47 protein-coding genes and 1 pseudogene (1 of these 48 running past the window's edge) are annotated in these 57,671 nt (G+C 45.3%); 24 read left to right on the top strand and 24 right to left on the bottom strand.

Annotated elements, in window-relative coordinates; translation table 11 throughout:
- Positions 1-371 precede the first annotated feature (371 nt).
- The 5 genes from ACP2WE_RS10895 to ACP2WE_RS10915 all read right to left on the bottom strand — a co-directional run bounded on the left by ACP2WE_RS10895 (position 372) and on the right by ACP2WE_RS10915 (position 6,872).
- Positions 372-836 (bottom strand): AAC(3)-I family aminoglycoside N-acetyltransferase, encoded by a 465-nt coding sequence (locus ACP2WE_RS10895; RefSeq protein ID WP_425215716.1) that lies wholly within the window; start codon positions 834-836, stop codon positions 372-374.
- 156 nt (positions 837-992) lie between these two features.
- Positions 993-1,517, bottom strand: coding sequence for a DUF1993 domain-containing protein (locus ACP2WE_RS10900; RefSeq protein ID WP_425215582.1), 525 nt, complete (start codon positions 1,515-1,517; stop codon positions 993-995).
- A gap of 237 nt (positions 1,518-1,754) precedes the next feature.
- On the bottom strand, positions 1,755-2,558 hold the full coding sequence (locus ACP2WE_RS10905) for a hypothetical protein (RefSeq protein ID WP_425215583.1): 804 nt from the start codon (positions 2,556-2,558) through the stop codon (positions 1,755-1,757).
- Positions 2,559-2,871: 313 nt separating this feature from the next.
- Positions 2,872-5,112, bottom strand: a complete 2,241-nt coding sequence (locus ACP2WE_RS10910; RefSeq protein ID WP_425215584.1) for a PhoX family protein — start codon at positions 5,110-5,112, stop codon at positions 2,872-2,874.
- Between the two features lie 323 nt (positions 5,113-5,435).
- Positions 5,436-6,872: an energy transducer TonB gene (locus ACP2WE_RS10915; protein WP_425215585.1), complete on the bottom strand. Its 1,437-nt coding sequence runs from the start codon at positions 6,870-6,872 to the stop codon at positions 5,436-5,438.
- A 245-nt stretch (positions 6,873-7,117) separates the two neighbouring features.
- On the opposite strand from ACP2WE_RS10915, the gene ACP2WE_RS10920 reads away from it, so the two are divergent.
- The 3 genes from ACP2WE_RS10920 to ACP2WE_RS10930 all read left to right on the top strand — a co-directional run bounded on the left by ACP2WE_RS10920 (position 7,118) and on the right by ACP2WE_RS10930 (position 10,440).
- Positions 7,118-7,780 carry a MotA/TolQ/ExbB proton channel family protein gene (locus ACP2WE_RS10920; RefSeq protein WP_425215586.1) on the top strand — a complete coding sequence of 221 codons (663 nt, stop codon included), beginning with the start codon at positions 7,118-7,120 and terminating at the stop codon, positions 7,778-7,780.
- Positions 7,767-8,165 carry an ExbD/TolR family protein gene (locus tag ACP2WE_RS10925; protein ID WP_425215587.1) on the top strand — a complete coding sequence of 133 codons (399 nt, stop codon included), beginning with the start codon at positions 7,767-7,769 and terminating at the stop codon, positions 8,163-8,165. Before ACP2WE_RS10920 ends, ACP2WE_RS10925 begins: the two co-directional genes overlap by 14 nt.
- A 142-nt stretch (positions 8,166-8,307) precedes the next feature.
- Positions 8,308-10,440: a TonB-dependent receptor plug domain-containing protein gene (locus tag ACP2WE_RS10930; RefSeq protein WP_425215588.1), complete on the top strand. Its 2,133-nt coding sequence runs from the start codon at positions 8,308-8,310 to the stop codon at positions 10,438-10,440.
- A gap of 234 nt (positions 10,441-10,674) precedes the next feature.
- Here the strand turns inward: ACP2WE_RS10930 and ACP2WE_RS10935 are convergent, their stop codons facing one another.
- The 3 genes from ACP2WE_RS10935 to hemE form a co-directional block, all read right to left on the bottom strand.
- The gene (locus ACP2WE_RS10935) at positions 10,675-13,446 is read right to left on the bottom strand and encodes a valine--tRNA ligase (RefSeq protein ID WP_425215589.1); all 2,772 of its coding nucleotides are present in this window, start codon (positions 13,444-13,446) and stop codon (positions 10,675-10,677) included.
- 293 nt (positions 13,447-13,739) lie between these two features.
- A complete protein-coding gene (locus ACP2WE_RS10940; protein ID WP_425215590.1) occupies positions 13,740-14,687 on the bottom strand; it encodes an NAD-dependent epimerase/dehydratase family protein in 948 nt (315 codons plus the stop codon).
- A gap of 225 nt (positions 14,688-14,912) precedes the next feature.
- Complete coding sequence (gene hemE, locus ACP2WE_RS10945; protein ID WP_425215591.1) at positions 14,913-15,947, bottom strand: uroporphyrinogen decarboxylase; 1,035 nt, start codon at positions 15,945-15,947, stop codon at positions 14,913-14,915.
- A gap of 187 nt (positions 15,948-16,134) precedes the next feature.
- Here hemE and ACP2WE_RS10950 point away from each other — a divergent pair, with 187 nt between their 5' ends.
- Positions 16,135-16,545 (top strand): c-type cytochrome, encoded by a 411-nt coding sequence (locus ACP2WE_RS10950; protein WP_425215592.1) that lies wholly within the window; start codon positions 16,135-16,137, stop codon positions 16,543-16,545.
- On the opposite strand, the gene ACP2WE_RS10955 is transcribed toward ACP2WE_RS10950, so the two are convergent.
- Positions 16,546-19,752: a response regulator gene (locus ACP2WE_RS10955; protein ID WP_425215593.1), complete on the bottom strand. Its 3,207-nt coding sequence runs from the start codon at positions 19,750-19,752 to the stop codon at positions 16,546-16,548.
- Between the two features lie 600 nt (positions 19,753-20,352).
- Between ACP2WE_RS10955 and ACP2WE_RS10960 the strand changes: the two genes are divergently transcribed.
- The 6 genes from ACP2WE_RS10960 to ACP2WE_RS10985 all read left to right on the top strand — a co-directional run bounded on the left by ACP2WE_RS10960 (position 20,353) and on the right by ACP2WE_RS10985 (position 29,104).
- Positions 20,353-21,621, top strand: a complete 1,269-nt coding sequence (locus ACP2WE_RS10960; RefSeq protein WP_425215594.1) for a two-component system response regulator — start codon at positions 20,353-20,355, stop codon at positions 21,619-21,621.
- 44 nt (positions 21,622-21,665) lie between these two features.
- On the top strand, positions 21,666-22,946 hold the full coding sequence (locus ACP2WE_RS10965; RefSeq protein ID WP_425215595.1) for a hybrid sensor histidine kinase/response regulator: 1,281 nt from the start codon (positions 21,666-21,668) through the stop codon (positions 22,944-22,946).
- A 56-nt stretch (positions 22,947-23,002) separates the two neighbouring features.
- Entirely contained in the window at positions 23,003-24,097 is a 1,095-nt protein-coding gene (locus ACP2WE_RS10970; protein ID WP_425215596.1) for a hybrid sensor histidine kinase/response regulator, read from the top strand.
- A gap of 12 nt (positions 24,098-24,109) precedes the next feature.
- Entirely contained in the window at positions 24,110-24,856 is a 747-nt protein-coding gene (locus tag ACP2WE_RS10975; RefSeq protein ID WP_425215597.1) for a 4'-phosphopantetheinyl transferase family protein, read from the top strand.
- Between the two features lie 470 nt (positions 24,857-25,326).
- Positions 25,327-27,690, top strand: a complete 2,364-nt coding sequence (locus ACP2WE_RS10980; RefSeq protein ID WP_425215598.1) for a hypothetical protein — start codon at positions 25,327-25,329, stop codon at positions 27,688-27,690.
- A 355-nt stretch (positions 27,691-28,045) separates the two neighbouring features.
- Positions 28,046-29,104, top strand: coding sequence for a hypothetical protein (locus ACP2WE_RS10985; protein ID WP_425215599.1), 1,059 nt, complete (start codon positions 28,046-28,048; stop codon positions 29,102-29,104).
- Between the two features lie 390 nt (positions 29,105-29,494).
- Here ACP2WE_RS10985 and ACP2WE_RS10990 read toward each other — a convergent pair whose 3' ends face one another.
- Complete coding sequence (locus tag ACP2WE_RS10990) at positions 29,495-30,649, bottom strand: aldo/keto reductase (RefSeq protein ID WP_425215717.1); 1,155 nt, start codon at positions 30,647-30,649, stop codon at positions 29,495-29,497.
- Between the two features lie 119 nt (positions 30,650-30,768).
- Here ACP2WE_RS10990 and tgt point away from each other — a divergent pair, with 119 nt between their 5' ends.
- The 5 genes from tgt (at position 30,769) to ACP2WE_RS11015 (ending at position 35,838) form a co-directional block, all read left to right on the top strand.
- Entirely contained in the window at positions 30,769-31,929 is a 1,161-nt protein-coding gene (gene tgt, locus ACP2WE_RS10995; protein ID WP_425215718.1) for a tRNA guanosine(34) transglycosylase Tgt, read from the top strand.
- 27 nt (positions 31,930-31,956) lie between these two features.
- Positions 31,957-32,316, top strand: a complete 360-nt coding sequence (locus ACP2WE_RS11000) for a lipopolysaccharide assembly protein LapA domain-containing protein (RefSeq protein ID WP_425215600.1) — start codon at positions 31,957-31,959, stop codon at positions 32,314-32,316.
- Between the two features lie 350 nt (positions 32,317-32,666).
- On the top strand, positions 32,667-32,978 hold the full coding sequence (locus tag ACP2WE_RS11005; protein WP_425215719.1) for a transposase: 312 nt from the start codon (positions 32,667-32,669) through the stop codon (positions 32,976-32,978).
- An 89-nt stretch (positions 32,979-33,067) separates the two neighbouring features.
- Positions 33,068-34,396, top strand: coding sequence for an ATP-binding protein (locus ACP2WE_RS11010; protein ID WP_425215601.1), 1,329 nt, complete (start codon positions 33,068-33,070; stop codon positions 34,394-34,396).
- A gap of 77 nt (positions 34,397-34,473) precedes the next feature.
- On the top strand, positions 34,474-35,838 hold the full coding sequence (locus ACP2WE_RS11015) for a methylglyoxal synthase (RefSeq protein ID WP_425215602.1): 1,365 nt from the start codon (positions 34,474-34,476) through the stop codon (positions 35,836-35,838).
- Positions 35,839-35,845: 7 nt separating this feature from the next.
- Here ACP2WE_RS11015 and ACP2WE_RS11020 read toward each other — a convergent pair.
- The 3 genes and pseudogenes from ACP2WE_RS11020 to ACP2WE_RS11030 form a co-directional block, all read right to left on the bottom strand.
- Positions 35,846-36,426 (bottom strand): annotated as a pseudogene (locus ACP2WE_RS11020) (P-loop NTPase family protein); the annotation flags it as partial.
- Positions 36,427-36,525: 99 nt separating this feature from the next.
- Positions 36,526-37,941 carry a peptidoglycan-binding domain-containing protein gene (locus ACP2WE_RS11025; RefSeq protein WP_425215603.1) on the bottom strand — a complete coding sequence of 472 codons (1,416 nt, stop codon included), beginning with the start codon at positions 37,939-37,941 and terminating at the stop codon, positions 36,526-36,528.
- Positions 37,942-38,053: 112 nt separating this feature from the next.
- Complete coding sequence (locus ACP2WE_RS11030) at positions 38,054-38,824, bottom strand: ABC transporter permease (protein WP_425215720.1); 771 nt, start codon at positions 38,822-38,824, stop codon at positions 38,054-38,056.
- A gap of 272 nt (positions 38,825-39,096) precedes the next feature.
- On the opposite strand from ACP2WE_RS11030, the gene plsX reads away from it, so the two are divergent.
- The 3 genes from plsX (at position 39,097) to ACP2WE_RS11045 (ending at position 41,961) form a co-directional block, all read left to right on the top strand.
- Positions 39,097-40,164, top strand: coding sequence for a phosphate acyltransferase PlsX (gene plsX, locus ACP2WE_RS11035; protein WP_425215604.1), 1,068 nt, complete (start codon positions 39,097-39,099; stop codon positions 40,162-40,164).
- Between the two features lie 138 nt (positions 40,165-40,302).
- Complete coding sequence (locus ACP2WE_RS11040; protein WP_425215605.1) at positions 40,303-41,292, top strand: beta-ketoacyl-ACP synthase III; 990 nt, start codon at positions 40,303-40,305, stop codon at positions 41,290-41,292.
- A 69-nt stretch (positions 41,293-41,361) separates the two neighbouring features.
- The gene (locus tag ACP2WE_RS11045) at positions 41,362-41,961 is read left to right on the top strand and encodes a nitroreductase family protein (RefSeq protein ID WP_425215606.1); all 600 of its coding nucleotides are present in this window, start codon (positions 41,362-41,364) and stop codon (positions 41,959-41,961) included.
- 6 nt (positions 41,962-41,967) lie between these two features.
- Here the strand turns inward: ACP2WE_RS11045 and lpxA are convergent, their stop codons facing one another.
- Together lpxA and ACP2WE_RS11055 are read right to left on the bottom strand one after the other, a co-directional pair.
- Positions 41,968-42,789: an acyl-ACP--UDP-N-acetylglucosamine O-acyltransferase gene (gene lpxA / locus ACP2WE_RS11050; RefSeq protein WP_425215607.1), complete on the bottom strand. Its 822-nt coding sequence runs from the start codon at positions 42,787-42,789 to the stop codon at positions 41,968-41,970.
- Between the two features lie 125 nt (positions 42,790-42,914).
- The gene (locus tag ACP2WE_RS11055) at positions 42,915-44,252 is read right to left on the bottom strand and encodes a glycosyltransferase family protein (protein WP_425215608.1); all 1,338 of its coding nucleotides are present in this window, start codon (positions 44,250-44,252) and stop codon (positions 42,915-42,917) included.
- 107 nt (positions 44,253-44,359) lie between these two features.
- Here ACP2WE_RS11055 and btpA point away from each other — a divergent pair, with 107 nt between their 5' ends.
- From btpA to ACP2WE_RS11070, 3 genes are all read left to right on the top strand, one after another.
- Positions 44,360-45,235, top strand: a complete 876-nt coding sequence (btpA, locus tag ACP2WE_RS11060; protein ID WP_425215609.1) for a photosystem I biogenesis protein BtpA — start codon at positions 44,360-44,362, stop codon at positions 45,233-45,235.
- 166 nt (positions 45,236-45,401) lie between these two features.
- The gene (locus ACP2WE_RS11065) at positions 45,402-46,295 is read left to right on the top strand and encodes a vitamin K epoxide reductase family protein (protein ID WP_425215610.1); all 894 of its coding nucleotides are present in this window, start codon (positions 45,402-45,404) and stop codon (positions 46,293-46,295) included.
- A gap of 65 nt (positions 46,296-46,360) precedes the next feature.
- Complete coding sequence (locus tag ACP2WE_RS11070; protein WP_425215611.1) at positions 46,361-47,020, top strand: methyltransferase family protein; 660 nt, start codon at positions 46,361-46,363, stop codon at positions 47,018-47,020.
- 75 nt (positions 47,021-47,095) lie between these two features.
- Here the strand turns inward: ACP2WE_RS11070 and argF are convergent, their stop codons facing one another.
- From argF to ACP2WE_RS11100, 6 genes are all read right to left on the bottom strand, one after another.
- A complete protein-coding gene (argF, locus tag ACP2WE_RS11075) occupies positions 47,096-48,007 on the bottom strand; it encodes an ornithine carbamoyltransferase (protein WP_425215612.1) in 912 nt (303 codons plus the stop codon).
- 51 nt (positions 48,008-48,058) lie between these two features.
- Complete coding sequence (locus tag ACP2WE_RS11080; RefSeq protein WP_425215613.1) at positions 48,059-48,601, bottom strand: YqeG family HAD IIIA-type phosphatase; 543 nt, start codon at positions 48,599-48,601, stop codon at positions 48,059-48,061.
- Positions 48,602-48,937: 336 nt separating this feature from the next.
- Positions 48,938-50,038, bottom strand: a complete 1,101-nt coding sequence (gene mltG, locus ACP2WE_RS11085; protein WP_425215614.1) for an endolytic transglycosylase MltG — start codon at positions 50,036-50,038, stop codon at positions 48,938-48,940.
- Positions 50,010-50,564: a DUF3727 domain-containing protein gene (locus ACP2WE_RS11090; RefSeq protein ID WP_425215615.1), complete on the bottom strand. Its 555-nt coding sequence runs from the start codon at positions 50,562-50,564 to the stop codon at positions 50,010-50,012. Before ACP2WE_RS11090 ends, mltG begins: the two co-directional genes overlap by 29 nt.
- A gap of 234 nt (positions 50,565-50,798) precedes the next feature.
- On the bottom strand, positions 50,799-51,233 hold the full coding sequence (ruvX, locus tag ACP2WE_RS11095; protein ID WP_425215616.1) for a Holliday junction resolvase RuvX: 435 nt from the start codon (positions 51,231-51,233) through the stop codon (positions 50,799-50,801).
- Positions 51,230-51,877: a bifunctional 4-hydroxy-2-oxoglutarate aldolase/2-dehydro-3-deoxy-phosphogluconate aldolase gene (locus tag ACP2WE_RS11100; RefSeq protein WP_425215617.1), complete on the bottom strand. Its 648-nt coding sequence runs from the start codon at positions 51,875-51,877 to the stop codon at positions 51,230-51,232. The genes ruvX and ACP2WE_RS11100 overlap by 4 nt, the downstream gene beginning before the upstream one ends.
- A gap of 115 nt (positions 51,878-51,992) precedes the next feature.
- Between ACP2WE_RS11100 and ACP2WE_RS11105 the strand changes: the two genes are divergently transcribed.
- On the top strand, positions 51,993-52,682 hold the full coding sequence (locus ACP2WE_RS11105; protein ID WP_425215618.1) for a DnaJ domain-containing protein: 690 nt from the start codon (positions 51,993-51,995) through the stop codon (positions 52,680-52,682).
- Between the two features lie 197 nt (positions 52,683-52,879).
- On the opposite strand, the gene ACP2WE_RS11110 is transcribed toward ACP2WE_RS11105, so the two are convergent.
- Both ACP2WE_RS11110 and ACP2WE_RS11115 read right to left on the bottom strand, forming a co-directional pair.
- Positions 52,880-53,827: a hypothetical protein gene (locus ACP2WE_RS11110; protein WP_425215619.1), complete on the bottom strand. Its 948-nt coding sequence runs from the start codon at positions 53,825-53,827 to the stop codon at positions 52,880-52,882.
- A 357-nt stretch (positions 53,828-54,184) separates the two neighbouring features.
- Positions 54,185-55,612: a type IV pilus twitching motility protein PilT gene (locus tag ACP2WE_RS11115; RefSeq protein ID WP_425215620.1), complete on the bottom strand. Its 1,428-nt coding sequence runs from the start codon at positions 55,610-55,612 to the stop codon at positions 54,185-54,187.
- Between the two features lie 115 nt (positions 55,613-55,727).
- On the opposite strand from ACP2WE_RS11115, the gene map reads away from it, so the two are divergent.
- Positions 55,728-56,585 carry a type I methionyl aminopeptidase gene (gene map / locus ACP2WE_RS11120; RefSeq protein WP_425215621.1) on the top strand — a complete coding sequence of 286 codons (858 nt, stop codon included), beginning with the start codon at positions 55,728-55,730 and terminating at the stop codon, positions 56,583-56,585.
- Between the two features lie 36 nt (positions 56,586-56,621).
- Here the strand turns inward: map and ACP2WE_RS11125 are convergent, their stop codons facing one another.
- Positions 56,622-57,062 carry a hypothetical protein gene (locus ACP2WE_RS11125; RefSeq protein WP_425215622.1) on the bottom strand — a complete coding sequence of 147 codons (441 nt, stop codon included), beginning with the start codon at positions 57,060-57,062 and terminating at the stop codon, positions 56,622-56,624.
- A 150-nt stretch (positions 57,063-57,212) separates the two neighbouring features.
- Between ACP2WE_RS11125 and ACP2WE_RS11130 the strand changes: the two genes are divergently transcribed.
- Positions 57,213-57,671, top strand: the 5' portion of a protein-coding gene (locus tag ACP2WE_RS11130; RefSeq protein WP_425215623.1) for an ATP-binding cassette domain-containing protein. Its footprint extends 360 nt past the window's final position; 459 of the gene's 819 nt are visible here — the first part of the coding sequence; it begins with the start codon at positions 57,213-57,215; the stop codon falls past the right edge of the window.

Consider the following 57,671-nt stretch of genomic DNA (forward strand, 5'->3'; position numbering starts at 1 on the left):
CTTAGGGAAAAGGTAGACCAACTTCTAGCAGAATTAACTCCCCAAGTTATAGCATCGATTACTGGATATCCTTTCATTTTGGAAGCCCTATCTGTTGCCAATATAATTTAAATTGGTATCACTTACTTGTAGATAGTCTTCCATACTCTTTTTTAGAAATATAAGGCATCGCGGCAAGGCAAGATTCATGCTTTCCACAAGCCTAGTCTTGATTGCTATACTACGACAGAATAAAGCTAACCTAACATGCCAAAGAAATTGCTTGAGCAGTTCGATCTACATTAAGGGCACATAATGGGAAAGTACTGCCTAACGTTCGCGATCGCCAGACTCAGGCAACCCCAACTAAAAGCTGGTGTACTCCAAAGTTGTTATGCATCGTCATCGCTGCCCGCAACAGCAATATCAAAATGAAGCACTTCTTCGCGTGTCCCAAGCTTCGTGTAGAGTGCAATTGCAGGGTCATCCCCGATGTCTGCCTGTACAAAAATAACATAGGCTGCTCGTGCTACAGCGATCTTCTTTAATTCCTGAATTAATGCAGTAGCAATGCCTTCGCGTCGATGCGCTGCTGCTACAGCCAGATCGTAAATATAAATTTCACTACGCTCCTGCTCAAACTTCTGGAGTTCGTAAGCAGCGATACCTCCGACTACCGATCCATTTTTTAACGCTGCAAGCGCGATGAAATTATCGCTATTTAGCAACCGCTTGAGATAGGCATTGCTTGGACGAGACGAGTTATAGGTATCGACTTCATCGAAAGCCTCACCAAAGGTAGCCAACATCCCCTCCATAAGTGTCAGGTCGTTGGCGGAAAGCTGACGAATGCTCATTGGATCGGGGGATGACATGTTCTACCTATTCGTTGGAGCGACATAGAAAAGTATTGAGTAAGCATGAATAGCGATTAAAGCGATCGGAATTAGTCGCCTTGAACTCACAACTAGAGCGTTATTTTGCTCGATTCACTTCAGTATTATGCATCAATATTATGCATCACCTTGGTGCTTTACAAAGGGTACCAAATGCATCATAAAATCGCGTTTTCCTATTGGTGCTCCTGCCATCCGCAGGATGTCGTAAGCCGTCGTCAGATGGAAATAAAAATTTGGTATCAAAAAATCATCTACATATGAGAATCCAGATAATTCTAGGTATAGCCCTTGTCCGAGATTGATTCGCTTGATCTCTGCAAGCTTAGTATCAGCAACATCGATCGTTGTCAGCAGTTCCTGAGTAGATGAAATATGACTGCGAGCCTCAGCTAAAGATGCTACGTCAGGGTTCAGGTTGTTCTCCGACTGCCCTAAGCACCACAACGCGAAGTTGCGAGGCTGATTGCAAGTAAATGCAATTTGTGTGCCAAAAGGCAACATATCGGGCGCTATGCGGCACTGCAATATAGACGCCACATCGTCTGCGAAATGACTCTCCACTATCTTTAAGAGATGACCCAACGTATCTAGTCTAGAACTGAAGATATTTTGTAGCGCTACGATCTTCTGGCTTTCCATAGGATTTCTAGGAGTACAAGTTTTGAAGTATAACGGTTGAGCTGAACTGCATTCGCTATGCTAAACGATCAACTAGAAGTCGTTATACCATGATATGGTGCAGTTACAGCTACCTGCTTACTTCTCATCAAGTCGTTAGCGATCGCTTATCAAGCTCAAGAATATGTCCAGTTGCGGGCAAAGACTCATTCCCATGTAGTGCTTAGAATTCTAGGTAATTTAATCCAAAATCCTCGATCACTCGCCGACAAAACCACTAATTTCCACAACAACGGTTTTGAGCGGAATTCTAGCTTGATATTGTAATGGCTTATGGGTATCAATTCTGTGCTTGCTTTGGCTGTAGTTTGCGGTTTCTAGAAGTTGGCTCGACTGATTCCATACCCATAAATTTTTACGGTTAAAATAGATGAGAACTTCTCCACATCCACTAAAAAATTGTCCCCCTTGAATTTTTATTTCGCAATGTTGGGTTGGGGTGGTGAGCTTAACAGTCCCCCAATCGATAAAGAACAAGTCAGGAGAAGATTCAGCAGACTTATCTTCTAGGGTTTTACCTGTATTTCGATCGAGTACTAAGACCCCACTGCTATCAGCGACAAAAATAGTGTTATCCGTAAAGATCGTGCCTAGCAAAAATGGAAATCCATTGTAGGAATGAATATTTACAGGCTTTTTATAGCTACGTTCGATCGCTTGGTTGGCTAGCCGTTCGGGTAAAGATCTCGTCCAAAGAATTTTCCCTTGTTTTCGATAACTGACGCTTGCTAAATAATAGTTGTAATAATCACCTTCTTTCCGAGTCGTGATATTCCATTCTAAAGATGCATCTGTGGATAAGTCAGCACTAAGAATTGAAGATGATTTTGGCAGCTTTACACAGCGACTCAGCAATGTATCGAATAATAAAGGTTCGATTTTTTGGATATTGCCCAAAACTGGAGATATGACAATAGACAGAAACAAAGTAAAGACTCCCAAAAGAGGAATCTTCCCCAAGCTTCTCCAATAAATCAGAAGGTTCTGTCGAGATAAAGTCATAGGACATTCTTATTGCCTGTGAAAGTCTTGAGGAGAGCGATCGCTCTCCTCAGCCACTGGGAAATAGCAAGCTAACGGTTTATCCAAATTTCAGGCACATTGTACTGGCTTGAGTTTATACCAATTTCATGCCAATTTTACTTAGATTTGCAACAGATCGAGATTTGAAGACCGCGCGGAGCGCGGTCTTTCAAAAAATAATGCGTCGCATTACTTTTTGAAAATGGTATTAAACGTAAATCTCCAATACATTACTGCTCAATCGCCCGTAGGGGCAATTCATGAATTGCCCCTACGGGGGAGGACAAAGAATCTAAACAGTCAGAGGGTCATTATTGAGCTTGCGAATCGCCACGACAGCAGGTTTAGGTGGTTCGTTTGGCTTTAAGCTTGGCCAGTTGGAACCCATAGGAACTTTGCGGGTTTGCATAAATTCCTTGCCATCTGTCGTGCGCATCGCCATTTTCCGAGATTCAAATGCCATATCCTTTCTTGTGCCTTTCACTTCACCGGGATGCTGTACGGAAAGGAATAGGGTCTGTTGATCGCGGGAAAAGAATGGTCCCGTCGTTTCGCATTCCACTGGCCCAAACCCAAATAAGAAAGCTTTGCCTGCATCAGCACCAGAGGTGGGAATAAACCAAATGGAACTATTGCCATATAGCCCACGCAGGTTAGACTGGCTGACAGGTTTGCCTTCTTTATCTTTGCGACTAGGAATGGCTTTGTTGTATTTATCGCTTGAGATATCTGTGACCATCCAGAGATTGCTATTGCGATCGATCGCAATATTGTCAGGATTTGTGAAGCCCTGTCCGCCATCAGCAGGTTCTCCACCCGTCGCAATCATGCGCCAACGGAATTTCATCGCTTCTGGGGCATTATCATCTTCAGCTAAGCGCATAATCCAGCCATGCTCGTGAGCTTTGCCATCACGACCCTTAAAGATGCGTAGATCGGGACTGCCATCGCTAGCACTGACGGAACCAGAGGTAAAGGCGATAAACAGAGAACCATCCGATGCAATTTTCGTGTCTTCGGGACGAGCGGTGCAGGTTGCACCCGCAGCATTCGCAGCATAGTGAGCGTCGATTAAAATTGCGCCTTGCTTTTCGCGATCGCTACCGACATACAGATCGCCCAAAACCTTGAACTTAGACTTAAATTCGGCAATCTCTTCGTCTTTAGTTGCCTTAAAAGAACCACCATCGGGACGTTTGGGTAGGGGCAACATTTTGCCCGCTAAGACGCTGGGTTTATCGGGATTGACGGGTGTAGAGGCTTTGAGCGGAATCCAGCTACCCGTGCCATCAGGATTAAATTTTGCCGTGTAGAGCATGCCTGATTCCAGAAGTTTGGAGTTAGCTTTGTCTTGCGGATCTTTGACCGCATCCTTACTGACGAATTTATATAGATGGCCACCTCGGCGATCGCAGCCTGAATAAAATGCTAAGGGTTTACCTGCCTCGACGCGAATACCTACGGCTTCATGGCGAAAACGCCCCAGCCAAGTATGCTTTGTGCCATAGTCATCAGGATTTGCAGGATCGATTTCTACAACCCAGCCATACTTATTCCCTTGCAGCCCAAATACGTTCCCCAGACCGACAAATTCGTCTTCATCATTTTTGCCGAGTTTCTTTTTACTGGGGTCAAAAGAAGTACCATCGGGCATCACTGGTTCGGGGACTAGAGCCTGAAAATTTTCTTCGGCACTTAAAACAGTTCCCCAAGGTGTCGTGCCACCCGCACAGTTACCGAACGTGCCAATAACGAGATCGCCTAACTTGTCAACATAGCCCAGTCCTTCTTTTTTGCCAAACACTGCGGTTGCGGGACCAGTGGTTTTGAGATAGCGATTGTCAGCTAATCCAGAGATACCCGTAACGCGGCGATCGGCTTTGGAGTAAGTGCGAACCCATTGACCATCAGCATCGCGACGTACAGAAATCACGCCAATTCCAAGATCGATCATGGCTTCTTTGGCGATCGCCTCTAACTTCGCTCTCATTGGGTTGCCATTTCCCAAGACTAAAACATTGACACCCTCTTCACCTGCTTCCTTGAGTGCAGTTGCCATATCCTTAAGTGGAAGGGGCTTGCCAATTACCTTTTCAAAGCTTTGCTCCCAAGGAGTATTGCTGATGTATTCAAAATTAACGGTCAAATAGCCTTCATCTTTACCTGTTTCAATCAGAGAGAGGTAATCGTTGTTGTATCCAAAGCGAGAGTCTCCCACTTTATCACCCCATGCCGCCACGATATCGTAGGTAAAGCCTTCGGGTAAAACGAGATCGTCTACCACTTCAAAGGTTTTATAAGATTCAATTTGCTTTGACTTAGAGATACCTGATGTTTCTAAGGGCATTGGCCCTTTGATGGGTTTAAAGCTTAAATTAGAGGAGGTAGCTGCAAAAGCTGCTCCTTCTGGCTCAGATCCCATAAAGGGCATGGAGAATGGCTTGCTTGATTTAGAACCTGGGATAGCATCGAATAAAATGGTTCCTGCTCCTGCACCCAGAAATAACAAGAAATCTCTACGTTGGATTGTCATACTGCCTTTCTCTTATTAAATTGATTCGCCTAGCGACTTATTTTGTTGATATTTACAAAGCACAAACCTAGCGCGATAGAGCCGCGCTGCTTGCGATCGATGCAAACACATTAAACTTTATCGCTACCAGTTTAAGAACAGGTAAACCTATGTTTATGCGAAGCTAGAATTAGTGATTAAACTAGAGCCTTTCCCAATTCAGAGCTTCGCCATTTGAGCCGAAGTCAATATTGGGACTTTAATTTATGGCAAATCCCTGAGCACGATACGCAACAGAATTCCAATTACGCTTGCTGATGTGTTTTGGCTTTTCTCTCATTAACTCATTTCTGTCCGCTTCTACTCCCTGTTGTGGGTAGAGGAGTTGTTGGTGAAGAGGGTTCAGCAGGTACGCCTAGCTTACTTTCAGGATTGGGTGGCTCTACAGCAAGCGGTGGCGGACTCGTGATGGCTGTGGGTGGCTGTACGATAGGAGCAGGTTCAGTAACAGGTGGTTTTGTATTGTCTACATTAGGCAGAGGCTTAGAAACAGGTTCAGAAGAAGGTATTGGCTTTGCTATTTCATGGTTAGGTGGGTTAGGTAATGGCTTAGTAATAGGCTCAGGAGAAGCGGTTGGTTTCGCTATTGCGGTTGGGTTACTAGGGGGTTGAAGTGGCGGAACTTCTTCTACCTGTCGTTGCTCTAATTGCCTTCTCTCCTGACTACGCCTTGAATAATCTGAGTTCTCAATTTGAAAATTAATTCTGGCAGGAATTGCCTGTTTGCCACTTTGGGAGGGATCGAATTTCCAATTCCATGCTGCCCGTTGTGCGGCCTCATCTAGCTCGGCATGACCGCTGGAATTGAGCAAGCGAACATTAATTACATTGCCATTTGCATCAACGTCAACAGCAACCTTGGCTTCCCCCTCTAAACCACGCTCTCTGGCATTGCTTGGATAGTCAGGTTTCACACAGCTCTGGCAACGGATTTTACTATTACTTGATGGGTTGTTGGATGGATTTGCTGTAGAAGTAGATTGCGTTGAGGAATTGTTAGGTGATGTCGTCTTAGATGTTGAATTAAGGTTGCCCGTTGGGAGTCCAAATGGAATGCCAAGTTTTCCGAGGGCACTACTTGGCGATCGCCCATTTCCTAGAGTGTTTGTTCGATTACCTGTTAGTCCCCAGCCTATTCCTGATGTATTTTTACCAAGTCCATTCGGAACAAGGCTACCCGATCCTTTTCCAATAAATAGATTCGGTAAGTTTGGTGCGACCACGATCGAATTTGGTGCGGTATTCGATAAAATTGAATTGGGATCTTTGACAATATCTTTGGCAGCTTCAGCAGGCGTTTTGCTGTCCGTTGATTTGTCTGTATCTGTTGGAGTGAAGTTACCTGCCCCTTTAGCTGAGTCGATCGCAGTGCTTAGAGAATTGGGATTGCCAATCATCGATAAAATATCTAGATTAGCAATGGGGACAAAGGCGATCGCTTCTTGAGGTGTTTCAACTTTGAGGATATCTGGAGTAGGTTCGTTTTGGGGCTCTAAAGGCTTCTCAACAATTCTTACTTCCATTAACTCCTCTTGTTGAGAATCGAAGGAGTTACCAAGTTGTCCACCAAAATTTGGCATTGCTGTAAGGGTGGCAAAATGTAACGCAATCGAACAAGGAATGCTGACGGTCACAAAAATCTTTAGAGATTTCCATTCGCGATCGCGTTGCACATTAGCAAGTTGTGGGCGCATTTCTTGTTCTTTCTCAGTAACATTCATAATCAGGAATCCGCAATGTTTAAAAGTTATTAGAACTTAGCAATGCTTCCATCTAGACCTCTACAAGCAGTACAGGATTAGATCAATGTATGAGCTTGCGTAGTAGCTGTCAAGTTAAATACAGCAGCAAGAAGTTTGACAGGCTGTCAAACTTTTAATAGGCGCAAAAAAACGATATGGTAAATAACCGATCGAAAATTTAATCTGTGGTGTTTTACATTCTTTATTTGTGTTTCTAACATTTTATGGACATTGGACGAATTTTTGTTTCAGGTGGCGTTGTCATGTACCCCCTGACAGGATTTTCGGTCTTGGCAGTGGCGCTTGCTGCCGAACGGATCAAATTTTGGCTCACAATTAAGCGTAAGCAGAAACGTTTTGTGCGCGATGTTTTAAAAACCTATGCAAGCGATCGCGACACTGCCTTAGCAAAGCTACAAAATAATTTGCAATTTCCGATCGCTAGGATTTTTTTGGCTGCAATGGAATTAGAATATCCGAATCCTGAGGAATTTCGACTTGCCCTTGAAAGCGAAGCCCAAGCAGAAGTCCCGATCCTCAAACGATTTAATACTGCTTTTGAAACAATTATTAGTCTTGCGCCTTTATTGGGTTTATTAGGGACTGTATTGGGGCTGATTACTTCCTTTGCCTCTCTAACGCTTGGTGATGTCGGTGGAAGTCGCACGACAAACGTCACGGCAGGAATTAGTGAAGCTTTAGTTTCTACAGCTTCGGGATTAGTTGTGGCGATTTTCACATTGGTCTTTGCAAATACATTTCGCGGATTTTACCAACAAGAAATTGCGCTCATCCAAGAATATGGCGGACAATTAGAACTTCTCTATCGCCGTTATTACTACGAACCAGAAACCCGCTCAAAAAAGGAAGATTATGCGACTCCCTGAAGAACCCGAAGCTCCTTTTCAAATTAATATCATCCCGATGATTGACGTGGTGTTTGCTATTCTGACTTTCTTTATTACAGCAACTTTGGTTCTCAATCGCACAGAGGGGCTTCCAGTCAGCTTACCTCAAGCCTCTACGGCAAAATCACAAGCCCAAAATAAAGTTGTCGTTTCTTTAGATGCTCAAGGCAATTTATTCTTAAATCGTCAGCCGATCGCCTTAGATCGCTTGGAAGCACAGGTGCGATCGCTGATGAATCAGGAAAAGCAAAATATTGTTGTGATCAATGCTGATGAGAATGTTACCCATGGCAAAGCCGTCGCTGTAATGGATCGCATCCGCAAGATTGAAGGTGTGAAATTGGCAATTGCAACGAAGAAGTAGAAACGATAAAGACTCTGCAAGTTTGACTCTCTGTCTTTTGACAGTAGTTCTCAAGATATTCAATAATGAAAAACCCTGCTTGATGCTCTTATTTTAATGACATCTGAGCCTAGGGATCAAAACTGTGAGGAGTTGAGTAGATATGAAATGTATGACGTTGCTAGTCTTAGCACCTAGTGTTGCTGTGGCTATTTTTAGCATTGCCGAAACGACTTGGGCGGAACCAATCGTTGAAACGCAGAAAATTAATCAAAAAACAAACCAAGATATTCAAGTTTTAACCGCAGGTGAGTTGCGATCGCAAGTTTCTCAACAAAGTTCTAGTTTATTGCCTCCTAAGCTTGATTTTAGTTTTCCGCTTAAAACTGAGACTGTAGCTCAAACAAAACCTGAGAGCGATGAAATTCAACTGGACGTAACGGGTAAGAAGTCACCATTTTCTCCCACTTCTGCACCAGTCTATGTTGTACCTAAAGAAGAAATCCAGAAGCAAAATCCTAGTACGGCATCAGAACTTTTGCGAAGCTTACCCGGATTCGCGATCAATGACTATGGGTTTGGTGCAGATATCCATACGGGGACTTTTTTGCGCGGATTTGCGATCAACCAATCGGTATTTCAAATTAATGGACGTTCCTTTGGTAGTAATGTTAATACCTATCATGGTGGAACCGATCTGAATGGTATTCCCGTTGATGCGATCGAACGTGTGGAGTTAACAGGTGGAACCAGTGCCACCCTTTACGGCTCGGAAGCCTTTGGTGGTGTTATAAATCTCGTGACCAAAAAAGATCCACAGCCACTCAAAGCAACTGCTGGTATTGAGTTGGGTTCCTATGGCTTTCAACGCTACCGTGTTGGCTATGGTGGCACGGTGGATGGCGTGAACTTCCGTTTGGGCTACGAGCGTTTCTCAACAGATAATAACTATCCTGTGCCGATTGGGGCTGCTAACCGCAATCCTGCTGATGGCAGGCTTTTTAATGGCGATACTCGTCTCGATAACTTTTATGGTAGCCTTGAAACTCCGATTGATGCCCGCAACTCTTTTAGCATTGATGCTTATAAAAGTGCCAGTCGTCGAGGGCTCCTTTACTTTGGCTTTCCATTACAACGCGATCGCCTAGATCACGAGCTAACGAATGTGGGTGCGACATTGACAAGTCGTCTGGGCAGTGGCGACGAGTCAATCTTGAAAACGACCATTGCATTCAACCAAGATTTTTTTAATACCTATGGTCCCTCAGGTGTATTTTCTCGCACAGGCACTTTAGATTCACAAGTACTGAGTGGTCGTGTCGAACATCAATGGCAACTAGCAGCTAACAACAAACTTACATGGGGATTTGATGTTAACACGAATTCCATTCGCGGAGATGTTCTCAGTAGTGTTCCTGCTTTAAGCTCTTTAAATGGAACTGTTAATCGCAATCGCTCTCTATTTGCTCTCTTTGCCCTGAATGCATGGAAAATTGATGACAACTTTCAATTGGAAGTTGGATTGCGTCAGAATTTCACAAGTGACTTTGGTAGCTATCTCAATCCTACCATTGGAACGAGATGGAATCTTACACCCGATATTGCTTTTCGCAATAGTTTTGCAGTGCTTCAGAGAAACCCCGGACTGGATCAGCTTTATGTGTTTGATACAGTTCATGGTTGGTTTCCTAATCCCAATCTAGTCCCCGAACGTGGTGTAGCATGGACGGCTGGTTTTGATGTAAATGTGACTGATACTTTCCTCGTTCAGTTAACTTATTTTGGGAGCAGTATAAGCGATCGGATCAGTACGATCGCGACTGGAGCAGTGACTCAATGGCAAAATATTGGACAAGTGAATACCAATGGTATTGAGGCAGCCCTCAAATGGAAAATCACGCCTGAGTTCTCATCATTCCTCAACTTTACCTATACTGATGCCAAAATCACCAGTAGCAAAACAGCTTCTGAAGTTGGCTTGCAACTGGCAACAGTTCCCTACTCCGTTGGTAAGTTAGGCGTTAGCTATGAGTCCAATGGCTGGCAAGCAAATCTATTTTTTAACTACTATAGTGGTTCGCGCCGTGCTGTCTTTGCTCAGGGTACAGCAGGACAGACAGCTACCGACTTCTCCCCTGCCTATCTAAGCCTTGACTTTAATGCGAAAGTTCCACTAGCTAAAAATGTAGCACTGACGCTCAATCTAGAAAATTTGACGGATCAGACCTATGAAAAAACCAATCGCATCTATCAACCTGGTCTAACCTATCGAGTAGGTGTGCAAGCAAGTTTCTAGCCCAATTAGTAGTGCAGGCAAGATGCCTGCACAGGTTTGAGTTCTGCGCTACGAGTGGGTTTTCAAAAAGTTGTACCGCAGCTTTTTTGAAAATGGTATAAGGTTCGCTATAGCGATCGCCAGAGAGGTTAAGGCAAAATTCTCCTCGCTCGTTGAACGGAGGTTGGTGAGCATTGTCAAAGTAGCCTAATCTATCCGATTAGACTTAGCTACGTTTTCTATAAATGCGAACTGCTATAGTTGCTCCAAACGCGATCGCAAGATTGTTTGTTGTTTGAGGAATTCTTCGAGTTCAGCCTGAGCTGTTGCCACGACTTCAGGGGGAGCTTTCTTCACATAACCTTCGTTGTTTAAACGAGATTGTAGAGAAGCGATCGCACCTTCCAACTTAGTCAGACTGCGTTCTAGTTTGCTCTTTAACTGGGCAATATCGACCACACCTGTGAGCGGAATGATCGCTTGCACTGTCCCAACTACGCCCACAATCGTTTGCTCTTCAGTTTGTTCCGAAGCAACAGGAGACGAGGTTTGAATCGTTAGGGTTTCTACTCGAGCTAAATCGAGGAGATAGGTTTGACCCTCTGCGAGCAGTTTCTGTTCGCGATCGCTTTCGGTTTGCAAGATGACGGTAATCTTCAAGCTAGGCTTGATTTCAGCTTCGGCTCTGAGGTTGCGAATTGTGCGAATTACCCCTGTGAGCAGCTCAAATTGTTCTTCTAGTTGGGGATCGATTACATTGCGATCTGGTTCGGGATAGGCTTGTAAAGCGAGGACATGCTTTTTATCTTCAGTTTCGGCGGGATTGAGGATTTGCCAAATCTCTTCTGTGATATGAGGCATAAATGGATGCAGGAGTCGCAGGATTCCATCTAAGACGTAGGCAAGGGTTTGTTGGGCGACTTGACGAGATTCAAGTTTGGCAGAATTCGATTGAACTGTAGGATCGTCTTGCAGTTGTAAGCGAGACTTGACGAGTTCGATATACCAATCGCAAAAATCACCCCAAATAAATTCATAGAGACCTTTTGCAGCTTCGCCCATGCCATATTGCTCGAGCTGTTGCCGCGTCTGTTGCACCACTTGATGGAATCGCGAGAGAATCCAGCGATCGCTTAATTCTAGGTTGGGATTTTCTAGGAATTGGGGAGGGATAGGGCTGAGATCGTCGTCCAAATTCATCAAGACAAATCGCGAAGCATTCCATAACTTATTGGCGAAATTACGAGCTGCTTCCACATTGGAGGATTCATCGGTCTTGCGATTGTAGTCTAGGCGAATATCTTGGCCCGCACCTGTCACCTCTCTCACGAGGGCAAAACGAAGGGCATCGGTTCCATATTTGTTGATCAACAGGAGCGGATCGATGCCATTGTTCTTAGACTTTGACATCTTTTGATTGTTCTCATCCCGCACCAGTCCGTGAATATAGACGGTTTGAAAAGGAATTTTTCCTGTGAATCGCTTTGCCATCATCGTCATCCGTGCCACCCAGAAAAAGATGATATCAAAACCCGTCACCAATACGCTGGTTGGATAGAAAGTAGCTAAATCCTGCGTTTGTGCGGGCCATCCTAGGGTGGAGAATGGCCATAACCCCGAAGAGAACCAGGTATCTAAAACATCGACATCGCGTTCTAGGGTAACTTCCTTGCCATGCTTTGCTTGCGCTAAGGCTAGGGCTTCCGCCTCGTTATGTGCGACAAACACATCGCCAGAGGGCGTGTACCAAGCAGGAATTTGATGTCCCCACCATAGTTGGCGAGAGATGCACCAATCTTTGAGTTTTACGAGCCAATCGCGATAAACTTTTCCCCAACGTTCGGGCACAAATTGAGGGGAGTTGTTCTGGTCGAAGTCTTGTAGGGCACTATCTGCTAGAGGACGAATCTTGACAAACCATTGTGTAGAGAGAAATGGTTCCACGGGTACTTTCCCTCGTTCGGAATAGGGAACTGTGGTCAGATAGTCTTCAATCTTGTCCAATAGACCGAGAGATTCCAGCTTCGCTACCACATTCTTTCTGGCGACAAATCGATCTTGCCCTTTAAATTCGCCACCATTCTCATTAATGGAACCATCTTTATTGAGGATGTTAATCGTGGGAAGATTGTGGCGTTTTCCTAGCTCAAAGTCATTGTAGTCATGGGCTGGCGTAATCTTGACGCAACCTGTGCCAAATTCGCGATCCACATAATCATCTCCTACAATCGGGATCTCGCGATTCATCAATGGAAGTGTTACAGTTTTACCAATTAGATGTTTGTAGCGATCGTCATCAGGATTCACGGCTACGGCAGTATCCCCCAACATCGTTTCTGGGCGCGTGGTTGCTACCACTAGATAGCCACTTCCATCTGTAAGCGGATAGCGGAAGTGCCATAAATTTCCTTTGACTTCTTGATTGTCAACTTCCAGATCGGATACGGCTGACTGCGAAGAAGGACACCAGTTTACAAGGTATTCACCTCGATAAATCAAACCTTCTTTGTGAAGGCGAACGAATGCTTCGGTTACAGCCTCCGAGAGGCCAGCATCCATCGTGAAGCGTTCTCTCGTCCAATCTGCAGATACACCCAAGCGGCGGAGTTGATTAACTATTGTACCTCCAGATTCGGCTTTCCATTTCCAAGCTCTCTCAAGGAATTTATCGCGTCCTAACTCTTGTCGCTTAATTCCTTCTTTTTTTAATTGCTTCTCTAAGAGAGCCTGAACAGCGATACTGGCGTGATCTGTGCCAGGGAGCCAGAGCGTATTAAATCCCTTCATGCGATGATAGCGAATCAGAATATCGATCAATGATTCCTCAAAAGCATGTCCAGTATGAAGGCTACCCGTCACATTGGGCGGTGGAATCATAATCGAATAAGCAGGGCGGCAGGATGCATCCCCGTTAGGGCGATCGCTTTCGGCTTCCGCAACAAAGACGCCTTGCTCTTCCCAATACTTTTGCCATTTGATTTCGGTTTCATGGGGGCTGTATTGCTTGGGCAGATTATCGATATTCATAGCGAATTTGTCACGAATTTGGATAGGGTTGATTCAGCGAAGGTTGGAAGAGCTACATGTTCGGTTAGTAAAGTTTGTTTTGAGATTCTAGGATCTCTCCATTGGTTACTACTGCGAACATACTAGCCAGAAATCCAGTTCTCTCCCCTACCCTGCGGAAAGTCGCTTCGCGACTAGTGCAAGGGGAGGGTTAGAGTAGGGTAATTATCCCATCTCACAAACAATGCTGGATCTGTGAATAGATTAGCTATTGGGGTAAGGAGATCGGACTTAGTGTAAACAGATTCTTAAACTTACTTTACCTCAGCAAATAGATTTGTGATGCGAGGATATTTAGAAGTTAGACCAAAGGTTTCAGGAGTAACGACATCATAGGTAAGGTGGCGCAACTTGACATTAAAAAGATCCCATTCTGCCACTTCAATTTTAAATAATTTAATGATTAAGTTGATCAGCGTTGGTGAGAGATCGATCTGCCAGCCAATGCGCTTTTGATACAATTCGCAAACCTCAGCGATCGCACCATTTACGGTTGACTTTGGCATCCCCATCACTAGGCGCGTGGGTAGATGTTCGCAGAACTTTGGCTGATCGGCCGTCAGTAAATAGGTAATAATTTGGGCAATGTCGCTACCATGGATGAAATGAAAACTACCCTCACCTTTGACAAATCTAATATATTTCACATACTTAACAATATCTTTTAGCCCTGCCGAGATATGGGAATAGGGCTTATCTGCTGCCCCACCAAAGACCAAGGTTGGAAATACGGTAATTAGCCGCTTGCTGATCGGAGAATTTTCCAAATATTCCAAACAGTCGTATTTAGAGCGAATGTAGTCTGTACCGATCGTTCCAGCCTCTTTGAGCAGTTGATTGTGAGAATCGAGAATGCTTGCCGTAGAAAAATAAATGGCGCGATCGCACACTTCAGGATCTAAAGCATCAAACAATTCATGGGTCTTGTGCACGTTGGTTTGAAATACCTCCTCTGTGCCACCCCAGCAGGCTGCCGTACTCACGACATAGTTCATGGTAGCAAGTAAAGATTTATATGCCCCAATGTTACTCATATTGTCTTCGATCACCGTTACCCCCGATCTAACGCTGAGATCGGTTTTGAGCTTGGCACGATTGCGCACGAGCAGATAAAGCTCATAATCGGTCTGATGTAGCAAAGACTCTACAAGATAGTGACCCACACAGCCACTCGCACCCGTAATAAAAACTTTTTTTGCCATATTTAAATATCTAACTCTTTCTTCTCCCCCCTTTTTTAAGGGGGGCTGGGGGGGATCAAACACTGAAACCAAGCAGCAAAAACTTATATATACCTTAGCTCGTTGTAGGGGCAATTCATGAATTGCCCCTACAACGGAGAGACTGGGGGATGATCCTCAAAACAATAACGGGAGCGCAGCCATTGCGCCCCCATCTAAAGAATTATGTTGCAATCCTCGGAGCAATTAAGCCAATCCTTTGACCGTCTCAAAAAAGAAACGAGCATTTTCTTCGGGCGTGGTCGATAAAATGCCATGCCCCAAATTCATGATGTGACCTTTATTTCCAGCTTTTTGCACCACTTCTAAGATGCGCTCGCGGATATAACTTTGATCGGCAAAAAGAACGCAGGGGTCGAGGTTGCCTTGTACGGGAATGTGGCGACCAATGCGATCGCGCGCTTCGGCAAGATCGACTGTCCAGTCAACGCTGATAATATCTACACCAGACTTAGGCATGCGGTCTAGCACCCCAGCACTGCCACTAATGTAAAGAATCATCGGTGTATCGGGGTATTTTGCCTTGACCTTATCTACGACGATCTTTTGATAGGGCAGAGCAAAATTTTCATAATCCGTTGGGCAAAGATGTCCTGCCCAAGAGTCAAACATCTGTACCACTTGAGCGCCGCACTCAATCTGGTGGATCACATAAGTACCAACCATCTCGGCGAGTTTTGCCAAAAAGCTATGGACGATCGCTGGCTCTTTGTAGGCCAATGATTTGATTACCGAATAATCTTTAGAACCTTTTCCTTCAACGGAATAAGCAGCCAATGTCCAAGGTGCGCCAACAAAGCCGAGGATCGTCGCTTGGTCTTTAACTTCTTCTTTGATCGCGCTTAAAATTTTACGAATAAAAGGAACCGCAGTATCGGGATCGAATTCCTTAAGGGCATCAACCTGCGCTTGGGTGCGAATGGGCGACGCGATAATTGGCCCTTTACTTTCAATAATGTCAAAGTCGATCCCAATTCCTGTAAGGGGAGTGAGAATGTCGGAAAACATAATCACGCCATCAGGCTGGAAAGCACGAAATGGCTGTAAAGAGATTTCGGCGGCTAATTCAGGAATTTCTGAACGCTCTCTAAAGGTTGGGTATTTATCACGCAGATCCCTATACACCTTCATGTATCTACCTGCTTGGCGCATCATCCAAACTGGCGGACGATCTAGCACTTCGCCTCGCGCAGCTCTGAGTAGGCGATCATTGCCTCCCATAGTTAATTAATCCTAATTCACTTAAAATCTTGACATTGATTATTATGTCTTAATCTGGACGCTCTATAATAAATGATCATAAGTGTTTGTACTTTCTTTAAGATATGTTATTTAGATTAAAGTTTTCTTGTGATTTCTCAATTTCTGCTTTGATTGTTCTTTAACCCACTGGTTCAGTGATTTTGCTGTGAGTAATGACGGATTAAATTCAGCTACTGTAGCTCAGCCAGAGTTAGCCCCATCGCCTCAACAAGGACCTCATCAAGGGCTAGTGATTCTTGGTACAGCCCTGGTTTCGATCGCGATCGTCTTAATGTTGTGGTTATTTCGCCCTCATACCGACCCTTATACTGAATCTGTTTTGCAACTCGATGGCGATGCCAATAATGGCAGATCGATGTTTGTGATGAATTGTGTTGCCTGTCACGGACAATGGGCAACGGGCGAAGTCGGCCCGAGTTTGCGGGGGGTATCTGAGCGTTTATCGCGATCGCAACTCATCCATCAAGTTGTCAGTGGCGAAACCCCACCCATGCCAAAATTTCAACCAGAAGCAAAGCAAATGGCAGATCTTTTGAGCTATTTAGAGCAGTTGTAATTAACCAGCATATTTTTGGCGATGTACTTCTAGTGATTGAACTACAAACTGATATTCCTGCTCAATACTAGGAACGATCTCCATTAAGTTTTGAACTGTAGCTTCTTTAATTTCTCGCTCAACGGTTTTGCATAACGCTGCTAGCTCTATTGCCCCAATGGATGCGCTAATCGATTTGAGCGTATGGACAGCATTGGATAGATTTGTGACATTGAGTGAATTGCTGAAATCAGTGTAAGTAGCAATTTGTGCCACAAGTTGCTGCGAATCATCTAAGTAGATGTCGATCATTTCAACAACACTGGCATCATCTGCCATATTCCGAATTGCCTCTAGGGCCTTAACATTAATTGCTTCTGTTTTGTTCAGTTCGGCGGGTATATGTTTGGTCATACTAGGCTGGTTTTGCTGGGCGTTAGAACTTTCTGGACTCATTGCAACCATCGTACCCATCCTTACATCCTGAAATTTCTTTAGTGCCGCCGCTAATTGCTTAAGCGCGATCGGTTTGCTAAGGTAGTCATTCATGCCTGCATTCAGACATTGTTCGCGATCGCCGCGCGTAGCATTTGCGGTTAAAGCAATAATATATGGAGATTGATAGTCACTGTCCCTTTGGCGAATATACTGTGTTGCTGCCAACCCATCCATTCTCGGCATCTGGATATCCATCAAAATTAGATCGTATGCTTTACGATCTAATGCCTCAATTACAGCAAAGCCATCATTGGCAATATCTGGGCAATATCCTAGTTGTTCGAGCATTAAAATCGTGAGCTTCTGATTGGTGGCATTATCCTCAGCCAACAAAATTTGTAAAGAAGGTTGTAGATTTGTATTTTGTTCTTTGTCCTGACACAAGGGAACCTGTATTAATGCTTCTTCTTTAATGGGAAGCTCTCGATCTTGGTCTGCAAGCGATTGGATCGTTTGACTGGAAAGTGCTGCGCCATAAATTGTAAAGTAAAATGTCGATCCGCGATCGCCTACTTTTTCTATACGATCGTTTACCCATATTTCCTTTTTCCAATTTAAAGGTGGTTCGCCCTCAATGCAACCGTTGCTGACTACCCATATTCTTCCTCCCATCATTTCTACCAATTGAGCGCAGATTGCAAGTCCCAAACCTGTGCCTCCATATTGCCGCGTGATCGAAGCATCCACTTGGCTAAATGGCTGGAATAATCGGTTTAGCCGATCGCTCGGAATGCCAACACCAGAGTCTTGGATTGCAAACTGGATTTCGTAGGCTTGAGAAAGAGGATAGTAGGTATCTAATATAGTTTTTACCACAGCTATATGCGCTTGTTCGGTCAATAACTCGCTTAGCTTCGTCGCCGTAACAGAAATGTTTACTGCGCCTGATTCTGTAAATTTGATGGCATTGCTGACTAAGTTGATTAATATTTGTTGTAAACGCGTCGCATCTCCAACAATATAAGCAGGTACCTGGGCATCAAGCGTAAATTCTAAGGATATTCCTTTCTCATTTGCTTTCACAGAAAGTAGGTTGTTTACCCTTGCTAAACTTTTTTTTAAATCTAAAGGTCGAATTTCTAATTCTAAGTTACCTGATTCTATCTTTGAGAAATCCAGAATATCATTGATAATCTTGAGCAGAGAATGGCCGCTATCTTGAATGGTAGTTGCTAAATCTTGTTGTTTTTTGTTCAAATCGGTACAAAGTAGTAATTCTGTCATGCCCAGCACCGCATTCATCGGCGTGCGAATTTCGTGACTCATTGTCGCTAAAAATTCACTTTTTGCTAAATTAGCCGCTTCGGCCTCTCCTTTAGCTTGCTTGAGCGCCTTATTTTTAATTGCTAACTCCTGACGTTGTTCGGTTTCGTGAGCTAACAAACTTGCCTGAGCCATGGCGATACCCACTTGATCTGCGATCGCTTCGAGCAGTTCGACCTCATCTTCCGTCCATTCCCGAAAGCGATCGCACTGTTGCAGACTAATCAAACCATTGGGCTTTCCTAGGTAGGAGGTACGCACTGCCAACAAAGATTTCATGTCGCCCAAGGGTCTAGTTAGCTCTAAAAGTGGATCGGTAAAGACATTATTTGCCACAACAGCGCCATCTTGTGTCAAGACTTTTTGCGCGTGAAAATTCCCTTCAATCGGTATAGTCAACTCGATCGCGGATGAATAACCAGGTTCTAAATACTCGCAGACAAAAGGCATTTGCGGTGTTGGATCGGATACATAACGGTGAACTACGCAGCGATTGACAGCAAATGTCTGACCAATTTGGGTTACGGCGACGTCAAGTATCTGATTAATATCAAGACTCTGGCGAATTTCGTCGACGATCCGCTTAAGGAGTATCGATCGCTGGAGTTGTTTCTGTAACGCGATTTCTACCTGCTTGCGTTCCGTAAAATCTTGGTTAATCACTAAAACAAACTCTACAGAGCCATCTTCCGCATACTCAGGTAAAAATCGAGAGAGATAGCTTCTTTGTCCGATAGTGGTAGGAAAATCATATTCAATTTCTTCTTGTTTACCCGTATCAAATACCTTATTTAGGCAACTGTTCCATAGATTGACATAATATGGTGGGAAACCAAGCTCTTGGTATGTTTTACCGATAAAGTCTTGATGGGCAATCGGAACTAGATTTTCAATGCGAGGGGTGACATAAACAAACCGTAAATTTCGGTCATAGCGGCAAGTGATATAGGGAGAGTTTTCGGCAAGGGTTCTAAAGGTGCGATCTTGGTCAGACTCGCAGTTTGATGGAACTGATTGCGGTACTATGCGATCGCTAACTTCATTTCCTAATTCGAGATTTTGTGTTTCAAGTTTCTTTTTGAGGCACTGCAATGACAAATGCATATCTACCCGAGCCAACACCTCCTCAACCTCAAATGGTTTGGCAATAAAGTCCACACCGCCTGCTTTGTAGGTCTTGCCTCTTTCCGCTATATTTTGTACATCGTCAAGAAAAATAATTGGAATCTCGCTGGTTTTGACTTGAGATTTTAACTGCCGACAGACCTCAAAGCCATCTATCTCTCCTGACATTCTCACATCCAACAAGATCAAGTCAGGGCAAGAATGAGCGATCGCTTTTAATGCCAATTTTCCTGACAAGACAGTTTGTGGGGTATACCCTTGTGCAGTCAACAGGCTTGACAAAAAAGCAAGGTTTTCTGCCTGATCGTCAACCACCAATATGCCGATCTCATTTTTATTCATGGGCGATTTTGCTCACCTTTGCCTTTAAAGCTAATGATGCCCTCCAGTAAAGTCAAGGTTAAAATCATTTATAGCAATTTCTCGGATAAGATTCGGATAAAATTCGGGCGAGATATACATATTTTATATCTTCTTGATGAAGGTGTAATATTTCTTGATAGGCTCGATCGGGGCTTAATACATGCTAGGCTTAGACAGTAGATGAAACCAAAGATGAAACCAAAAGGGGAAGATTGGTTTTAATCGCTAACATCATCTAAGCATTAACTATGCTTTGAGGATTGGGCAAAAAATGATGCCCTCTCAAACTTAAAATAGTCAGGAAAGTATTGTTGCCTAAAAGCTATACTTGAACCAATCGTCTAGGCTTTAATTTTAAAATCCATAATTAACAGGCTTGTTAAATCAACCCTAAAATTGCGTCAAAATCCCGCAAAACAATCCAAAACTTGGGTAGACTAAAGCATTAGATAAATTCAATGTTTAAGATTGTAGATGCGTCTAAGCTTTCGTCAATTAGCGATCGCCCATCCAAAATATCTTTCCTTGTCGTTCATTTTAATTTAGTACGTAAGTTTCTACCTTGAGCCATTTCGACTAATGAGCACCAATCAAAACGCTACATTTGAAATCCCTAAAGAAAATGAAGCAAGCATTCTGATCGTAGATGACACACCTTACAATTGCCAACTGCTCTCTACGATGCTATCGAGACAAGGATATAAAGTTCTCAAAGCCGAAAATGGAGAAAAAGCACTGTCTCTAGTCGATCGAGACATTCCAGACTTGATCTTATTGGATATTCGGATGCCTGATTTGAGTGGTATTGAGGTCTGTATCCGTTTAAAAGATAATCCCACGACTGCTGATATTCCCGTAATCTTTATCAGTGCCATTGATGAGGAATCTGATAAGGTTGAAGCCTTTTCAGTGGGTGGGATTGACTATATTAATAAGCCTTTTCACCTTGCAGAAGTTTTAGCACGCGTACAAACCCACCTCAAAGTTCGTACCTTACAGGCACAGTTACAGGAGCAAGCCATGCTCTTAAAACGCCAAAACGTTAGCCTTCAGAAAGAACTTTCAACGCTTTTGGGGATCGATAAATCACTCCATGAAGATTTGTTGTTAGCCTTAGAAAGACAGCAACTACAGCTTTACTATCAACCCATCATCGATCTCGATACAAAAGCGATTCGAGGGTTTGAGGCACTGATTCGATGGCAGCATCCCGAGAGAGGGTTTATCTCTCCGTTAAATTTTATACCCCTTGCCGAAGCAACGGGTCTGATTAATCCCATTGGCAAATGGGTGATTCATCAGGCTTGTTCGCAGCTTTATCTTTGGACTCATCAATTTCCAGATTCCTCAGATTTGACAATCAGCGTCAATGTATCGACCAAGCAATTGGCTAACCCAGACTTGATCGAGCACGTTCAAAAAGTTTTACAAGAAACTCAAATCGCGCCGAATAGCTTAAAGCTTGAAATCACTGAAAGCAGTGTGATGAGCGATCCCGATCACGCCATGCATATTTTGTCAAAGTTACAAGATTTGGGCGTGCAGTTTTATATGGACGATTTTGGTACGGGGTATTCTTCGTTAAGACGGCTGAATGATTTTCCCATTGATGTCTTAAAGATTGACCAATCTTTTATCAGGCAAGAGGAATGGGTTGTAGTCAATGCCATATTAATGCTTGCCTTTGCTTTAGATAAAGAAGTAATTATAGAAGGCATCGAAACCGAAGAACAATTGAAGGCTTTAAAAACTTTGGGCTGTCGCCACGGACAAGGCTACTTGTTTAGTAGACCTCTAGATGTTGAAGGGGCAACGCAATTATTGGCTAAGCGATTGAATATGAAATAATGCCAGTTCGAAATCTTGCTTGGTACACTGGATAGAGCTGCTAAATGGATACGAGTCAAGACATCAGAGAGCCAGCTTTTGGTGCAAGTATTCTCATTGTTGACGATACACTGAGCTACTTGGAACTTTTAGCTACAGTCTTGACAAAGCAGCAATATCGGGTAAGCCGAGCTACAAATGGGTATATGGCTTTAGCCATGGTAGAAAACGAGCCCCCCGATCTGATCTTGCTAGATATTCGCATGCCTGACCTAAATGGGTTTGAAGTTTGCACTTGGCTCAAAAAAAATCAAAAGACTAGTGAAATTCCCGTCATTTTTATTAGTGCTGTTGATGATGCGATGGATAAAGTAGAAGCTTTTTCGGTCGGTGGCGTAGATTTTGTGAATAAACCTTTTGAATTGGTGGAGGTGCTGGCTCGGATCGAAACCCATTTAAGGCTGAGATCGCTGCGATTGCAGTTACAGCAACAGAATATTACACTGCAAACTTCGGCGTCGATTTTATCAAGGGCTCTCGATCAAGAGAGAGAATTGAGCAATCTCAAATCTAACTTTATTTCACTGGTTTCCCATGAATTTCGTACCCCACTCACTACGATTCAAAGTGCGGCTGAGTTGCTCGAGCATTATGAATGGTCGCGAGAGGAACAGATCGAGCAGCTTCATCAAATTCAGTCAGAAGTCCAGCATATGACTGAGCTGATGGAAGATGTTTTGCTGTTTAGCAAAGCTGAGGCTGGAAAACTGAAGCTCAAACTGTCGTCGGTAGATTTATGTAAATTTACAGTGCGCCTTGTAAAGCAATTTCAACTGGGTATGGGTCGCCATCATCATATTAACTTGTTGGTACATAAGCTCTCAGATGTTGACTCAGGGGTTAACAGCGTGGAGAAGATATCGTGTTTCTATGATGACTTATCGCTCAAGTCTCAAGATAGTATCCATGAAGATGTTGTAGAGGCGATCGCGCTGGTCGATGAAAAACTATTACGTCAGATTCTCACAAATCTTCTGACGAATGCCGTTAAATATTCGGGCAAAGGCAGTGAAATTGACTTTGAGCTGACTGTCTCCAAAGATAGTGCTACTTTCCTAGTTTCCGATCGCGGCATAGGGATTCCTGTGGAAGATCAGCCCCATCTATTCACTTCGTTTTATCGCGCTCACAATGTAGATAATATTCCTGGTACTGGACTAGGGTTATCAATTGTTAAACGGTGTGTTGATATCCATCAAGGTACAATAGTCATGTCTAGTCAATTAGCAAGGGGAACCTCATTTACAGTTGTTATTCCCCTACATATCGAGTCACTTGAGGACTGATGTGTCAATCGATATGTCAGTAAGGGCAAGGATTTCTTACAAGCAGGTGAGAGGGTATGAAAAAGATCTTAATTATTGAAGATAGTCAAACGGTCTTAGATAATATGTCTAAGATGCTAAAAGCAGAGGGTTTTTGGGTGGTTACCGCTGAGGACGGTGAAGTTGGGCTAGAACTAGCAAAAAAGCATCTTCCTAACCTGATCATTTGTGATGTGATGATGCCCAAACTTGATGGTTTTGCTGTGCTGACATCCTTGCGTCAAGATCCGACGACTGCGACGATTCCATTTGTCTTTTTAACGGCTAGATCGTTTAAAGATGACATTCGCCAAGGCATGACTCTCGGATCGGATGATTATTTGACTAAACCTTTTACGCGTGATGAGTTAATTGCCGCGATTCAGGCCCAGCTTAAAAAGCAAGAAACGATCAGCAATTTCTTTAGACAAAAACTGGATGGGCTTCGGAATAATATTGCCCAGTCATTGCCCCATCAACTCCTCTTTCCTGCGATCCAAATTATTGGTCTATCTGATATTCTCGTGCAAAACTCCCATGCCATGGAACCTCATGAAATTCCAGAAGTTGCTAAGCGCATTGGCAAGGCAGGAAAGGATTTGCATGACATGATTAAAAAGTTTTTGATGTATGCAGAAATTGAAACCATCGATCTAACTTCCGAGCAGGGACAACAGTTGCGCAAAGCAAAAACGACGTTCGCTGAAATTGAAATTTCTAATCTTGCTAAGGAAATTGCTAAAACCTTTGGTCGATCTCCCGATCTGGTTTTGGAACTAGATGGTGCAACCGTACAAATCTCCGATCACTATTTAGAGGCGATCGCTAGAGAACTTATTACCAATGCATTTAAATTTTCCGCCCAAGGCTCTCCTGTAAAAGTGATGAGTGCGGTTGACGATGACAAGTTTATTTTGTCTGTCGTCGATCGAGGGCAAGGGATTTCTGAGGAACAGATTGCCGATTTAGGTGCTTATATGAAATTTGAGGAGAAACTCTATGCTAAGCAAGGAAGTGGTTTGGGACTAGCGATCGCCCAACGATTAGTGGAGTTGCATGAGGGGAGCCTAGCGATTGAGAGTATTCTTTACGAGCAAACCACTGTAACTGTGACCCTACCCATTGCTGCTTAAAAAGCGATGCAAATGAAACTGGCATCTTTACAGGAGATCGGCTTACCATCTAATGAAGTTCACCTTTGGTATGTCGATCTTCAGGTATGCGATCGGCTATTAGAACTCAAAGCTACCCTATCACTTGACGAACAACAACGCGCCGATCGCTACAGATTCGATCTACATCGTCAACGCTTTATCCTTGCACGAGGTCATCTACGCCTTATCCTTGGTCGCTATTTAACTATTCAACCCGCGCAAGTGCAATTTACCTATAGTCCCTCGGGAAAACCTCAATTAGCAGATCGTCTCTGGGAGGCTTCTACCATGGGTGCTGGGAATTTGGAATTTAATCTATCCCATGCCGAAAATCTGGCGGTTTATGCAGTAACCTGCAATCGAGCGATCGGGGTTGATGTTGAGTACCAGCAACGCTCTATCGAAGATGTGGAACAATTGGCGCAGCGTTTTTTTAGCAGTCAGGAGTCCGAGAGGCTCAGAAGCTTAGCACCAAAAGAACAGCAGGAGCTATTCTTTCAGATCTGGACGCTAAAAGAAGCCTATCTCAAAGCAACGGGAAAGGGGTTAGTCGATTTAGAGAGGGTACAAACTGATTGGCAGGGGGAAAGATTGATGGGTTTGATCTTTCCCGAGCGCGAGCAGACTTGGCAGGCTCATCAGTTCCAACCCCAGCCTAATTACGTAGCAGCCTTGGTTGTTGGTGGTGCGATCGAGCGATTGATTGAAATCGTTCCTGAAGGTGCGATCGATGCTTAATAAAACTCCTATCATTCCTGTTAGATGTATTAAAAGTAAGGGCGAAATTCTCATAGTCACGGTATTCCTTCATGCAAGATCTACCCAAACGAATGATTCAACCCTGCGGGAAATGTATTTGAGCTTGGGACGATCGGGCAGTAACTTTTATGCTCCCATTCAACTTGTTTAGAATATCCCTTGACCCATAACATAGGACTCAAATCGCGATTGGTAGTGAATTTACTTGAAATAGAGATTGAAATTTGGCATCTAATCAAATTTTTGTTGAGAATTGCAAATCTAAACCTGTTCTCTGTCATGATTAGAACCTATGTTCAATAGCAATCGTCAATCACTGTGGATTTTAAGTATTTTAGGTGGGTTCGATCGTGAAGATATTTGGTAAGCAATATCTATATATTAGTAAGCAATATCTATATATTAGTAAGCGATATCTATATATTAGTAGTATCTCTTTAGCATTATTCGTGTCAGGTGCTGTCTGGGGAGTCACATCTAAGCGGTTTGAATCTCGATCTGTTAACATTCCCAGTCCCGTTGAAGCCCTGCATCAAGCCGATCGGCTCAGTCCAGCCGAACTTACAGAGCTAGAAATTGATGAAGTCATTCGCGATCGCTTGCGCTTCGATCCGCAGTGGCAAGAAATCGCTCAAGCCGTGCGTCAAGACCTTATCCTGCTCAAATGGTCAAAACAGCCTCTTACCAATCCGATCTGGAAGCGGTACGGTGCGAAAGCCTATCCCCTGCTTGCCTATTACGCCCGTTCGCGCGATCGCGTCCGACAAAACTATGGCATGGCAGGGATTCGCAGTCTAGGCAAACCCTACACAACGCTTTGGTTGACGCAGCAGATTAAGCAACGTCTCCCTCGCCCACATATGGATTTATTGACAGAAAACGTCGAGTATCTCCTCAATCAATCAGGTACTTCGGCTCCCTATGACTCTAAGGACTGGGAAAAAGACTTTGGTTTAGATGAGCCTGAAACACGCGATCGCTTGGTGCGGCTTGCCCGTATTGGGCTGGAACCCGAATCTTCCCCAACCTATTACGATCAATTCAATTTAGCCTTCTTGCAGCGATTGCTGGGCTATGATGCCGTTGCTAGTCATCGCATCTCTCCAGATCTCCAACTCAAACCTTTCGCTCGTTTAGCAGAATGGCTCCAGTTTGAATCTCTAGAACAGCCTAATCATCTTCAAATCGAGCAAGCGATCCATTTCTACAACAGTCTGCCAGAGCAGGCACGGGATTATATTCTGATCGAACGTCTGGGAAAACTCAAAGCAGGCGAGATTACCAACTTCGCCAGAGCCTTTTTTCGTCAGATTGCCACGAATCTGGATGCTCCCGATCGGGCATGGGCGATCGCAGAGCTAGATCGTCACGGCGATCCCATCGGGGAAGAATTATTACAGAAGATCGTTAACGGCGACTTGAGTCAGCTTTATTCCCTCTCTCGTCCTGTCAGTTATGAATCTTACTCAGAACGAGGCTTTTATGCCTACTATTTACTGCTGGGGATCGTAGACAAGTATCCACAGTCAAAATATACCCAAGGTTGTCGCGAGTATGGCAATCTTACGGGTAAGTCCTATTTTGATGGCGAACCACGCAGTCAGGAGATTTTGGTTCGCAACGCCCGCATGACTCCCAAAGAGCGCAGTCAAAATTGGCAACAATGGCTAAGTCGCTACCCCGACCATCCTGGTGCTGACGATGCCACCTACCTGTTTGCTCGCAGCCTACAATCACAAAATGAAGTGATGCCAGCTTTACGTCTGTGGGTCAAAATGATGCCGCAGCCAATGGGAGATAATGATGCGGCATATCTAGCATGGCCCCATGTTCGTGCCTTGTTAGATGTGGGTCTAACCACCGAGCAGATAGAAATCCTTCTAGCCGAGCCTGAAATTCAACCGATCGCTCCCCTGTTCCAGTATGCCTTGGCGGTTCGCTACGCACGATCGCAAAATTATGCGAAGGCTTTGCAGATCGCTCAAACGATTCGCCTCGAAGAAATGCCCAAACGGATTCTCGATACCTATTATCAAAACTTTCGTTGGTGGGAAGCAGGCGATCGATCTGCCAATGTCATGCAAGAAATGCAAACGATGTTGACCGAGCAGCGTCAGCGTTGGCAAAAACTATTGGCATTGCAGCAAGAGAATACCCCTGAAGCTCGTTATCGTCTCGCCTCTGATTGGGCAGGTAAAGATGGCTGGAAGAATGGTTACTTACCCTTTTGGGATGGTTTCCGCCTCTACCACCTCCCGACTGGAGGCTGGGGAGATGATGAATGTCTGGGCTGGTGGATCTGTAATACCAAACTCCGCTCAACGGATGTAGTTCGTACTGCCTATCAAGCCTCAAGCCAAAATGCTGTAGCTCTATCGCTTTATCAAAGTATCCTTGATGATGCTAATACGCCACCCAGCCTACGTGAAAAAACCCTGTATATGGTAGCGATGACCTTGCTCGAACAATGGGAAGAGCATGATTTTGGTGAAACTGTGGCAATTCACCCGCCTGCGGGGATAACGAGCGATCGCTCTACGATTGCTTCGTTGAAATTTGGAGCCTACCAAGACTATCAAAATCGAGAGAAGCAAATTCAAAACGATTATCAGCGCCGTATCGATAGTATTATTTCAGAATTGCAGTTGAAGTTTCCTCAGAGTACTTACACTGACGATCTGTTATTTTCTAGCTTCTTTCTCAGCGATCGCCCTAGATATCTAAGTCGGCTAGTTGAGCGATATCCACAAAGCGATCGTGCGGCTGAGGCAAGATTTTTGTTGGAGCACCTTCCCAGCAAACTGGGCGAATAGCCTCATCGTATCTTATAAGACGGTCGCTAAAAGCTAGGATCGAGACCTAGAAAGATTTTTAGACTGACAGATGCAGCTTCATTACTTCGTTCGTGAATGCTTTCTTTCAAACAATTTTCCTGTCTCTACCCCTCGATCGGAGCTAGAGACTCATATTTTACTCCCTAACTTAAAGGGAGATTTGAATCAATCTTAGAAAGATTCCATCAAAACTATTGCGGAGTGGAACGAAAGATGATAGAAGAATAGAATGAATTCTCTCTTTTCTTCATGACATCACTTTATGGCATCGTAACAAATGACATGAATGCAGGGAGGAAAACTGCCAACAACTTATCACCAAAGGGTTTCAATTATGGGTCTTGATTTACCAACAGCATCCCTAGTCGCTTATCAAAAACAGCTTCAAGATTTTCTTGAAGCCAACGAAGAAAAAGTTTCTCAAGCTCGCGCTCAACTCCAAAACGTCGAAGCCTTGCTAGCAAGCCTACCAGCCACAGTAGCAAAAGCTGGTAAAAAGGTTGCCGCTAAAGTCACTGCTGCTGTAGTTGAATTAGCTCCCCCTCCTGCACCCGTTAAGGTGTCAAAGAAGGAAGCCAAGGCTGCTGCTGCTCCTGCTGCTAAGAAGGCTGAGCCAAAGGTCGTTACAAAGCCTGCTGGTAAGCCTGGTAGACGAAGCAGTTCGATCACTTTACGGAGTGCCTATCAAGGGTGCACCTTGACTGAAGCGATCGAGAAGGTTCTGCAAGAACGTAAAGGTCAATATGTCAATGCTGACGGTGTTGTAGATGCATTGTATGGAGATTTGACTGAAGAAGTTTTGAAAGTAGCTAAAGAGCGCGTCACCAAAAATTTGTCCAAGGGCAAGATTGAAGGCAAGTGGGAGCGCGTACCCGAGCAACTGGGCTATTACACCCTATCCCTGAAGGATGCCTCTGCCTCTGCCGCGAAGTCTACAGCAAAGACAGCCAAAACAGCCGCCAAAGCTACGGCAAAGACAGCTGCCAAAGTCGTGGCAAAAGTTGCCAAGAAGGTAGAAGCAGAACCTAAAGCCGCTAAGAAAGCTGCTAAGGCTCCTGCTAAAGCCGCTCCTGCTCCTACAGCCAAGAAAGCTGCTAAGGCTCCTGCTAAAGCTGAATCTGGACGTAGTGGATCGATTAAGCTCCGCTCTTCCTACCAAGGTAGCACCCTCACCGAAGCGATCGAGAAGGTTTTGCAAGAGCGTAAGGGCGAATATGTAAATGCTGATAGTGTGGTAAAGGCATTGTATGGCGAACTCACTCCTGATGTCTTTAGAGTTGCTAAAGAGCGCGTCACCAAAAATCTGTCCAAGGGCAAGATTGAAGGTAAGTGGGAGCGCGTACCCGAGCAACTAGGCTACTACACCCTATCTCTAGCTGCTATCAAGGCATAGGTATTCATTCGTTCATTGTGAGGTTAGCTATAAAAGTTAAACGCAATGAATGGCTGACCTAGAAGACAGAGGAAAAGCAGGCAGACTGAAGCATCTATATTTATTTTGTAATTAGTATCAAACTGAAGTTATGTCGGCTTTTCCGATCGCCATCTCACCCCTGATCGATATTTATACCAATTTCTCTTGAAATTGCGACAGATCGGGTTTTGTGTTCCGCGCTTCGCGCGGTCTTTTCAAAAAGATGCGTTGCATCACTTTTTGAAAATGGTATTACTTAAATTTTCGACGGATTTGAATTTAAGCTTTTCATTTTTAGTTCTTTGAAGTGCCAGACTATTCTAAAAACTTTACAAAAAGCCGTTTCAATATTTTTGTAAGCGATAGATATCAATCCCATAGACGCTTGCCTTCCCCTTCGTAGAGGCGATCGTGGGTGTCACGCAGTAATTTGGGAATATCTAGCTTTTCAGGACAACGAGGCAAACAGTCGCCGCAGTCCGTGCAGCGATCGCCCTTTTCTCCTGGGAACCAATGACCTGCATTTCCAAACATGGCATAACGATACTTGCCAAATTCCACCATGTCGTGTGCAACTGCCAGATTTCGCAACCGTAAAATCTCTGGGATGTTAATTTCTTCTGGGCAGGGCAAACAGGCATAGCACTGCGAACAGCGATCGCTTCCCAACCCTTCAACATAGTGGCGGTGCATGCAGGCAAAGATTTCATTTTCCAATTCTGAAAGCGGCGCATCATTCTCCCAAGCTTCTTGATGCTCGGCAAACTCTTGCGGGTGGGCAGCACCAAGGCTGAGCGTGTGAACTCTAGGATCGGATAGTAAAAAGCGATCGTTCACATAGATTGGCGTGAAAGGATAGCATAGGCTTTTCAGCTTGGCTGATGGCTTGTAGATCATGCCGCCTTTATCTGAAGGAGAAATGATAAACACCCCCATATCTTTTTCATGGGCTAACTGAACGGCAGGTTCATTTCTTTGATTGAAATAGTAGTAGTGCAGATTGACCGAGGTAAATAGGTCGGTCTGGATTGCCGCTAAAATCACCTCTAGGGGGGCATGGGTAGAAAAGCCGACATGACGAATCAATTTTCGATCGACTGCCTCCTGTACTGCCTTCATACAGCCCTGAGGATTTTTAAGTAATTCTAAATGCTCCCAAGTATTGACGCCATGCAGGTCAAAGTTATCGATGTAGTCGAGATTCATCTTTTGCAAGGAATCTTCGATTTGCCGCCGCATCGTGTCTGCATCTGGTGTGGGCACTATTTTTGTGGTGACATAGAGGCGGCGGGACGCATCCCCGTTTAGGGAATCGCGATGTTTGTCTAGCCCAGCCCGAAATGCCGCGCCCACAAATTGTTCGCTTTTGCCATAGCCTTTAGCGGTTTCAATGTGATTGATACCCAGTTCTATCGCTTTAAAAATCGTACTGACCGCATTTTCCTCAGACTCCAAATAGCGCATCGTGCCAAGGGAGAATACGGACAGAAGCATTTCAGTTTTACCAAAGCGACGATAACGCATAAAATTGTTCCAAGTAGCAGCAATAAAGAGGTAGATACCCATCAACTTCTATATTAGCGTCAAGCTCCTCACTGATTCGGGTATAGTGTGAAGAAATCAAGTCAAAAAGGATAGTAGAAATTCTGAAACCGTTTGAATTTAAACTAGAATGCCAGTGTCGTCAGACAGGCGCAAGAGTTGGACAGTTCCACACACCTCATGGTGTCGTGCATACACCGCGTTTTATGCCTGTGGGAACGCTTGCCAATGTAAAAACCGTTACGCCTGCGCAACTCAAAGATTGTAAAGCCGAGATGATCTTGGCAAATACCTATCACCTGCATATTCAACCCGGTGAAGATATTGTGGCAGAAGCAGGCGGGCTACATAAATTTATGAACTGGCAGCAGCCAATTTTGACCGACTCAGGGGGCTTTCAAGTATTTAGCCTCAGCGATATTCGCTCGATTACCGATGAGGGCGTACAGTTCCGATCGCCTCGTAATGGTCAGATGATTAACCTCACCCCTGAGAAATCAATCCAGATTCAAAATCAACTGGGTGCAGATGTAATTATGGCATTCGATGAATGCGCTCCCTACCCTGCGACCTACGACCAGATTAGACAGGCAAGCGATCGCACGACCCTGTGGTTGGAACGATGTCTCAAAGCTCATGCTAGACCCGCCGATCAAGCCCTATTTGGCATCGTTCAAGGAGGCGTGTTTTTAGATCTGCGGAAAAAATCAGCCAGCGAACTGGTGCAATTCGATCTGCCGGGCTATGCGATCGGAGGGGTAAGTGTGGGCGAACCACCCGAGTTGATTGCCAAAATTGTACGGGCAGCTACTCCTTTATTGCCTGAGAATAAACCTAGGTATCTCATGGGGATAGGTACGCATCGAGAAATGGCACAGGCGGTTGCCGCTGGTATCGATCTGTTTGACTGTGTAATTCCTACTCGTCTAGGCAGGCATGGGATGGCGATCATGACCGTCGATGGTAAGAGCGATCGCTGGAATTTAAAAAACAATCGCTTTAAACGAGATTATTCCGCTTTGGATGCCAGTTGCCCTTGCTATACCTGTCAAAACTTTTCCCGTGCCTACTTGAGTCATTTGTTTCGATCGCAAGAGGTTTTAGCCTTTACGCTTCTAGCAATTCACAATATTACGGAGTTAATTCGATTTACGCAAAGGATGCGCGATGCAATTTTGGGCGATCGCTTTGTGGAAGAGTTTGGTCACTTCCTGACCGATTTTTCCAATGATTCCGATCTAGATCTGCACAAACATCTTTGATTAAGAAATGTAACTTGGAGCTTCAGTATGATTCGGATTTTGCTCTATCTTTGGCTGTGGTTCCTGTCGATGGGAATTGCCATCTTTGCGACTCAAAATACGCTATCGATAACGCTCAAATTCTTAGTATTTGAGTCGATTAAGCTCCCGTTAGGTTTGGTCTTGGTATTTTGTGCGGGAGTCGGTGCGATCGCGGTTACGATTTTGCAATCCTTTCCAAAGCTACCCAATTACGCATCCGCTTTTTCTCGTCGTTCTGCTCCAATCAAGGATGTCTTCTCTGCCTCTACGCCGCCGCCTAAAGATACTAAAAAGGCAGCTTCAACTCCGAGCAAGAAAGCCAGTAAAGATGGTTTTGAAGACGAATGGGATGATGACTGGGATTGAGCTAGGGGGTATTGCCCACAAACTCAAAAATTACAGAAGTAAAAAGCAGAATACTTGTAGCAACACCTATGCCAAACCAAAAGATGAAAAAAAGCATTTAGTCAAGAGGGATTTTGGAGGAAACTGATACCAATTTCTCTTGAAATTGCGACAGATCGGGTTTTGTGTTCCGCGCGGAGCGCGGTCTTTTCAAAAAGATGCGTTGCATCACTTTTTGAAAATGGTATGAGTTTAATCAGAACAAAATCTCCCTCAAAAGCCCTTGTTTGACATCCTACCACTGCTGTATTGTCTGTCCAACTACATGACTGACACAACAACCCCCTCACCTCAGAAGAAATCCGTCCATCATCTACCCCCCCAAACGGAAACGGGGACGACCTCAAGGTTCAAAAAACAAGGACAAAACGCAGGTTAACCTGACTCCAGAGCTACTCCGCATCAAAGGAATGATTATCGCCCTGTTGGCTTTGCTCAGAGGACTAATCCCACTTAGTTATCTAGTGCTGGATGGGCTTTTTGGCAACAATAACGCCTTGCAAATGTCGCAGCAAATAGGTTTGTTTCCGATCTCCAAACTCCGTCATAACTCAGGGTTATACCTGCCCTACTCTGGTACAGACAAAAACCGTAAATATGGTGATCGTCTCAATCCTCGATAGCTATTCTCACATCTGTGTAGTACATTCAAAATACCCCCCGAAATTACAAAGCAAAAAAGCTAACAGCCAACAGCTAATCGCTATATTCTATGAAGCAAAAAGTATTCCAAGCCATTTATCAGTTACAAAGCCAAATCGCCGCCTTATTGCTATATCAAGATACCTTAGCGCTACCCGCAGGACAAGCTTATCAAAACCTCTTACAAACCCTAGGCGAAACCGCAGAAGGCATTCAATCCGATCTCGCCTGTCTCAAAGCTTATGGCGAATGGTTTAAAGCGATCGCTCAAACTGGTCAAAGTTGGCAAGATTACATCATTCATCAAATTTTAACTGCGGACAATCCATTTTCACAGCAAGCCCAAAAAAGCGATTTTGCTGGTCTCTCAATCAGCTTGATGTCCGCTGCCAAACACGATCTACAGATTCTACAAAAAGTTAGCACTGCGGGTGGAGAAATTCTCTATCAATGGATGAAAGAGGTAACTTCTGAGGATTTCAAACTTGTGGAATACTTAGTGGAATGGCATCCCTCCGAGCAAGGTCAGTCTAGATCCATTTCCAGTCTAGCTCCCAAATTCAACCCATCAAGCGATTGGGCTAACTTGTTGAAGGAGCTTGCCAATCGCTATCGACAGCATGGTGCGGGTCTATTTGCGGAATATGTGGCTTTCCGTTGGCAGGCAGGACAACTCTTAGGACTGGCTCATCCCGATCGGGTGAATGCTCTAGACTTAGTGGGCTACGAACATCAGCGAAATGCATTGCTCCAGAATACAGAATTTCTGTTAGCGGGATATGCGGCGCTGAATGTCTTGCTTTATGGCAGTCGCGGATCGGGGAAGTCGTCGTTAGTGAAATCGTTGCTGCATCAGTATGGCGATCGCGGCTTGCGTCTGATTGAGGTCGCACGCTCCGATCTAAAAGACTTGCTGGCAATTATAGAAGTCTTGAGAAATGCACCGCAGAAGTTCATTCTGTTTGTGGATGATCTGTCCTTTGAGAAAGAAGAAGATGATTATAAAGCGCTTAAGGTTCTGCTAGAAGGAAATCTGAATGCCAAGCCAGCCAACATCGTGGTTTATGCCACTTCTAACCGTCGGCATCTCTTGCGCGAATATTTTGCCGATCGCCCTCGCCCAAGTGCCAATGAGGACGTCCACCCTTGGGATACGGTACAGGAAAAAATGTCGTTAAGCGATCGCTTTGGCTTGGTCTTAACTTTCGAGCCATCCGATCAAGACACCTACCTCAAAATCGTACACCACCTCGCCCATAAAGCTGGCATTCGCTTGACGACAGAAGATTTAGATTTTCGGGCGCTGCAATGGGCAACCCGCCACAATGGGCGATCGGGACGTACCGCCCAACAATTTATCGATTTTCTGCAAGGGGAGTTACAAATCGGTAAATCCTAGTCACACAAACTAGAAGAGGCAATTCATGATTGCCTCTTCTAGTTGAAGAATCCCTCCATACAATTAGCCAACAACCGATGCCAACTTCTATTGCTTTCCTCGCCCATGACAACCAAAAGACCGATTTGGTTGCTCTGGTGCAAAAATACCGAGCGACCGTGGAACGCTATCATGCAATTTCCACAGCCAATACAGGAAAACAGATTCAATCTGCGACGGGTCTGACGATTGAGATCTTGCGATCGAAACAAGATGGTGGCGATCTTGAAATTGTTGCGCACATCATTGCAGGAGAAGTTGCCTGTGTCATCTGTCTATTCGATCCCAACCAGACTCATTCGAGCACACCCGATCTTCTGACTTTATTGCGGGTCTGTAAAATCTATAATGTCCCCCTTGCCACCAACTTGGCAACCGCAGATGCCGTCCTACAAGCACTTTCCAAGAGTCGTGTCGCTCATCTGATCTTTAACCCCGTAGCAGGGCAGGGAAATCCTGACTGGGATCTGGCATTAATTCGCCAAATTTTGGAACCTGAGGTTCATCTCAAGGTGATTTTCACGAAGCCCGATGTAAATCCTGGCGACCAAGCAAAAGAAGCGATCGCGGCGATTCAGGAACGTAACGCTATGGCTCCTGGTACTGATTTTGTAATTGCTTCTGGTGGCGATGGTACGATTTCGGCAGTGGCGAATGCCTTGATTGACACAGAGATTCCACTGGGTATTATTCCCAGAGGTACTGCTAACGCTTTCTCAGTGGCACTGGGAATTCCCACAGGTCTCAAGCCTGCATGCGAAACAATTCTCACAGGAAATATTTGTATTGTCGATGCTGCCCGTTGTAACGGCTTCCCGATGATTTTGTTGGCTGGTATTGGCTTTGAAGCGGAAACTGTCGAACGTGCCGATCGCGACATGAAAAACCTCTTAGGTCCTCTTGCCTATTTGGTTGCAGGTGCTCAGCAGCTTTTGGAACAGAAGCCCTTTACTGTTGAAGTTGAAATTGATGGTGCGATTACACAGTTTCAATGTGGGGCGATGACAATCGCCAATGCCGCGCCTCCAACTTCAGTGCTAGCTCAAGGACTGGGAGAAGTCATTCCCCACGATGGGCTGCTCGATGTCACGATTGGGATTGCCAAAAATGAGAATCTCAATATTGCTGACTGGCTGCTCGCGATCGATGCGATCGGCAAGCTGTTTACCTCTGCCTTGGTAAAAACCCAAATCGAGAACGAAGGACTGGTCTGCTTCCGAACCGCCAAAATCAAAGTGACGGCAACTCCACCGCAAAAAGTAGTGGTAGATGGTGAGATTATTGGTATGACACCCGTTGAAATCGCCTGCATTCCAGGCGGATTGACACTCTTTGCTCCACTGGCTAGCAGCCTGAGCTTAGTGCGGACAAAATCAAGCATTCTCACCCAGCCCGAAGGCTGAGTGCTACTTCGCTGATTTCAGGATTGGCAAAAGTGCTGTGAATTTTTTTGAAGACCTCGCGGATGATGCCAAGAAATAAGCGTCTTGTTTCTTTACGTCCGCTAATGGCGATAAAGATTTTTTTGTCTTCGGGGTCGGCTTTGATACGGGCGATATTGTAGGTCTCGTTGTTTTCTTGGTAGGCAAGCATCACGCCACTGCGCCAGTAGGTGCGATCGTGAATTTTGTCGTGGGTGAGGACGATGAAGCGAGAGATAATGTTGGCAGGGAGGACGAGGTAATGGTATTGAAATTCGAGAGTTTCGCCTTCTAGTTCTGTGTTTTCAGGTTCGTCTTTGGGTAAAAGCCCGGGGAGCGGAGTTCTTCGATACCTTCATTTTTTGAACAGGAGGTTTCGATGATGGCTCGGATATTAGGATATTTTTCGCGCATGGCTTTGCGGTTGATGTCGAGGGGTTGCTCGTCTTTTTTGTTACCCACAATAATTACGGGGGACTGACCGCCAAAACTTTCGATCAGTTTGAGCCAATATTCGATGCGGTTTTCTTCTTCGCTGGTGCGACAGTTACAGACCAAAAGATGGAATGCTAGTCCAATTTGCGATGAAAGGATAAAGCCATTAGAAAAGAAACGATCGCATATTCACAACATATTGAAGAAATGGAGTAGGTAAAATTCGTTTAGCTTTTAGCTCGGAGAACTGCTGCGCCACTGTCGAGAGAATTCAGACAAGACTGAAGGGGCAAGTTGTCTTTGCAGCCAGTCTAATGCCAAAGCTTGACTTGGAAATCTGAGCCCGTTATAGCTGTCAAAGATATCCACCAACGAGATCTTACTCGGATCTACTGAATTAGCCATATTGGAACCACCCGTGGTCGCGATCGTCCAGCGCTGAATAAATTGAGCCTTGATATCTGGCGTATTCGTGAGTTCGCGATCGAGATAGGAAATGGCATTCAACTGATTTGGGAACTTGATGCGATCGTATTGATTTGCCGCATCCACAAAGCTGACTCTGGCGAAGCTACTAGACGGTAGATTTTGCCAATCTCTAGAAAAACTATCCAAAGCCGCAGGTGCAAGTTGATTTTCTAACCATTTAAGAGCGCTAGGCTGACCGGGAAATTCGCTGCCGTTATAGTTATCAAAAGCATCTTCCAGCGAAGTGGTAAGTAGAATCGAACTCGACCCAGCATTCCACCGATTGAGAAATTCTTGCCTCGTCGTGGAGCCAATTTGTAAATCGAGGGTTTTAATTGCTTCCGTTTGATAGACAAATTTTGTCTGGTTGTAACTTGCAGCGGCATCCACCAAACTAATTTTCCCTGACGATGCCAATGTTATCGGTGTAGGTGAAACTGCTTCGCTAGGTAATGGTGTGATTGTTGGTGCGATTGTTGGTGTAACTGATGAAGTGGAAGGTGTGGTTGCAATCGGTGCGGTGGGTGGTGTAGCAGTGGACGGTGTTGATGTGGAAATTATGGGAGGAGTGGGATCTGTCGGTACAGCGGTGGGTGGATAGATCGTTCCTGCTGTCCAAGCAGTCACAAGCGGTGAGCTTGGCGGAATATTTGAATCGGTCGGCTTAGGATCGGGTTCGCTCCTCTGAATATCGACACTCTCAACTGTCTCAACCGTAGGAGAAGCGATCGCAGGGGCACGCAACTGGTTCCAAGTCTCTTCGTCCACTTGACCGTTAACCAATAGGGCATTTGCCGTTTGAAAAGCCACAACTGCATCTCGGGTAAGTCTGCCAAAGTCTCCATCGACTCGACCAATATAGTAACCCTTCGTTTTTAATAGCTGTTGGGCTTCCGAGACTGCGGTTCCACGGGATCCAGGTAATAAAAGAGGACTATTAATCGATGTAGTGGCAGGCGTTGGCGTAAATCCACCGCTAGCGGAGAGGGCTTGCCAAGTTCTTGCTCCTACAATACCATCGACATCCAAACCCTTTGCCTGCTGAAAGCTGAGGACGGCATTGGCAGTTCCCGATCCAAAATCACCATCGATATTGCCCCTATAGTAGCCAGACGCTTTTAAGAATTGCTGTAGTTGTACGACATCCGATCCCTTACTGCCTTTTCTTAAAATAGAATTCATAGCTAGCCCAGATGCTCCGAATGAGATGTTTCGATCGCTTGGCAATTCCTGTGAAGATAGGTTCCGCCAAGCTCGATTAATTTACTTTAATTTTATCTTTAAATCTATGAAGCTAGTCCTGCTGGTGTGAAAACTTGTAAGCCCCAGCGAGGGTCAGCAAAATCGCCGAGGCAAACAAAATCACCCAACCATACCAACTGGCATGACCGCCATTAATCACCGATCGCATGCCTACGCTGGCATGGGTCAGGGGCAGGGTATAGACGATCGCTTGTAGAGGCTGTGGTAACTGCGCGGGATCGAAAAATGTCCCACCTAAAAACGACATGGGCACGATTAAAAAGTTGTTATAGAGACCGACCGACTCTAGCGATCGCACGGTTAAGCCTACCAAAACACCCAACCCTGAAAACACCATACAATTTAGAATCAGGAGCAACAAAAATTCTGGATGTAAAAAATGCCAGTTTCTTGTATAAATCATCGCCACAGCAATAATCGATACCGATGTAATCAAGCCCCGCGTCACCCCAGCTAACATTTTGCCCAAGTGCATGGCAAGGGGATGGATCGGCACCATCAACATTTCTTCAAAGGTTTTGCTATAGAGGCGATCGCCGCAAATTGAAAAGGTTGTCCCCGCAAACCCGATCGTCATCGATGACAAAGCCACCATGCCTGGCAAGATAAAACTGAGATAATCGCCACCAAAGGCGTTATTTCCTTTCATGGCGCTGCCCAAGCCAAATCCAAAGGCAAGAATGTAAATCAGGGGCGAGACCAGCCCTGAAGACAGGACTTGATAAATGCGGACGCGCAACTCTAACCAGTCGCCCCACCAAATGGTTAAGCTATCTTGCCAAATCGCCTGAATTAAGGAGATCTGGCGATGTTTAGAAAGGTTTCTGGGCTTTGCTAGGGAGCCAGAATCATCTGGGGCAGGAGAATGTATGGTCACAGCGTATTTGAGATCGACTTGCTTGAACTGCTCTCAATAGTATGCTTATTTTGGATGAGCCTGCTGATTTTGCTGGGGGGATGGTCAGTATAACTGTTAAAATTTTTTGCAGACTTGATATGTTCTTAATCGTTCTTAGACATTTACTTTTGTAGAACTCAGTTGTTTAGCTATACATCAGACAGGAAACACTAAACGTGCGAATTGCAGTTGACGCTATGGGTGGGGACTTTGCCCCACGAGAAATTATCGAAGGAGCCGTTTTCGCTCAAACAAAGCTAGACCTAGATGTTGCACTGGTTGGCGATCGTGATGCCATTGCTGCTTACCTCAAACAACACAACTATAAAGAAAGCGATCGCTTGACCATTGTGCCAGCCGAAGGCACGATCGATATGCATGAAGAACCTTTGGAAGGGCTTAGGAAAAAGCCGCGTTCTTCGATCGCCGTGTCCATGGACTTGGTTAAGCGCAAAGAAGCAGACGCAGTCGTTTGTGCAGGACACACGGGGGCAGCGATGGCAGCCGCTTTATTACGGTTGGGGCGTTTGCCGGGGGTCGATCGACCTGCGATCGGGGCATTATTGCCTACCCTCATACCCCATAAGCCAGTGCTGTTGCTAGATGTGGGCGCAAATGTCGATTGCCGTCCTAAATTTCTAGAGCAATTTGCCACGATGGGGCTGCTCTATAGCCAGTATGCTTTGGGCGTTAAGGAACCCAGACTGGGACTTTTGAATATTGGGGAAGAAGCCTGTAAGGGCAACGACCTTGCCATTCGCGTCCATCAAGCGCTGCAAGATAATCCCCATGTTCCCTTTGCGGGTAATGCTGAGGGTAGAGATGTGATCTCAGGGCAGTTTGACGTAATTATCTGCGATGGTTTCATGGGAAATGTCCTGCTCAAATTTGCTGAAGGGGTCGGACAGGTTGCCATGCAAATTTTGAAAGAAGAATTACCCCAAGGTTGGCAAGGTAAACTAGGAACATTTCTGTTGCGCCCTAACCTCAAAAAAGTCAAAGAACGCATGGATGCGGATGAGTATGGCGGCGCTTTATTACTTGGCGTCGCAGGTGTATGCGTGATCGCCCATGGTAGTTCCAAGGCGAACAGTATCTATAATGCCATTCGGGTAGCCAAAGATGCGGTTGACAATCAGGTACTCGATCGCATTCGCGGTCAGATCAAGGCACAGACTTCAATACCTGCTTCAATTCCCAGCGCTGTACCTGACATTGATGCCCCAGATGACCCTCCTACTTGAGCCAGCCGTTCTAGGTTTTTAAATTTAGCTCAGCTACGCTGAAGGAAATAGGGGCAGTATCTTTTTGTGTCGTTGCGCTAGCTATCATGAGATATTGCCCCACAATGTATTCACTCAGATTGTCATATACCTACTTATATGTCTGATTTACCCCCCAACTCAACCATTAACCAACTGCAGGGCGTTCGTTTTATCGGTAGCGGTTCGGCAGTACCTGCCAAGATTCTGACGAATGCAGAACTCAGTCAAATGGTTGATACGTCCGATGAATGGATTGCCAGTCGTACGGGGATCAGACAGAGATTTATCGCGACGAAGGGTGAAGATTCTCTCACAAGTTTGGCTGTTAGGGCAGGTCAGCAGGCGATCGCTGCCGCAGGCATTGCGCCAACCGACCTCGACCTGATTATTTTGGCAACCTCCACGACAGACGATCTATTTGGCACAGCGGGGAAGGTGCAGGGACTTTTGGGCGCAGACCGAGCTGTGGCTTTTGACATCTCGGCAGCCTGTTCGGGGTTTGTGTTTGGACTCGTGACCGCTTCCCAGTTTATTCGCTCAGGAACCTACAGAAATATCCTCTTAATTGGAGCCGATCTATTGTCGCGCTGGGTAGACTGGAGCGATCGCCGCACCTGCATTTTGTTTGGCGATGGTGCTGGTGCTGTGGTACTGCAAGCGTCCGAACAGGATAATTTATTGGGCTTTGAGTTGCGCAGCGATGGCAAGGGTAACAACCTGCTCAACCTAGGCTACAACGAGGACAAATCGACCTATGACCCGATCACGATGAATGGACAGGAGGTCTATCGGTTTGCGGTGCGCTCTGTTCCTGAAGTGATCGAAAAGGCTTTATATCGGGCAAACCTGCAAACCGCCGATCTGGACTGGTTAATTTTGCATCAGGCAAACCAACGCATCATCGATGCCGTTCAGACCCGCTTAAAAATCGATGCCGATAAAGCCGTGAGCAATATGAGTAAGCATGGGAATACTTCGGCAGCTTCAATTCCGCTGGCACTGGATGAATGGGTAAGAGCGGGTAAAATTAAGCCGAATCATGCGATCGCGATCGCGGGTTTTGGCGCAGGCTTAAGTTGGGGTGCAGCGGTTTTTCGATGGGCTTAAGGTAAGACGAGAAAGTTGAAATCGACTTTCAGAATTCAAAATTCAGCTATCCATTACAAAGGTACATCTATGGAAAAACCTGCCGTTACGGATTTTGAAATTCATGACGCGATCGCGCAACGATGGAGTCCTCGTGCCTTCGATCGCAAGCCAGTAGAGGCAGAGAAGCTAAATCGGTTATTTGAAGCCGCAAGGTGGTCGGCTTCTTGTTTTAACGATCAGCCTTGGAACTTTATCGTGGCAACCCAGACCGATATGATCGCCTATCAACAGTTGCTCGATTGTCTCGTTCCCGCAAATATTGTCTGGGCGCAGGCTGCCCCAGTTTTGATACTGGCTGTTGCTCGAAAAACCTTCAAGCATAATGGCAAGCCCAACGATTGGGCAGAATATGACTGCGGACAAGCCGTTGCCACCCTGTCTTTGCAGGCGACTACTATGGGTTTGGTACTGCATCAAATGGCAGGCTTTATGGCGGACAAAGCGATCGCTACGTTCAAACTGCCCGAAAATTTCAAGCCGATGGCAGCGATCGCGCTGGGATATCCAGGTGAGTTGAGTAGCTTACCCCCCGATTTGCAGGCAAAGGAAACCGCGACCCGCGATCGCTATCCCCTCTCTAGTTTTGTGTTTACGGGCGAATGGGGAAAACATCTTCCATTTGCCTAAAATTTTCTATTCGGAATCTTCTTCGATCGCGGTTGACGACTTTGCTCTTTGAGAATAGAGCCGACAAACGCCGCGCTTCGTCGATTTGAGAAATTCACAAAACATTTGAATATCTGGACTTTGACTCAAGATCGGGTCATTCTCGATATATTCGATCGCTTGCGTGCGATTGCGATTGGAGCGATAGAAAATATCAAAAGCCTGCTGAATCAGGCGGCGGCGCGTATGATCGAATCCACTGCGACGCAAACCGACTTTATTCAACCCTGAGACGAGATTGGTATCAACAGCCATGCAGTAGGGTGGCACATCCATGCCTAGCCTTGTTTGACCGCGAATCATGGCATAAGAGCCAATGCGAGTGAACTGGTGGATCACGGTGTCACCGCCCATAAACGCCCGATCGCTCACTTCTACAAAACCCGCTAAAAGCACGTTGTTCACCAGTACTACATGATTACCTACCGTACAGTTGTGCGCAATATGTGCCCCAGTAAAGAGCAGATTGTCGTTCCCTACCGTGGTGGCTGAATTTTCTTTGGTGCCGCGATTGATCGTGACATATTCGCGAATGATGTTGCGATCGCCGATCGTGACAAAACTAATCGCGCCTTTGTAAGAGGTATCTTGAGGCTCAGAACCAATGATTGCCCCATAGCCAATTTGATTGCGATCGCCAATCTTGGTATGCCCCGTAATAATCGCCCTAGCCCGAATTTCACAATCGGCACCGATTTCGACATGTTCATCAATAATCGCATCAGCACCAACTGTAGTTCCTTCACCAATCTTGGCGTTGGGATGAACGATCGCACGAGGATGAATCATGGTCAAAACGTTGTATATAACTAGTTGATTTACAATTCGCTGGAATTAGCAGCTTGTTCATTGGCTTGAGCAAGCAACTAATAACGTTACTACAAATACGATCGCCGCGATCGCGATCTTAAATTCTAAGTATTGGGGGATGCTTTTGGAATTGCTGATTTCTTGGCGTCAATCGCCTCATACGCCATATCGACAATTTTAGCCGCAGCCCCTGCCCTTCCACAGACTGCCCGCAAGCGATCGCGCATTTTCTCTAGTTCTTCAGGACGATCGAGATAAAAGAGCATTTGCGCTGCGATACCTTCAGCGGTTAAATATCCGAGTGACTCAGGCACAATTTCCTGACCCGCCCAAATATTTGGCCAAGCCAGTAATTTACCCTGTCGTTGGAATATCTCAGCCGCAATTCGATTGACGATCTTAACCAAATTGTTACCAACCAGCGGCAATTTGGTGAATACGCCCAATAAACCATCCCACGCTTGCATGGCATCGATTTGATTGAGGGGGATGACTACAATCATGGGTACATTCAGCGCCGCTAACTCTGCTGTGTTTGCACCAATTGTCGTCAGGCAGAGATCGCAGGTGCGTAATAGATCGTGGGCGGGAAATTGTGTGGAAATTTCCACCATAGTGCCTTGGGCTGTGCGTAATTGATAGGCTAGCTCGGCAGGATTCTCAGATTGAGTCTCGGTTTGCATTAACTCACCCGTTGTCCCCTCTTCCATGAGCAGAGGCGGTAGTGCAAAACTTGCCAGCATTTGTGGTGTCACGGTTGGGGCAAGGGCGATCGCTACCCGCATCTCTGGATATTTTTGCTTGAGGCGATCGGCAACGGCTAAAAACATCGGCACGCCAACTTTGAGCTTCATCGGTTTAGAACCGGGCATCAAGACAACTGTTTTTTGCCCTAAATTCTGACTAGCCGATCGCAGATCGCTGCTTTCTAGTTCGCGATCGACCATCAGATCGCCCACTACAATTGCTTTGTGCTGAAATTTGCTTGGGATCTTGGCAGCAATGCGATCGCTACGCAGGGCAAAATAGTCCACCCAACCCAACCAACGCGCTTCCCATTCGGCATAGACAATCGTGGCATAGCCTAATCGTTTCCCGATCGCCACTGGGAAAATCTGATCGCCGCCCAAAAAAATCACTACGCCCTTTTCGTACCAGTCCCAAGGTTCTGGCGTTTTACCCCACAACAGAAATTGCCAAAAATGTTCTGCCCCCAGCACGCGACTGACATTCGGGTAGGTCTTGGCGATCGCTGCCTCTTGTCCGCTGGCATTAGCGCAGGGGGATAAAGCGATCGAGATCCGCAAGCTGGGTGTATTTGGTAACTGCTGGGTCTGGCGCAGGGCAAATTGTTTGACGACGGGGTAAACCCAAGTCGTTAGCTCTCCAGGGGCATTAGAAAGAATTAAGATGTCAACCTTGTCAAGCATTTTATCAACCATGAATTAAATCTACCCGTAGTTCCGATAAGAGTAAAATTTTGAACCCCTAATCAGGGTAAAGTAAAAGCAATTAATCGCGCTCTGCTTAAACCTTAAGAAACAAGCATGTGGATCTGAGTTATTTATTTGACAAGCCAAAACCCATTATTGGTGTTATTCATCTTCTGCCTTTACCCACCTCACCCCGCTGGGGAAGTAGCCTAAAAGAAGTGATCGATCGGGCAGAGCAGGAAGCTACCGCCCTTGCAGCAGGTGGCGTGCAGGGAATTTTAGTGGAAAATTTCTTTGATGCCCCATTTACCAGCCGTCAAGTCGATCCCGCCGTTGTCAGTGCCATGAGTCTCATAGTGCAACGCGTGATGCAGATGGTTGATGTTCCTGTGGGAATTAATGTCCTGCGAAATGATGCCCGCAGTGCTATGGCGATCGCTGCCTGTGTTGGCGCTAAGTTTATCCGTGTCAATGTTTTAACAGGGGTAATGGCAACCGATCAAGGCTTGATTGAAGGAGATGCCTATAATCTCTTGCGCTATCGTCGCGAATTAGGCTGTGATGTCAAAATTTTTGCGGATGTGTTGGTCAAACATGCCCAACCCCTTTCGATGCCTAAATTATCTGTGGCAATTCAAGACACCATTCATCGCGGACTTGCTGATGCTGTGATTTTATCAGGCTGGGCAACGGGCGATCCCCCCGCTCGTCAAGACTTAGAAGAAGCGATCGCTGTCTGCCAAGGCACCCCCCTACTGATTGGCTCTGGGGCAACTTGGGATAACATTCCGCAGTTGATCAAATATGCCGATGGTGTCATTGTCTCCAGTTCCCTCAAGCGTAACGGTCAAATTCATCAAGCCGTCGATCCAATTCGGGTGAGTCGTTTTGTCGAAGCGGTTCATGCCAGCACGGTAAATACGAACAATTCTAAAATTGCCGAATCAGGAACAGACACAAAACTCAACTTTTCTTCTTTGCCGATTGGGTAAAATTATCTTTTAGAAGGGAAAAATTAAAAAGGTAAAGGACTCAAGTAGTTGAGCGAAGTCGAAACCACTTGAGCGGACTTAAACACGCGACTGGGGTAAACTTGTTTCTGGAATTCACCCAATACCTTAGTTTTACCTTTTGGTCTCCTTCTTCCCCTTTTATCCCATGACTTTTATGCGTCAACGTTCTGAGCCTTGGATTAATCGCTGGTATAGACCCATAATCATTGCGATCGCGATATTTGGAGCAGCTCTGACTAGTTATCTAACGATCACTCATTTCTTTGGTGGCACTGTTGCTTTGTGTACGACACAGGGATCGGGCTGCGATCTCGTCCTCAATAGTGAATATGCCAAAATTTTTGGTGTCCCACTCACAATTTTTGGAGCATTGGGTTATTTGACATTGGGAGGACTGGCGGCAGCACCGATGATCCTTCAAACAGAAGATGTCAAGTTTAAAGAAAAGGTCAAACAACAGACATCATTTCTCCTCTTCATGGTGTCCACTGCCACCATGGTGTTTAGTGCCTATCTGATGTATCTAGTTGCCTTTGTAATTAAAGATGCCAACGGACAGACCACTTTTTGTGTCTACTGCTTTAGTTCGGCGATCGCCATGTTTTCAATTTGGTTGCTTAACCTGTTTGGCAATATCTGGAAAGATATCGGGCAGTTGATTTTTATCGGTCTAATAGTGGGTGTGGTCACTTTAACGGGAACCCTTGGTGTATATGCCAGCCAAAATCAGTTGTTGGCGCAGAGTGGAACCTTTCAAGGTCGGTTGGCGCAGCACCTTAGAGCGATCGATGCCAAGATGTATGGAGCCTTTTGGTGTCCTCACTGTCGCGATCAAAAAGATCTATTTGGCGAAGCCAAGAAGCAAATCCCCTATATTGAGTGCGATCCAAGAGGTGAAAACCCTAAACCCCAACTATGTCAGACAAAGGGAATTAAGGGCTTCCCAACTTGGGAGATCAAGAACAAGCTCCACGAAGGACAAAAAACGTTAGAAGAGTTAGCCGACCTATCTGGCTATGAAGGCTCAAGAGCTAATTAACTGAAGTAGATATTGAATGTTTGCTCTCCCAACTTGGGAGAGTTTTTGCTAATAGGAGCTTTTTTGTGAAAATCAAACATGCGATCGATTTGCATAAGGGACTAACAACCTTTGTTATTGTTGGTCTAATGGTTGGGTATCAAAATTTTTCGCTTGGGCCTTGGGTTTACTTAGCGCTGCATGGAACCTATGGCATTTTGTGGCTATTAAAGTCTCGGATTTATCCCGATCGCCAATGGGAGCAGGAAATTCCTCTGGGAAAAGGTATCGTCACCTTTGGCGTTCTATTGCTCTACTGGCTCGCTCCATTTATTTTGATTAGCAGTGGTTCTGTGCCACCTTTGCCCTTGGTATCCGTTGCGATCGCGCTGAATATCTTGGGCATATTTTTGCACTACACCAGCGATGCCCAGAAATATTACACGCTCAAATATCATCAAGGATTAATAACCGAGGGATTTTTTGCCCGTTGCCGCAATACCAACTACCTAGGTGAAATCCTAATTTATCTATCTTTTGCCCTATTGGCAGAGAACTGGATACCCTATGCTGTACTCTCTGCCTTTGTAGTGGCAGTTTTTATCCCCAATATGAAAAAGAAGGATCTGTCCTTGTCACGTTATCCTGAATTCGAGCAGTACAAAACTCAAACTGGTCAGATTTTACCAAAGTTATTCATGCGAGCGAGTTCTGATGCAGTTCAAGTCAAAATCGAATCAAATTGAGAACGATTTGGGTGTAGTCCTCACCAGATATTCGCATGAGGACTACATGCAATTATATTTTTGGGTATGGGGTAATTACAGCAGACTGACGAGTAGAGCCTTTTGAGCGTGAAGGCGATTTTCAGCTTCATCCCAAATGCGTGACTGCTTGCCTTCCATCACATCATCGGTAATCTCTTCACCACGATGGGCTGGCAAACAATGCAGAACGATCGCCGAACGATCTGCTAGAGTCATCAAATCGGCGTTCAGTTGGTAGGGTTGGAAGATCGGAATGCGATCGAGGGCTTCCGATTCTTGACCCATGCTTGCCCAGACATCGGTATAGAGAACGTGAGCTGCTTGAGATGCCAGTTTTGGATCGTGGGTAACAATGACTTCAGAGCCCTTGGCGAGACTTCTTGCTTGCGCCACAATGTCTGGATCGGGAGCAAACCCTTTTGGGGTAGCAACACGGATATTCATTCCGACCAAAGCACAACCTAGGAGGAGGGAGTGTGCCATATTATTACCATCACCCACATAGGTCATGGTCAAGCCCTGTAACTTACCAAAGTTTTCCTGCACAGTAAGTAAGTCGGCTAGTACTTGACAGGGATGCTCGAGATCGCTTAAGGCATTAATGATGGGGATTTTGCAATATTTGGCAAAGGTTTCTAGTTCTAGCTGGGCAGAGGTACGAATCGCCAAAATATCCACGTAGCGATCGAGTACTCTCGCTGTGTCTTCAATCGGTTCGCCGCGACTGACTTGGGTAACACTTGGATCGAGGTCAATCACATGACCACCAAGTTGGTGCATAGCCACTGTGAAGCTAACTCTGGTTCGTGTTGACGCTTTACGGAATAGCAGACCTAAGGTTTTACGTCGAAAATCTGGTTGGATTTCGCCAGACTTTAATTGTTTCGCTAAAGCCAGCAAATCATAGATTTCTTGTGTTTGCAAATCTGCCAAGCTTAAAAGATCGCGACCCTGTAAATTACCCATGAATAGATTCCTAGAAGTAAAACTTTCTGATGCGCTTACGTTTTGTGGGTTTTAGATATTAACCCCTGATTTACGGGCTAACCAAATTTCCCATCTTCGTAAAACATTTGTTCTAACTCTTAGCAAAGAAGTTTTTTTGTGATTGTCGCCCTTGTCACTGTTGTTGCAAGGTGGTTGCACAAGAACGGTAAATAGACCTAAACGATTCCCTACTAATGTGTCGGTAAACAGGCGATCGCCAATCATGGCAACTTGTTCGGGTGGTAGCTTCATCGCCTCTAATGCCTGGCGAACCATTCGTCTTGAGGGCTTCCCAGCACGAGAACGAAAAGGGAGATCTAAATTTTCAGCAATGTTTTGAATGCGGCGATTGCTAAAGTTATTGCTGATCAGCCAAATGGGATAGTCTTGCCGCATCAGCTCGATCCATACCTTAATCTCTGGGGAAGCTTCAGATTCGTGATTGCCAACAATGGTGTCATCAACATCTAGGATCATGCCCCGCAAACCATGCTCTTGCATTAACTCAGGGGTGATCGCAGCGATCGACTGAGACAAAACTAAATCTGGAGTGAGTAGCTGCCAAGGTAGCATGATTAAGATTTAGGCTTACTAGATGAAGAATTTTGAAAACTCAAAGATCTTTGAAAAATAAGTATTGCAACCTAGTTCTTTACAAGAATTCTTTTGGGATTGCATCAGATCAATATACCACCTCAAAGACGGGGACAAAGCTTGCAATTCTTTGCCTCTAAATACAAAAGATTGGAAGATCGATTCAGATCTTTCATGAATTTAAATAAATTTAAATCAACAAACCCGCCGTAAGTGGACGGGGTATCAAATTTAAACTTTTCTTGCTGATAACTAAAATCCCTAGGGACAGGTTCTTTGCCTCTAGGTGAGATTGGAGCGGATGTGAACCAAGCATCAGTTATTTTCTGTTTTATTTTTAAGTTGTCTATCGACTTGTTGGACTGCCTGTTTATGCTCTTCAAGGGTACGGCTAAAGATATGGCTGCCATCAAACCGAGCCATAAAGAAGAGATACTCAGTTGCTTCAGGATTGAGGGTAGCTTTGAGACTGGCAAGACTGGGTGAGGCGATCGCACCTGGTGGCAATCCTTCATTCATATAGGTGTTATAGGGTGAAGGCGTTCTAACTTGATCGAGGGTTAGCGGTTTATCAGGAGTTTGCTTGATCTTAAGCCCATATTCAACTGTGGGGTCAGCTTCAAGGGGCATATTGCGTTTTAACCTCTGCCAAAATACGCCTGCGATCGTGCGACGCTCTTTTTCAAGCACCGCTTCTTTTTCGACAATGCTAGCCAGTGTGACCCAATCAGCCAAACTAACTGAGATTTTTGCCTGCCCACCCTGACGTGCCTTGTCTTGATGCGCCTTATATACAGGGAGCGCCACTTGCTCAAAACGATCGAGCATCAGTTCGATCGTGCGATCGGGCGATACTTCGTTGGGAGGGATTTGATAGGTGTCGGGAAATAAGTAACCCTCTAAGCTGGGAATACTATCGGGTAACCAAGATCTGCGTTTGGGCTGAACTTTGTTTGCCGCAGCGATAAATTCAGCCGCAGGGAAAAAGCCCTTTTCCTCGAAATAAGCTGCCATCTGGGCGATCGTCCAACCTTCAGGAATGGTAAAACGCACCTCCACTGGTTTGGCGGTCTGTAATTGGGCGACAACTTCTCGCAAAGGCTGGTTTGTCGAAAAATCATAGATTCCAGCCCGCAAGGGTCGCGTATCCCCCTCTTTCCAAGCTAACCATTGGAGCCAGAGACGGAGGGCTAAACTCGAACGAATTACCCCCGCCGCTTCTAGTTCATGCCCAATGATTTGGGAAGGCATACCATCAGGAATTTTGATCCTAACTGGTGTACCAACGACACTATTGGGTGCGCCACTAGCCCATAACCACCACAAACTACCACTCCAGCCAGACAGTAGCAGCGTTAGAGGCAAAAATACACTGTAGAACCACCAACTAGGCTTCTTCTTCTGCGTCTTCTGCATCAATTAGGTGCTCTGCAACAAAGGGCTGAATGTATTCGATTTCTTCAGGTGAGAGCAATTCTGGCTTACCATCCGCATTGAGTTTGGCAAAAAATATCAATGGGTCAACAGAAGTAAACACGGAATAGGCTTGTTCTTCATGATAAAAATTAGCCAATTCCTGAAACTCTTCGCACTCACTTTCATCTTCTGTGCCGATGCCGATCTCATAGATCTCATCTTCGATCAACTCAGGTAGTTCCCCTTCAACGGTGAGGGTAAAGGCAGTTCGCTTTAGTTTTAGATTTTGTTCGGCAAGAACTGCTTGAGCGATCGCAAAAATTTGATCGACCTCATCGTCGTCGATATCGACGAGTTCTTCTTCCTCTTCTTCGGTCTCTGATGCTTGCCAAGCAAAGATTTGCACCGAATGATCGACGGGTTGGAGTAAGAAATACTCTTTCCCTTCAATGTCAAAGGTGGTTTCTAAGAAACATGGCAGGGATTTACCTGCATCATCCGTCAATATCAGTGTTGATCCATCCATAAATTAGGAAATGTTTTAACTTCTTTGCACAGGTATAGCCTACAGAGCGCTTTGCACAAGCATTCTTGCTCTAAGAAATTATGACAGTTTTTGGATCGAAAAACTTGGACATTTGATTTTTGTAAGTTGAATTTGTAATTTAGAGATAATTTTTAGCTTTTGAGCGGTAATTGGCGATCTCACAGGTTTATGCGCCATGAGTTTTGAACCCAGCGGAAAACTCAATCTTGACAACTAACTCCGCTTTCGATCTAGCCATTGCTGCAAAATCAGAGCCGCAGCTTTGCGATCGATCATGCCTTTGTTTTCCCTAGGCGAAAACCCCTGGGATTGCATGATTTGCTCCGCCTCAAAAGAGGTCAACCTTTCATCCACATACTCTAGAGTCAAACCTAAGTGCTTTGATGCCCCACGCGCAAACTTTTGTACCTGCTTGGCTTGGTAGCCCAGACTGCCGTCCATGTTATAGGGTAGCCCCACCACTAGGGTCGTAACTTCGCGATCGCTGACCAAAGCTTGTAACTGTGCCATATCCTCCTGCCAGGATTTGCGGACAATTGTGGTGATGCCATGGGCAAACATGCCCAAGCGATCGCATCCTGCTACACCAATGCGCTTACTGCCTACATCTAAACCTAATGCGGCGACAATGTTATTTACAGCATTCACAGCGATATCGTTTGGTAAGGTTGTAAGTTTTGGATGAGCATCCGTGTTTTAGCAATGATACTTGTCCAATCATCTTGGGCGATCGCTTCGGGTAAAAAAAGCTGACTAGAGATACCAACTGCGATCGCCCCAGCTTTAATATATTCCGCTGCATTGGTTAAATTTACACCCCCAGTCGGGATCAGCGGAATATCTTTTAGGACTGGCTGGAGGCAAGTAAGATAATCGATCCCCCCCATCAATTTAATCGGAAATACTTTGACCGCAGAGGCTCCCGCTTGCCAAGCAGAAACGATCTCGGTAGGGGTCAATGCCCCTGCAATTACAGGAATATTCGCATTCTTGCCGATCTCAATCAAAACAGGATCGGTGTGAGGCGTAAACAAAAATTTGCAGCCGCAGGCGATCGCGCGTTCCGCCATTTCCGCATTTAAAACCGTCCCCGTCCCGATTTTGCAGTCAGGTAGTTCTTGTTGTAGCTTGGGAATTAAAGATTCTGCCTTATCGGTATTCCATGTGATTTCCATCAACTTGATCCCGCCTGCAGCGGCTGCCAGTGCCATTTCACGCGCTAGACTTGCCTGTTCCGCTCGAATTACGGCAATAACACGATGTTGCTGAAGTAGACTCAACCAAGAACTCACAAACTTTTTCTATTAACTCCCCAAGATCATGCCACGAATAGGCAAGAACATCAGATAAAGATCTACGGCAAAAATGCTCGTCAAAAATGCCAGATCGAGACGCTAGAATGTCACCATGTCTCATTCCACCGAAACCAACACTCACTACCACACCCTTGGCGTGCATTACAAAGCGGCACAGTCAGATATCAAGCGGGCATATCGAGAACTTGTCAAAAAATATCATCCCGATTGCAACCGCAATCTTGATAATCACGACCACATTGCTGCGGTCAATAATGCCTATGAGGTTTTGAGCAATCCCCAAAGTCGAGCCTCTTACGATCGCAGTATCGGCATTGCCAATATTAAGTTCGTTTCTAGTGGTGCTGCCAAACGTGCTAAACGTGCCACCAGTTTTGATGAAGAAGAGTTGCTAGACATGTGGACAAAACAAGTCTATGAGCCCATCATTACTGTCTTGAGCGAAATTTTAGATGAGTTAGATGACCAGATCGATCGCCTCGCTGACGATCCGTTTGATGACGAGTTGATGGATAACTTTCAGACCTATCTAGAGGAATGCCATAACTCATTTATGAGAGCGCAGATTTTCTTTCGTGGAATTCCAAACCCTTCTTGTGCTGCCAGCGTTGCATCCAATTTGTATCATTGCCTGAATGTCCTAGATGATGGCATTGAAGAGTTTCGTTTTTTTACACTAAATTTTGACGATCAGCATTTACATACAGGGCAGGAATTGTGGCGCAGAGCCGAAGAAATGCGAAGTTACGCGCAAGCTTCTATGCAAAATCTCAGACCCTAATCCGAAATTCTCCCAATAATTCTCCCAGATCAAAAGCTCATAACCTTGAGTCTAGCCCCAAGGTTATGAATTTCTCTACCTATCCCGATTTCTCTTAAATTTGCGACAGATTGGGATTTAGGTTCCGCGCTCAGCGCGGTCTTTTCAGAAAGATGCGTTGCATCATTTTTTGAAAATGGTACGAGCTAGATTTAGCATTAGAAAAATGCAACTCTAGAATCAAAGCCCTGCTTTCTCATCGCAGCATTTAATGCTTCCGCACCTGTGCGATCGGGGTAGCCTTGCACCTCAATATATGGACCGCGATTGGATGTTCTCACTTGAGCGTTGGGAGAAACCATCTTTGCCCTTTGTAGAACCACATAGGAGGTCGTTGGAATAATCACAAAATAGCGAAATTGATTGGGAATAGGCGCAGGATTTGCGTCAATTGCTGCGGTCGGAGGCAGTGTGGTTGGTACAGGAGAAACAGGAATCGGTTGAACTGAGCGGTTGATTTCAACAGTTCCACCCTGTTGAGGATCTATACCCGTCGGCACGCTAGGAAGTGTATTACTGTTCTCAATTTGAATGGGCTGTGCGTTGGCGATCGGCAGCATACCACCCGTGTTATTGGGATCCGTAGGGATTGAAGATGGAATGCTAGGTGTGATGGGAACAGATGGCAAGGTTGTAGGAATTGCAGAAGGAGCTACAGGTGTTGTCCCCCTAGTCACTGTAGTGGGCACTGCGGAAGGAACTGTAGGAAGTGCACTGGCAAATTTTGTCGATACAGGTTTAACCTCAGGGGATAAGCCTGCTTGTCTGAGTTGATCCGCTTTTTTTTGCGCCAAGTTGAGGTTATTAAAGCGTCCGATCTGTAAAACTTTCTGACCAGAATCTAGGTGGCTAACAAATGCATCGGGAGCTATGGTTTTAACCTGCGGCATCATGGCAGGATTTACGTTGGCGATGTAGACAATGTATTGACTAGATGGCGTATAAGCCGTTGGAGTTGATGTTGGAACGGTTGGGGTCGGTGCTAATGTGGCATCGTCAGGGAAAGATGAGGGGGTTTGAGCGATCGCAGGGATGGCGATACCGCAGGATAATGAGGCTAAACCCAAAGTAAGAGCGATGAGCGGAGTAATGTTTTTTCTCAACATAAAAATCAATGCCGTTGGCGTGTATGAGCCTATTAACTATGTGGGAGCGATCGCATAGCGAAAGTTGGGCGAGATTATACCACATCTCACGTATTATGCAATAGCAATATTTTGCAATCTCTTCGTATGTAGAAGCTATAGCTACAAACAGGCTAATTAAGGCATCGAATAATCTGTTGGCGGAAGGGAGTAGAATTTATGCTGAGCATTGTGTCGAAGTAGCCAAATTTGTCCTAACTAAATAGGCAAATGCTATCAGCTAATTTTGATCTTGTGATTTGCAAAGTTCCAAATGAGGAAGATCGAAAATTTAGTTCCCTCCCCTTACAAGGGGAGGGTTAGGGTGGAGTATATGCTTTACATCCGACCGCGTAGCATTTGAGCCATTTCGTTCGGTTTTGGTGAATTCTCCACGGCTGTTTCTTCGGTAATTCGACCATCCTCATAGAGCTTATAGAGCGACTGGTTCATATTACACATACCCTCGTAGGTGCATTTAGGAATGATCGCCTCAACTTCATCCACTTCACCACGTTTGATAAAGTCCCTAATGGCATCGGTGTTGACCATGATTTCATGGACAGCAGCTCTTTTCCCATCGGTCGTGCGGACGAGAGACTGAGCGATAACTGCAACCAAAGATTCTGCGACTTGCACCCGCATGGGACCTTGTTCGTCAGGGTTGTACAGGTTCAAGATCCGTTCAATTGTCTTAACGGCGCTATTGGTGTGCAGGGTTCCAAATACTAAGTGACCCGTTTGTGCGGCTTTGAGTGCAGTATTTACCGTATCGCGATCGCGCATTTCCCCGATCAGAATGATATCTGGATCTTCCCGCAGAGAGGCTTTAAGCGCATTATCGAACTTGTGAGTATGAATGCCTACTTCCCGTTGCTTGATGATTGCCTTTTTGCTTTGATGAACAAATTCAATGGGATCTTCAATCGAAATCAAGTTCTTAGGCATTTCCGCATTGATAAAGTCAACCATTGCCGCCATTGTTGTTGACTTACCAGAACCTGTAGGGCCCGTAACCAAAATTAGACCTTTATGGGTGTAACAGAGTTCGCGAAATACTTCGGGCAACCCTAATTGGTCGATGGTCAGAATCTTCAAAGGAATCAACCGCAACACCATCGCAGTGCCTCTCAGCGATTCAAACACATTGATCCGACAACGGGCAAAATCGTACTGGGTTGCACCGTCAAACTCTAAGGTATCCCTAAATTGCAGAATCTGCTTTTCATCCATGATCTCGCTTAACCATGAATTAAAAGTCGGCAGATCGGGCACGGGATACTGATCTTGGATCACTATCAGCCCTCTGCTACGAAATCTCACCGCTTCATTTACGCCCAAATGTAGGTCAGAGCATCCTTGCTCGTAAGCATCTTTGACAAGATGAGCCAACGTCGGCTGTCCGCTACCGCGTTGCAATAGTAAAGGCGACCCGGCTCCTACAATCGCAGGTGGGGGACCTGGACGGATTGGGGGGCGAGGATTTGGTGGTGGCGGAACGCTTGTAAATTGCGTATCGTTCGCAGAAGGTAGTGGGGTTCTTTGCTGTGCGGCAGGAGGTGGTGCAGACCTTTGTGATTGCTGTTGCGCTTGCTGTTGTGCGGCAGCAGGAGGTGGAGGTGGCGCAGACCTTTGTGCCTGCGCTTGTTGTTGCGCAGGGGGCGGTGGTGCGGGGGGTGTGGAAGGATTAGCACGGGGTGGGATTCCACTACCTACACCAGCACGAGGTGGGGGCGGTGGTACAGGGGGCATACCCGATTGAGTCATACATCTACCTCGCTATTAGGCAATTTCTGCCAATATACCCAAAAATAACCTATCCTGTTACTGCATAGGCTACAAATATATTAGCTGTTGTAGATCATAATCCCTCAAAAATTGCATGAATATTCTTAGTGCACTGCGATCGCAGTCTGGCGCTTCCAGAGATAAAGCAAAGAAAGCCAACCAAGAGCAGTCTCGTCCTTCGACCTCTAAAGGAATCGAGATTAAATCAAAACGAGAGTTGGAGATCATGCGGGAGTCAGCCCGAATTGTGGCGATTGTGCTCAAAGAAATTTCTGAGATCGTTACCCCTGGTCTGACCACAAAGGATCTGGATGCCCATGCCGAAAAGCGGATTCGAGAAATGGGTGCAGTGCCTAGCTTTAAGGGCTATCACGGCTTTCCTGCGACGCTCTGCGTCAGTATTAACAATGAAGTGGTACATGGCATTCCCAGCGCCAGACGGATTGTTAAGGCGGGGGATTTGATCAAGGTTGATGTGGGGGCTTACCAAAATGGTTTTCATGGCGATTCATGTATTTCGATCGCTGTCCCACCAGTCAGTGACAAAGCTGCAAAATTAATGCAAGTGGCTGAAGAATCTCTTTATAAGGGAATTGCTCAAGTCAAAGCGGGGAATTATCTAATGGATGTGGCGGGGGCGATCGAAGATCATGTCAAAGCCAATGGGTTTAGCATTGTAGAAGATTTTACTGGGCATGGGGTCGGTCGCAATCTGCACGAAGATCCTTCTGTATTTAACTTCCGCACGCACCAACTTCCTAATGTCAAGCTCAGAGCTGGGATGACTTTAGCGATCGAGCCTATTGTCAATGCTGGCTCAAAGATGGTGCGCATTCTCTCTGATAAGTGGACAGCCGTAACCGTTGACAACCAACTTTCAGCCCAATACGAACACACGGTGCTGGTGACCGAGACAGGTTACGAAATTTTTACAGATCGGACAAAGGTTTAGCTTTCAACGTTTCATTATCGGCATTCAGCCCATTTCCTATGGTTGAGCGCCGATAGTTGTTCGATCTTTTAGTAAGCGATCGCAGATATTATTCAAGTATTTTGCAGTTTTGACAGGCTTACGCGGGGCGATCGTCTCTAGATTTGGCCATAGTTTCATGGTATCGCAGGGACAGGCTTTAGTCTCTCTCATACCCATATCAATGCAAGCTGAGGGTAAATTGCATCGAGGACATTCAACTAGTTCCCACTTGTCACTTAGTAGTTCCTGAATTGTTTCGTTGGTTCCTTCTAGATAAGCCTCTTTAGCCTTAATTGTACTAATTTCAGTCCAAAGTGCTTCAAATTCTTGGGTATACCGCTCGCCCTCAATTACTTTACAGATGCCTACGGATTTATTTTCACTCTGAATCAAGACCTTCTTGCCTACTTGCATCCATTGGGCAAGATAATCTTTTACAACGTCGCAGGTAGCCATAGGATTCACTAAAAGTTCTTGCTTATATAATTAATAATAGTGCAGTTCTAGTGTGGAGAATCTGCATAAATTCTGGTAGTTTAGTCATAATCTTAAGCAAGAAATTGACAATTAGTTTTTGGTTTCTAAGTTGAAGCTTCCCTAAACCGTATGCTTGATATGAATTCTGCAAAGTCTGAAATCCAGTCTAGAGTCAATCAGCCGCAGCCAACATTGCAGCCATCCGTACAAGTTAGCAACCTCAATTATTACTTTGGGGAGGGCGAACTTAAGAAACAAGTCTTATTTAATATCAATCTAGATTTGTACCCAGGTCAGATTGTGATTATGACTGGCCCATCTGGTTCGGGTAAAACCACTTTGCTGACTCTGATCGGTGCTTTGCGGACAATTCATGAGGGTAGTCTCAAGGTGCTAGGTCAAGAAACCATCGGCATGAACAAAAAACAGTTGGTTGGGGTCAGAAAAAATATTGGTTTCATCTTTCAAGCCCATAACCTGTTTTATTCTCTGACCGCTCGCCAGAATGTGCTCATGTCCACAGATATTTTTCCCAAGCAGTTTTCAAATCAACCAGGAACAAATGCTTCGCGAGAGGCGGCAGAGATC

Origin of the sequence: Tumidithrix helvetica PCC 7403 (assembly GCF_965232925.1) — a bacterium.
GTDB classification, from domain to species: domain Bacteria; phylum Cyanobacteriota; class Cyanobacteriia; order Pseudanabaenales; family Pseudanabaenaceae; genus Tumidithrix; species Tumidithrix helvetica.

What these genes read in the sequence shown, in the direction of transcription:
- ACP2WE_RS10895 (WP_425215716.1), bottom strand. Translation starts at nt 836, where the DNA reads ATGAGCATTCGTCAGCTTTCCGCCAACGACCTGACACTTATGGAGGGG.
- ACP2WE_RS10900 (WP_425215582.1), bottom strand. Translation starts at nt 1,517, where the DNA reads ATGGAAAGCCAGAAGATCGTAGCGCTACAAAATATCTTCAGTTCTAGA.
- ACP2WE_RS10905 (WP_425215583.1), bottom strand. Translation starts at nt 2,558, where the DNA reads ATGACTTTATCTCGACAGAACCTTCTGATTTATTGGAGAAGCTTGGGG.
- ACP2WE_RS10910 (WP_425215584.1), bottom strand. Translation starts at nt 5,112, where the DNA reads ATGACAATCCAACGTAGAGATTTCTTGTTATTTCTGGGTGCAGGAGCA.
- ACP2WE_RS10915 (WP_425215585.1), bottom strand. Translation starts at nt 6,872, where the DNA reads ATGAATGTTACTGAGAAAGAACAAGAAATGCGCCCACAACTTGCTAAT.
- ACP2WE_RS10920 (WP_425215586.1), top strand. Translation starts at nt 7,118, where the DNA reads ATGGACATTGGACGAATTTTTGTTTCAGGTGGCGTTGTCATGTACCCC.
- ACP2WE_RS10925 (WP_425215587.1), top strand. Translation starts at nt 7,767, where the DNA reads ATGCGACTCCCTGAAGAACCCGAAGCTCCTTTTCAAATTAATATCATC.
- ACP2WE_RS10930 (WP_425215588.1), top strand. Translation starts at nt 8,308, where the DNA reads ATGAAATGTATGACGTTGCTAGTCTTAGCACCTAGTGTTGCTGTGGCT.
- ACP2WE_RS10935 (WP_425215589.1), bottom strand. Translation starts at nt 13,446, where the DNA reads ATGAATATCGATAATCTGCCCAAGCAATACAGCCCCCATGAAACCGAA.
- ACP2WE_RS10940 (WP_425215590.1), bottom strand. Translation starts at nt 14,687, where the DNA reads ATGGCAAAAAAAGTTTTTATTACGGGTGCGAGTGGCTGTGTGGGTCAC.
- hemE (WP_425215591.1), bottom strand. Translation starts at nt 15,947, where the DNA reads ATGGGAGGCAATGATCGCCTACTCAGAGCTGCGCGAGGCGAAGTGCTA.
- ACP2WE_RS10955 (WP_425215593.1), bottom strand. Translation starts at nt 19,752, where the DNA reads ATGAATAAAAATGAGATCGGCATATTGGTGGTTGACGATCAGGCAGAA.
- ACP2WE_RS10960 (WP_425215594.1), top strand. Translation starts at nt 20,353, where the DNA reads ATGAGCACCAATCAAAACGCTACATTTGAAATCCCTAAAGAAAATGAA.
- ACP2WE_RS10965 (WP_425215595.1), top strand. Translation starts at nt 21,666, where the DNA reads ATGGATACGAGTCAAGACATCAGAGAGCCAGCTTTTGGTGCAAGTATT.
- ACP2WE_RS10970 (WP_425215596.1), top strand. Translation starts at nt 23,003, where the DNA reads ATGAAAAAGATCTTAATTATTGAAGATAGTCAAACGGTCTTAGATAAT.
- ACP2WE_RS10975 (WP_425215597.1), top strand. Translation starts at nt 24,110, where the DNA reads ATGAAACTGGCATCTTTACAGGAGATCGGCTTACCATCTAATGAAGTT.
- ACP2WE_RS10985 (WP_425215599.1), top strand. Translation starts at nt 28,046, where the DNA reads ATGGGTCTTGATTTACCAACAGCATCCCTAGTCGCTTATCAAAAACAG.
- ACP2WE_RS10990 (WP_425215717.1), bottom strand. Translation starts at nt 30,649, where the DNA reads ATGCGTTATCGTCGCTTTGGTAAAACTGAAATGCTTCTGTCCGTATTC.
- ACP2WE_RS11000 (WP_425215600.1), top strand. Translation starts at nt 31,957, where the DNA reads ATGATTCGGATTTTGCTCTATCTTTGGCTGTGGTTCCTGTCGATGGGA.
- ACP2WE_RS11010 (WP_425215601.1), top strand. Translation starts at nt 33,068, where the DNA reads ATGAAGCAAAAAGTATTCCAAGCCATTTATCAGTTACAAAGCCAAATC.
- ACP2WE_RS11015 (WP_425215602.1), top strand. Translation starts at nt 34,474, where the DNA reads ATGCCAACTTCTATTGCTTTCCTCGCCCATGACAACCAAAAGACCGAT.
- ACP2WE_RS11025 (WP_425215603.1), bottom strand. Translation starts at nt 37,941, where the DNA reads ATGAATTCTATTTTAAGAAAAGGCAGTAAGGGATCGGATGTCGTACAA.
- ACP2WE_RS11040 (WP_425215605.1), top strand. Translation starts at nt 40,303, where the DNA reads ATGTCTGATTTACCCCCCAACTCAACCATTAACCAACTGCAGGGCGTT.
- ACP2WE_RS11045 (WP_425215606.1), top strand. Translation starts at nt 41,362, where the DNA reads ATGGAAAAACCTGCCGTTACGGATTTTGAAATTCATGACGCGATCGCG.
- lpxA (WP_425215607.1), bottom strand. Translation starts at nt 42,789, where the DNA reads ATGATTCATCCTCGTGCGATCGTTCATCCCAACGCCAAGATTGGTGAA.
- ACP2WE_RS11055 (WP_425215608.1), bottom strand. Translation starts at nt 44,252, where the DNA reads ATGGTTGATAAAATGCTTGACAAGGTTGACATCTTAATTCTTTCTAAT.
- ACP2WE_RS11065 (WP_425215610.1), top strand. Translation starts at nt 45,402, where the DNA reads ATGACTTTTATGCGTCAACGTTCTGAGCCTTGGATTAATCGCTGGTAT.
- argF (WP_425215612.1), bottom strand. Translation starts at nt 48,007, where the DNA reads ATGGGTAATTTACAGGGTCGCGATCTTTTAAGCTTGGCAGATTTGCAA.
- ACP2WE_RS11080 (WP_425215613.1), bottom strand. Translation starts at nt 48,601, where the DNA reads ATGCTACCTTGGCAGCTACTCACTCCAGATTTAGTTTTGTCTCAGTCG.
- mltG (WP_425215614.1), bottom strand. Translation starts at nt 50,038, where the DNA reads ATGCAGAAGACGCAGAAGAAGAAGCCTAGTTGGTGGTTCTACAGTGTA.
- ACP2WE_RS11090 (WP_425215615.1), bottom strand. Translation starts at nt 50,564, where the DNA reads ATGGATGGATCAACACTGATATTGACGGATGATGCAGGTAAATCCCTG.
- ACP2WE_RS11105 (WP_425215618.1), top strand. Translation starts at nt 51,993, where the DNA reads ATGTCTCATTCCACCGAAACCAACACTCACTACCACACCCTTGGCGTG.
- ACP2WE_RS11110 (WP_425215619.1), bottom strand. Translation starts at nt 53,827, where the DNA reads ATGTTGAGAAAAAACATTACTCCGCTCATCGCTCTTACTTTGGGTTTA.
- ACP2WE_RS11115 (WP_425215620.1), bottom strand. Translation starts at nt 55,612, where the DNA reads ATGACTCAATCGGGTATGCCCCCTGTACCACCGCCCCCACCTCGTGCT.
- map (WP_425215621.1), top strand. Translation starts at nt 55,728, where the DNA reads ATGAATATTCTTAGTGCACTGCGATCGCAGTCTGGCGCTTCCAGAGAT.
- ACP2WE_RS11125 (WP_425215622.1), bottom strand. Translation starts at nt 57,062, where the DNA reads ATGGCTACCTGCGACGTTGTAAAAGATTATCTTGCCCAATGGATGCAA.